Source organism: Streptomyces sp. NPDC107538 (assembly GCF_055657445.1).
Map to the genome: position 1 here is coordinate 84,472 of NZ_JBVKAY010000011.1, position 57,671 is coordinate 142,142.

A 57,671-nucleotide genomic window follows, 5' to 3' on the forward strand; every position below is an offset into this window, starting at 1 on the left:
TTCAGGTGGGGGAGTCTGTCGTGCGCGGTTCCCCACCCTCAACTCGCCGGAGACCGGTTTCGCGCGTACCCGGCTGACGCGTTGACCCCTAGAGGACGGAGAAGAAGTCCGCCATCTTGGGGACCGCCTGGTCGACGTACTCGGGCACGTCGTACATGGCGATATGGGTTGCGCCTTCGACGACGAACAATTCCTTCGGGCCCTTGGAGAGTTCGTAGGCCTGGTCGCTGAATATCTTCGTGTCCGCCTTGCTCCCCGCGATGAGCAGCATCGGCTGGGTCAGCAGCTCCGGGATCTGGTCGAACGCCGAGAACGCGAACATCTTGTCCATGCTGGTCAGCAGGAAGCGGCCCTTCGAACGAGGATGCTGACCTCGCGGCGTCCGGTAATAGTCGTATCCCTCGCGCAGGAGGTCCGGCGTGTTCTCGTTGATCTCTTCCGGCGTCTCCGGGACGAACGGAGCGTAGGCGGGCTCCGCACCTCGCGCTTCGGCGGTGCGCTGGTCGGCGACCATTTTCAGCGTGGCGATCTGCTCGGCCACCGGGGACATGTGCCCCAGGAAGCCCCGGGAACCCTCCCCCATCGGGGCCGCGCTGACCGTGGCCACCGCTTTGAAGCGGCGTTCGGTCTGGGCCACGCTGATCGCGTAGCCGCCGCCGGCGCAGATACCGAAAACTCCCATACGTTCGGAGTCCACATACGGCAGAGTCGTGAGGAAGTCGGCCGCACAGCGGGCGTCTTCCACCCGGGTCGTCGGGTCTTCCAGCAGGCGGGGTTCGCCACCGCTCTCCCCCTGGTAGGAGGAGTCGTAGACGACGGTGACGAATCCGTGCTCCGCGAGTCTCTCGGCGTAATGGCCGATGGTCTGTTCCTTCACCCCGCCGGCCGGATGAATCCCGACGAGTGCGGGATATTTCTGGTCCACACGGAAATTTTTCGGCAGATGGAGATGTGCGGCAATTTCCACCGCCTTGTTCCTGAACGAAACCTTCTCGACCATGGCGCCTGCCCCTTTCTCGGCTCAGCCCGCCGATAGGCGGCCCGCGCATCATCCTTCGCCGCAGCCGGGATGATGTCTACTTGCGAAGGGGGGAAGAAATTTTCCCCTGAATACCGCTCACTCCGGAATGCCGGCGGGGTGGCGCTCCAGATACAGGGCGAATTCCGGCGTACCGAAAGCATCGCAGGGATTTCAGTAGCCGTGAAAGGGGAATGGTGTGGCCTGAAGATCGTCCGGCGCTCGGATCAGCTCGACTGCGGCCATCAAGTCCATGTCTGTCACCAGGGAACGTCCTGGCGGCCCGGAGGGTGAGGGTGCCTTCCTCCGCCTGCTGCCGGAGGTGATCCGGTGCGGCGTCACCGCGAGTCGGCCCTTGGGGCCCAGGTGCGAGCGGCTTCAGGTGGTGGTGTCGGGGGTTTTCTGGTTCTGCTTGTGGGCCGCGGCCCAGGTGGCCAGGAGACGTAGGCCGTCGTGCGAGGGGGTGCCGGGTTCGGCGTTCCAGACGATGATGTGCTGCTCGGGGTCCGTGCCGCAGGTGAGGGTGTTCCAGTCGAGGGTCAGTTCGCCCACTACGGGGTGGTGGAGTTTCTTGACGCCTTTGCCGCGCATGGCGACGTCGTGTTCGGTCCACCATTGGCGGAACTGCCTGTCGTACGCGGAGAGTTCGTCGACGAGTGTGGTGAGGCGTCGGTCGTCGGGGTAGCGGGCGCTCTCCATGCGCAGCTGAGCGATGGCGAGGCGGGTGACTTCCTCCCAGTCGGCGTACAGCGTGCGCATCCACGGTTCGGTGAACAGCAGACGGATGAACACGCGTTCCGGTTCGGGGTAGCGGGCGAAGTCGGTCCACAGGGCCGCGGCGAGCTGGTTCCAGCCCAGGATGTCGGTGCGGCGGCCGATGACGAAGGCCGGCGTCGCGGTGAGGTCGTCCAGCATGCGCTGCAACTGCGGGTCCACCTGCTGGCGATCGCCGGCCGCGGTGGAGCGCGTCCTCTCCTTCGCCGCGAGGTCGAAGAGGTAGGTGCGCTGGTCGTCGTTGAGGCGGAGCGCCTGGGCGATCTCGTGGAGCAGGGGGACCGATGCCTGGAGTCGGCCCTGCTCGATGCGCGCGTAGTACTCGGTGCTGATCGCGGCGAGCAGGGCTACTTCCTCACGGCGCAGGCCGCTCACGCGTCGTCGTTGCCCTTCGCGGAGGCCGACCTCGGAGGGGCTGAGTTCGGCACGGCGGGCCTTGAGGAACTCACCCAGCTCGTTCAGATGAGGGTTGCGCTGCATGCCTCCAGCCTCGCACAAACGCCGCATTCCGAGAGGGGGGACGAATCGTACCCCTGCCCGTCCGGCCAGAGGGTGATGATCCCTCTCGCGGTGGTGGTCGGCCCTGGAAGCCGCACCGGGGTGGGGCCCTGTCCGGGTCTCGGGCTCCCGCGTACGGCCCGGCGGCGCGTTGTCGGTGCTCCGCCGTAGGGTTCGCGGTATGAGAGCAGAAACATCCATGTCCCTGGACACCCCGATCTACAGCCGTCTCGTCGCCGAACGCGGTGACATTCCCGCGCGGGTACGCGACGAAGCCGACCGTGTGCGCCGTCAACTGGAAGGGGTCATCCCCGGTATGGGCAACGCCGACGCTCCGCAGAACGCGGCGGCACAGAGGGGCTCGTTCTTCGGCACCGGACCGCTCTCCCCATGAGGGTCGTCATCACGGGTGGTCACGGCTTCGTGGGGCGGCAGGTCGCGAGCGCACTGCTCCGGACACGGACGTTATGCGGAGCACCGGTCCAGCGCCTGGTGCTCGTCGACAGGATCGCGCCCACCGAGCCTGCCGCCGGATCGCCGTCCGCGCCGCCCTCCGGGCCACCGTCCGCGCCGCCCTCCGGGCCACCGTCCGCGCCGCCCTCTGGGCCGCCGTCCGCGCCGTCGCCCGGGTCACCGTCGGTGTCCGACCCGCTCGTCGAGACGGTGCGGGGCGAGCTGGGCGATCACCTCGACGCGGTGTTCGCGGAGCCGGTGGACCTGGTGTTCCATCTCGCCGCCGCCGTATCGGCCGAGTGCGAGGCCGACTTCGACCTCGGTATGGGCGCCAACGTGGACACCACCCGCGCCCTCCTCGAAGCCGCCCGGGCCCAGTCGGCCGCCGGCGGACCGACGCCGCGCCTGGTGTTCTCCAGCAGCGTGGCCGTCTACGGTCCCGACCCGGCGCTCCCGCTCCCGCCCGTCGTCAGCGAGTCGACCCTCCCCACACCACGGTCCAGCTACGGCATCCAGAAACTCGTCTGCGAGCACCTGATCGCCGACTACACCCGGCGTGGATTCATCGACGGGCGCGTCGCCCGTCTGATGACCGTGGCGGTGCGGCCCGGCAAGCCGAACGCGGCCGCCTCCGGCTTCCTGTCCGGCATCATCCGCGAGCCCCTCGCGGGACTGCCGGCCGTCTGCCCCGTACGTCCCGACCTGAAAGTGGCCCTGGCCTCCCCGCGGCGCACCGTCGAGGCACTCCTGCGCATCGCGGAAGCGGAGCGCGGGAGCGGGCCGGGCCGGTTCGACGGCGGACTGCCGGTCAACCTTCCGGCACTCACCGTCTCGGTCGCCGAGATGCTGTCCACGCTCCGTCAGGTGGCCGGTGGCAGGATCGCCGACCTGGTGACGGTCGCGCCCGACCCCGCCGTCGAGGCCATCGTCGGCTCGTGGCCCTCCGCCTTCGACAACACCCGCCCCGCCGCGCTCGGCCTGACTCCCGACCCGAGCTTCGCGTCCGTGGTGCGCGACTACCTCGCCGACCACCCGGACGCGGTCCTGGCCGAACCCGGGAGCGGGTGAACACCCTGAACACCCCCTGGAGTGAAGGGACTTGCGGTCCGACCGGCATCGGCGGAAGAGGCGGAAGAGATGGTAATGTCACTGACCGCATGTATTCGGTATCAGGTAGTGAAGTCGGCTGCCCCGGCACGTCAACCGTAGGAGTCGACTTGGCATCTCGTAAGGGAACCGGTCGGTGCGCCTCCGTCCTGGCGACGGCCGTGCTGGCGACCGGAGTTCTCACCGGGTGCGAGCCGCTCGATGCCGCCTCGGGCTCGGGCTGCGAGGGGACCGGGAGCCGGGTCGACGAGGTGAAGTCGTACGGCGTGCTCGACTCCCGGCCTCAAGGGGCCGTCGTGCCCAAGGGGTTCGAGGCTGTGGACGCGGGTTGCTGGGAGGACAGCGGCGAAGCCTGGGTGTATGCCAACCGGACCTATGCCTTCCCCGGTGACAGGGCCGAAGTGACCCGGTACTACCGCGCCGCGGCGGAGCGTGAAGGGTGGGAGCCGTCTCCGGCCACCCGGAAGTCCGCGAAGGAGGACAAGCCCGCGAGCCTGTGCTTCACCCTCGGCGAGAAGGACGACTCCACGACGCTGGACGTCTACTTCCTGACCGAGCCGGTCCTCGACGCGGAAGGGACCGAAGCCGGGCCCGAGTTCGACTCCGGAGCCGGTTACCTCGTCGACGTCAACGCCACGGCCGACGGTTCCGCGACCAGTTGCTCGGACTGAGGTCGGCCCGCCGGGGGATGGGGCACACAGCCTGACGGTGTGGTGAGCAAGTCCGCCACTCTCGGCCAACGTTGGCCGGAAGTGATCACTTGTCATGCAACGGATTGACTTCTGTAAGCACGCTGTGAAGATCGTCAGGTGCTTGCGGGAAGACCCCGCACCGTTGCAAGGAGTGAGCTTGATAGCCACGTTCCTCAGACCCGGGCGGAGAGCGGACAGACCGTCCGTCCGGCCCTTCCTTCCCCCGGCCCGGCGAAGACGCCTCCGCTCGGTGGCGGCGACCGTCGTCCTGGCGATGGCGTTCGAAACCGCCCTGATCGCCGGAACCTCCACCGTCGCGGTCGGCCTCGGCCGCGAGGCCCCGGCCGCCCGCCCGGACAAGCGGGCGAAGGACCTCGGGTCCGCGACCGCCGGATCGGTGGCCGCCGCCCGACTCAAGGCGAAGATCCAGAACCGTCGGATCGAGGCGCTGGACGCCCGTACCGAGACGTCCACCGTGTATGTCGGCGCGGACGGGTCGGTGACCGAGGAGGCGTACGCCGGACCGATCCGGTTCCAGGACGACGAGGACCGATGGCAGGACATCGACGTCTCGCTGCGGAAGCTTTCGGACGGCGCGGTGGGCGCCCGACAGCATCCGCACGGGCTGCGCCTGGCCGGGAAGACCACGGCCCCCAAGGGGCTGAAGAGCGTCGGCGAGAGCACGGGTTCGGCCGGTGTGCCCCTGGTGACACTGGAGGGCCGCACCGGACAGCGCATGCGGCTGGGCTGGTACGGGGCCCTTCCCGCGCCGGTGATCGAGGGCGAGGAGGACAACGTCGCCCGCTACCGGAGTGCCCTCCCCTCGACCGACCTGCTGATCGAGTCGACGCGTACCGGCTACGAGCAGTACCTGGAGCTGAAGGACCGTTCCGCGGTCGACGCGAGCGGCGCGATCACCTACAGCCTGACGGCCAAGGGCCTGACCGCGAAGGAGAACAAGGACGGCTCGGTCTCCTTCGCCGACGCCAAGGGCAAGCGCGTCGGGGTGCTGCCGACACCGGTGATGTGGGACGCCCAGGTCGACGCCAGGTCCGGTGAGCACAAGCGGACCGCCGCGGTCGGGGTGAAGGTGGCCCAGGACGGCGACACCGTCACCCTGACCCTGACACCGGACGCGAAGTTCCTCGCCGACAGCGCGACGCGGTTCCCGGTGACGATCGACCCCGCGATCAACGTGGGGTCCAGCTTCGACACCTTCGTCCAGGACGGGACCACCACCGACCAGTCCGCCTCCACGGACCTCAAGCTCGGCAACAACGGCTCCTCCCAGGTGGCGCGGTCGTTCCTGTCGTTCCCGATGAAGAACATCACGGGCAAGCAGGTCTCGGCGGCGAAGCTGAACCTGTTCGCCTACCACTCGTGGTCCTGCACCGCGAAGAGCTGGGAGGTGTGGTCCACCGGCGCCGCGAGCACGTCCTCGCGCTGGTCGGCCCAGCCGTCCTGGGGGACGAAGTACGCCACCAGCACCCAGACCAAGGGCTTCTCCAGCGCCTGCGCCGACGGCTGGGTCAACGCCGATGTGACCTCCCTGGCCAAGGCATGGGCGGCCAACGGCAGTGCCACCAACCATCTGGGCGTGCGGGCCACGGACGAGACCGACCCGTACGGCTGGAAGCGGTTCTACTCCGGCAACGCCGCCGCCAACACGCCCTATCTGTCGGTGACCTACAACTCGGTGCCCGAACTGCCGACGCTGATCGCCCCGCTGACCGCGGCGGCCACCAACGACACCACGCCGACGCTGTCGGCGAAGGCCCTGGACGGCGACGGCTCGCAGGTCACCCTCGACTACGAGGTGTGGACGTCCACCGGAACCGCCGCCCTGCGCACCGGCTCCAGCGCCGCGGTCGCCTCCGGGGCCCAGGCCAACTGGACCCCGGCCGCCCTCGCGGCGGGCTCCTACAAGTGGCGGGTCCGCGCCGGAGACGGCTCCGCCACCAGTGCCTGGTCGGCCTTCCGCACCCTGGCCGTGGACACCGCCTCCCCGGCCGCGACCTCGGTCGCCTCCGGCGACTTCCCCGCCGGACAGTGGTCCGGCACGCCCAACGGCAGCGGTGACTTCACCGGCGGCTTCACCCTCACGCCGCCGTCCACGGACGTCAAGGAAGTCCAGTGGCAGCTGGACGGCGGAGCCTGGCAGACGATCGCCACCACCGGCGCCGCCGTGACGGCCAAGCCGGTGTTCCGCGCGGGCCGGCACACCCTGTCCGCCCGCACCAAGGACGCCGCCGGCAACGCCTCCGCCACCACCCCCTTCGTCTACTACGCCGGCTCGGGCGCGGCACTGCTGACCCCGGCCCAGGGGGACCGGCCGGCGCGGCGGACCGTACTGTCCGGCCAGGGCAAGACCGCCGACACGGGCGTCCGCTACCAGTACCGGCGCGGTGAGACCGACAGCTGGAAGGACGTCCCCGTCACCGACGTGCGCCGCAAGTCGGACAACGCGGCCGTCGCCGCCTGGCCGGTGAAGGTGACCGGCGGGCTGCCCGAGGAACTGGTGTGGAACATCACCAGCACCCTCGCCGAGGACGGCCCGGTGGACGTCCGCGCGGTCTTCACCGACGGCTCCAGCACCGACGCCTCGCCGGCCGCCTCCATCACCGTCGACCGCGACGCGGGTGCCGCGCCGACCCAGGCCGCCGGCCCGGGAGACGTGAACATGCTCACCGGCGACCACACGCTCTCCGCGACCGACGGTTCGGCGTTCGGCCTGACCGCCAACCGCACCGCCTCCTCACGCCGTCCGACGGCCGGCGGGCAGCAGGAGGGACAGGTCGCGATCTTCGGTCCGCAGTGGACCGCGGGCGCCGCCTCGGAACTCACCGACTCCGCGTCGCTGTATCTGCGCAGGACGTCGGACACCTCGGTCGCGCTGGTGGACATCGAAGGCGACGAGACCGGGTTCACCGCGACGAGCGGCAGCGGATGGAAGCCCGAGGAAGGGGCCGAGGCCCTGACCCTGACCGGCAGTCTCACGGGCTCCTTCACCCTGAAGGACACCGAGGGAACCACCTCGCAGTTCACCAAGATCGACGCGGCCGCGACGACCTGGCAGCTCTCCAAGAGCTCGCTCTCGACGGAGAACTCCACCACCTCGCTGTACTCGGAGAAGGTCACCGTGGGCGGCACCGTGCTGGCCCGCCCGAAGTATGTGATCGCCCCCTCGTCGGCGGTGAGCAACGAGACCTGCGCCAACGCCCCGTCCACCAAGGGCTGCCGGATCCTGGAGTACCAGTACGCCACCACGACCACGGCGACCGGCAGCACGCTCGGCGACTACGCCGGGCAGGTCTACCGCCTCCGCCTCTGGTCCACCGACCCGGGCGCGTCCACCGCGACCGCCACGGTCATCTCCAGCTACGCGTACGACGCCTCGGGCCGCCTGCGTGAGCAGTGGGATCCCCGGATCTCCCCGGCGCTGAAGACGGCGTACACCTACGACAGCGCGGGCCGGGTGGTCACCCAGACCCCGCCGGGCGAGCTGCCGTGGACGTTCGAGTACGGCAAGGCGGGCGCCAGTTCGGTGGCCGGCGACGGCATGCTGCTGTCCGTCTCCCGGCCCACGCTGAAGCCGGGCAGCAAGGACGAGCCCGACGGCGGCAGTGCGGCGGTCTCCCTCGTCTACGACGTGCCGCTCTCCGGGACCAAGGCGCCCAACCAGGTGTCCCCGGCCGACGCCAGGACCTGGGCCCAGACCGACACCCCCACGGACGCCACCGCCGTCTTCCCCGCCGACCAGGTGCCCGCCTCGCACAACGGCGGCGACCTCGCCGCGGGCGACTACGACAAGGCGACCACCACCTACACCAACGCCTCGGGGCTCCAGGTCAACACCGGCCTGCCCGGCCGGCACCTGACCACCACCCAGTACGACGCGTTCGGCAACGTCGTCTTCGAGTTGGGGGCCACCAACCGCGAACTCGCCCTCGGCAGCGAGGACTACCAGGTCAACACCCAGAGCGAACTCGGCATCCTCTCCGATTCACCGGCCGAGCGCGCCCAGAAGCTCGCCACGGTCGCGAAGTACTCCTCCGACGGCAGACGGATCGTGGACCAGCTCGGACCGCTGCATCTGGTCACGCTCACCAAGCAGCTCGCAGGCGACTCCGACAGCCCCGACATCCCGGCCGGCACCCAGGTGCCCGCGCGAGGACACACCGTCACCCGCTACGACGAAGGCCGTCCCACCGACGGGTCCGCGCTGGTCATGGACCAGCCGACCACGACATCGACCGGCGCGTTCGTCGAGGACTACCCGGCCGACGGCGACATCCGCACCAGCACCACCGGCTACGACTGGGTGAAGGGTCTGCCCACCAGCACGGTGACGGACCCGAACGGGCTCAAACTGACCCGCACCTCCGTGTTCGACGCCCAGGGACGCGTCACCAGGAACAGCCAGCCCAAGTCCAGCGGAACCGATGCCGGGACGCTGGTCTCCCAGTACTGGTCCGCCGGTGGCACCGGAGCGTGCTCGGGCCGCCCCGAATGGGCGGACATGCTCTGCTCCAGCGGCCCCGCCGGAAAGATCACCGGGGGCGGCTCGAACCCCGACGAACTGCCCACCAAGACCCTCGAATACGACCGCTGGGGCAACGTCAGCAAGGTGAGCGAAACCGCGAACGGGGTGACACGCACCACCGTCACCACGTACGACGCGGCCGGACGAGGAAAGCAGATCCAGATCACCGGGGGTGTCGGCGCAGCGGTACCGACGCAGACCATCACCTTCGACTCCGCCAACGGCCAGGTGGCCACCATGTCCGACGGCGCCACGACGGTGCGTCACAGCGCCGACAAACTCGGCCGTGAGATCTCGTACGACGACGGTGCGGGCAATGTCACGCGCACCGAGTACGACGCCCGCGACCGCGTCACGAGAAGAGCCGACTCGGCTCCTTCGGAGACCACCTACAGCTACGACAGTCTGACCGGGCAGCCGACCCGCATACATGACTCCGTCATGGGAGGCATCGGCGACGTCACCGGCTCCTACGACTCCGACGGGCGGCTGTACCGGCAGAAGCTGCCCTGGAACATGGACGTGGAGTTCAACCTGGACCCCACGGGCGCGGAGACCTCGCGCTACTGGCACTGGGAGTCCGGCTGGACCGTCCAGGGCGAGTCGCTCAGTGAGAACATCCACGGCCAGGTCGTCTCCCGCACCACGTACACCGGCGGTGGCGCGTACCAGGAGTACACCTACGACGCGGCCGGCCGGCTGACCAAGGCCGACGACACCCAGACCGGTGTCACGACCCACCGCGGCTACGGGTTCGACGACAACACCAACCGCACGTCCCTGGTGACCACGGTCGACGACGTGGACGGAGGAGCCCCCACCAGCACGACGGTCAACTCCTCCTACGACAGCGCCGACCGGCTGATCGCCACCGGCACCGCCTACGACGCCTTCGGCCGCACGACCACCCAGTCGAGCGGCGCCGAGAACGCGTACTACGCCAACGATCTGGTGCGCCGGATCACGGCGCGCGGCGAGCGCACCACCTGGGGCCTCGACGCGGCCGGCCGCCTCGCCTCGTCCACCACGGAGAGCCAGGACGACAACGGCGCCTGGTCCACCACCGCGACCACGCGCAGCCACTACGGGGCCGACGGGGACAACCCCACCTGGATCGGCGAGGGCGACGACAAGATCACCCGGAACCTGTCCGACCTGACCGGCGGCCTGATCGCCACCACCGGCGCGACCTCCGCCGAGGTGGTCCTCCAACTCGCCAACATCCACGGCGACATCGCCACGCAGATTCCCCTGGTGGACGCCACCACACCCGTCGTCAACGGTTACGACGAGTACGGCAATCTCCTTCCTGGAACCGACGAGGCCCGCTACGGCTGGCTCGGCGCGGAGCAGCGCTCGTCCGAGACTCCGAGCACGGTCACGCTCATGGGAGTTCGCCTCTACGACTCGGACACCGGGCGATTCCTGTCCGTCGACCGCATCGTCGGAGGAAACGCCAGCTCCTACGACTACTGCTTCGCCGACCCGGTCAACTGCTATGACATCAGCGGAAACTACAGCATCAACGGCCTCGTCCCCGAAGCCGCGATATGCGCCCTGTTCCTGCTGTGGTGTGCGGACATGGCCTACATCACGTACTGGGCTCTCGGGGAGGCCAAGAAGAGGTATTCGGGAGCGAAGCAGAACGCTTACCGCCACTGCATCTGGCAGGCGATGCTGACCTGGGCGGTCGGCTCCTCCCTGGCCAAGGCTCTCGGCAACGCCCACGAGAAGAACGCGGGAAGAGGCGAGGCCGCGAAGCGTGATTCCGCGGCCGACAAGTTCAACAACAAGGTCGGAAGAAAGCTGGGAGGAAAGATCACGGCCTGGACGTACGGAAAGGCGAAGGAAACGGCCTGCCGCTTCTGCAAGGACGCGGTGAAGAAGCACAAGCTGAAATCCAACGCCAAGGGAAAGAATATGGTCTAGACCGTTTCTGACGGCTCCTGAGTCCGCCCGCGTGCGGGCACGGGCAGAGCGGGGTGGTGCGGAGGTCGCGCGCCACCCCGTTCGGCATGAGGCCTGTCCGGTACGGCGTCCGCCGGGCTCCTCCGTCGGGTTCCTACGGCCTTCGGGTACGGCTCGGGGCCAGTGCGGCGCGCAGGGCCGGGGTGAGGGTGTGGCGGATCTGCGCCGGGGTGAGGGAGGCGGGCGTCGGGAGGGGGTTGAGGTAGCGGGTGTAGATGAGGCCGCCGAGGATCGTCACCACGGCCGTGGCGCGGGCGGTCGCGTCCCGGCCGCCGAGAAATTCAACAAGCCGGGCCAGCAGCTCGCGTTCGAGATACTCGCGCATCACCTCGGCGGCCTCGTCGCCCTGGGCGGTGAGCTGCTGGAAGCCGGCGTCCTCCCACAGACCGGTCACCGCGTCGACGAGTCGCTCGGGGAGGGTGGCCGGGTCGCCGCCGAGGACGTCGTCCACCGCCAGCGCGTTGGCGCACTGGAACTGCATCACCTCCCCGAACAGGCCCTTCTTCGAGCCGAAGTGGTACGCGATCAGCGCCGGGTCGACCCCGGCGGCACCGGCCACCGCGCGCAACGTGGTGCTCCGGTAGCCGTGTTCCAGGAACAGCGCACGGGCCGCCGAGACGATCGCCTCACGGGTCGGCGGGTTGCCGCGGGGGCGTCCTCGGGTGCGGGCGGGGGCAACGGCGGCGATATTCATCAGCGTTGAGCCTGCGCCGGGGGACCAGCACAGTCAAGGGCGTTCCGGGAACCACACGAAGGGATGACCCGACCCATGCGTATCGCAGTCTTCGGCGCCAACGGACCGACCGGCCGCCGCCTCACCGACCAGGCCCTCGCCGCCGGCCACGAGGTCGTCGCGGTGACCCGCAGACCCGGCTCCCTCCCCGCGCGGCCCGGCCTGGCCGTCGCCGAGGCCGACGCCACCGACCCGGCGGCCGTCGACGCCGCGATCGACGGGACGGACGCCGTCCTCTCCACGCTGGGCACGCGCTTCGGCAAGGAGACCATCACCACGTACTCGGCCGGCGCCACCGCCATCACCGGAGCCATGGCCCGGCACGGCATCAAGCGGCTGCTCGTCGTCAGCTCCAGCATCGCCGACCCGGACTGGCGCCCGACCGGCGCGCACTTCTTCAACCACGTCCTCGACCCGCTGGTGAACCGACGGCTGGGCCGCACCCTCCACGAGGACATGCGCCGCATGGAGGCCGTGATCCGCCGGACGGACCTCGACTGGACTCTCGTCCGGCCCTCGGGCCTCTTCGACCACCCCGTCGTCACGGACTACCACACCGCCGAGACCAGCGCCGACGGCGTCTTCACCGCCCGCGCCGACCTCGCCGCCGGCATGCTGCGCGAACTGTCGGACCGGCGCTACGTCCGCACGGCCATGGGCGTCATCACCACCGCCGTCAAGCCGAACATCGCCAAGCTGATCTGGAACGAGGCCGTGAAGAAGAAGTGAGCGTCCTGATATATCAATTGTTCCGCTAACGTGGGCGGTGTCGGAGTCACCGTGAGGAGGGCGTGCCATGTCGGTCGCCGTGTCGGAGGGGCAGCCCTCCCTGGCCGAGCGGGCCTACCAGGTGCTGTGCGACCGCCTGGTCACGCTGCGGATCGCGCCCGGTACGCCCATCAACGACGAACAGGTGGCCGCCGAGCTGGGCGTGGGACGTACCCCGGTCCGCGAGGCCCTCAAGCGCCTGGAGGCGGACCGGCTGGTGGTGGCCTACCCCCGGCGCGGCACCTTCGCCTCCGAGGTGCAGATCACGGACCTGGGCCATCTCACCGAGGTACGCCTCCAGCTGGAGCCCCTGGCCGCCGACCTCGCCGCACGCCGGGCGAGCCCCCAGGACCGGGCCGTACTGACCGGCCTGCTGGCCGAGTTGGACGCGAACGCCGGGCGCGAGGTCGGCGACCTCATCGAACTGGACCTGCGGCTGCACCGGGCGCTGTACACCGCCACCGCCAACCCGTTCCTCTGCGACACGCTCGTCCGCTACGACAACCTGGCCACCCGCATCTGGTGCCTGTTCCTCGGCCGGCTGCCGGGGCTGGCCGGCCATGTGGTCGAGCACGGCCCGCTCCTGCGCGCCGTACTGGCGGAGGACGGCGAACGCGCCGCGGGCCTGGCCGCCGACCACGTGAAGAGGTTCGAGTCGGCGATCCGCGCCCTGCTCTGACCTCCGGGCGCGGGTCAGGTGGTCATGGCCTCCCGGACGAGGGCCGTGTCCACGAACTGTTCGAAGCGGACGATGAGGCCGCCGCGTACGACGAAGTGGTGGGCGACGCGGACGTCGATCGGTTTGCCGGTGGCCTTGTGGGCGGCCGTGTAGCGGGCGAGGACGACGACGTTCTCGCCGTCGACGACATAGGTGTCGTCGTGGGCGGTCCAGCCGTCCCAGTCCTGGCCGAGCTTCTCCATGACGTTGGCGGTGACCCCGCCGGGCGTGCGGTAGGTGCCGGCGAGCGGGAAGCCGGCCATCTCCGTCCACTCCACGTCGGGGGCGAGGGTGGCGCGCAGGGCCGCCAGGTCACCGGCGGCGGAGGCGAGGTACTGGCGGCGTACGACGTCGGCGGGTGCGGGGGAGAGGGTGAAGTCGCTCATGTTCAGCCCCACTTCATCTCGCCCTTGGCGACCTTCGCACCGATCTGTGCGGCGATCTGCATGCCGTTGTCCGGGTAGCGCGCGACGAGGGCCTCGGTGAGGGAGGCGCCGTCCGCGGCCTTGTCCAGCTCCTCCTCGAAGGCGAGCAGGTAGTCGCGGGTGGCGGTGATGGCGGAGGCGTCGGCCGGGGTGCCGGGCAGCCGGTGGCCGGGGACGACCAGCTCCGGCCGGAGCGCGGCCATCTCGTCCAGCAGGTCGATCCAGGACGCGCGGTCGCCCGGGGTGGGGGTGTCGGCGACCCAGACGTGCTCCTGCTGGAAGAGCAGGACGCCGCCGAGGAGGGCGCGCTGCTCGGCCTGCCAGAGGTAGTGGCGGTCGGGCAGCGCGGCCGGGCCGCCGCGCAGCTCGAAGCGGTGGCCTTCGAGGGTGAGGTCGCCGGTCAGCGGGGTCAGCTCGACCAGGCGGGTGGGGAGGTTCGCGCCGAGCGCCCCCCAGGCCTTGAGCTTGCCCTCGTAGGAGTGCTTGATGTGTTCGATGACGAGGGGCGTGGCGACGAAGACCGCGTCGGGGAAGGCGTCGGCGAGCACTTCGGCGCCGAAGTAGAAGTCGGGGTCGCCGTGGCTGACGAAGACGGTCGTCAGTGTCTTGCCGGAGTCGAGGATCTCGGCGGCCAGCCGGTGGCCGTCCGCCCGGGTGAAGGCGGCGTCGACCAGCAGGGCGTCCGTCTCACCGGTGACGAGGGTGGCCGTCTTGTTCTTGACGCCGGCCGGGAAGTCGAGGTCGAGGACCTTGAAGGAGAGGGTGCTCACGGGGAACTCCTTGAGGGGGTGGGAGGGGGGACGGTCAGGAGGTTCGGGAGGGTCAGGAGGTTCGGGTGGCCGCGTGGGACGCGAGCCGCTGGTCGACCTCGTCCGCGGTGGCGTGGCCGTAGGCCAGGGGCGTGAGGGAGGTGCCCTCGACGGCCAGCAGGGTGGGGTAGCCGGTGACGCCCAGTTCGGCCGTGCGGCGGAAGTCGGCCTCGGCGGCGGCCTTCGCCTCGGGCGAGGCGAACGCCGCCACGACGGCGTCCGCGTCCAGTCCGGCGGCCTCGGCGACCGCACGGTACGTGGTCGGGTCCGACAGGCTGAGGCCGTCGGCGTAGAAGGCGTCCTGGAGGTCCGCGGCCAGGAGTGCGGCCCGGTCGGGGGCTGCCTGGCGCAGGGCGGCCGTGCCGCGGGCGGCGGCCTCGGAGTCCATGACGAACGAACCGTCGGCGATCAGCCGCTCGTAACGCGGCGCCGGTCAGCTCCGCGATCCGGGCGTTCGCGCCCTGGATGTGGCCGAACTCGCGGATCGGCACCTGGCGCGCGCCGGTGAACAGACCGCCGGAGACCACCTCCACCGGCAGTTCTGGGTGGCGGGCGACGACCTCGCGGAGCGTCCCGGAGAAACCGTGGGACCAGCCGCAGTAGGCGTCGAAAACGTAGACCAGCTTCATGGTGACCTCGACAGGCGTGTGATCGTCCACCCGGTGCGGGCGATCACCTGATGGAACAGTAACTGACGAGTCAGGTATTTCGGCAGGTGGATGTGAGGTGGACCACAAGGGTGTGGTGACGGGGGCGGCGGGAGGGTGCGGGTCAGGGGAGGCGGGGCAGGACGTCCCGGGCCGTGTGGCTGAGGATGCGCAGGTCCTCGGCGAACCGCTCACGGTCGGCCTCCGGGAGGGGGGTGACGAAGTGCTGCTTGATGTTCTCGACATGGACCCGGGCGGCGCGCACGGTCGTCTCCTCGCCCAGCGGGGTCAGCCGTACCAGTTTTCCACGCCGGTCGGTGGGGGACTCCGCCCGGGTCACGAGCCCGGCCGTCTCCATGCGGTCCACCAGCCGGGTGGCGCCGCCGGTGGTGAGCACCTGCTCCTGGGCGATGGCCCGCATCGGCAGTCCCGGCTCGCCCGCCCGGCCGAGGATCAGCAGCACCTCGAACATCAGATGGCTGATGCCGCACTCGACCTCCAGGGCCCGGCCGAGGATGTACTCCAGCCGGTTGGCCGCGCCCTGCAGTCGCCCGAACGCGAGGACGAGTTCGTGGTCGGCGGCCTCCTTCGCCGAACTGATGCCTGTCTGCTCGCTCACGGCCGCGCCGCCCCTCTCCCGGTCCCGACTGCCACGGTACCGATCATGCCAACATTCGCCGGTCGTACCGCGTGGGGTGATTTTGCGCCCATTGTGACGTGTACCTGTCCAAGTGGGGGGTGGGGTGGCACTCTGCGTTGCGCGAGTTCGTCCTCGTCCCCCACCGCTGAAGGAGTACGCGTGAGAGACATACGCCGCTCGTCCCGCCCCCTTCGCACGTCCCGCCCCTCCCGCAGGCCCCGCTTCGTCGTCGCCGCTCTGCTCGGGGCCGCCGCGTTGCTCGGTGCCGGTGTGTTCGCGGCGCCCGCCGGGGCGGCCACGGCAGCGGACCCCGCCGCGTTCTGGACCGCCGAACGGATGCGTCAGGCCGTGCCGTTGGATCTGCCGACCGTGGACCAAGCCCAGGTGAAGGCCGGCTCGGTCGCCAAGGGCCGGGAGAGGACGGTCGCCCCGACCCTCCCGGGCGTCCAGGACGAGGTCGGGGTGCTGGCCTTCCCCAACGGCGGGGGAGCCTGGACCGGTGGCGGGGCCGTGCAGTCCACGGCGGGACGGGTGTTCTTCACCTACCAGGGACGTACGGCCTCGTGTTCCGGCAACGCCGTCACCAGCTCCAACAAGAGCACGGTCATCACCGCCGGGCACTGTGTGAAGCTGGAGGGGGCCTGGCACACCAACTGGGTCTTCGTGCCCGGGTACCACGACGGACAGGCCCCGTACGGCAGATGGAGCGCCACGAAGACCCTGTCCACGCCGCAGTGGACCGCGAGCGAGGACATCAACTACGACATCGGCGCGGCCGTCGTCGCGCCGCTGGACGGGAAGCTGCTGACGGACGTCGTCGGCGGGCAGGGGCTGGCCTTCAACACCGGCTACAACCAGGCGATGTACGCCTTCGGCTTCCCCGCCGCCTCCCCCTACGACGGGGAGAAGTTCATCTACTGCAGCGGCACCACCAACCGTGACTTCCTGCTCTCCGACGACCACGGCATGACCTGCAACATGACCGGCGGCTCCAGCGGCGGCCCCTGGTTCACCCAGTTCAACGAGTCCACCGGCACCGGCCTGTTGTCCTCGGTGAACAGCTTCAAGTACAACTTCCTGCCCAACCGGATGTACGGGCCGTACTTCGGCACCGACGCGCAGAACCTGTACCAGACCGCGCAGACGTCCTGACCGCCAGGGCTCGGGCGGCGGCGGCCCTGCCACACGGCCGCCGCCACCCGAGTTCACGCGCCGGTGACCCCGTCGATCCGCTCCCGCATGAGATCGGCGCCGCCGATCAACTCACGGCCCGGGCTACCTCCGCCCGCGAAGACCCGCTGGGACCAGTTGCGGTCCACCTGAACGAGGCCCAGCAGCGTTCGGCGGAACAACACACCTCGTATCAGGACCTCGTGGATCTCCTCGCCACCACTAGGGTTCCCCTCTTGCCGCACAGTGCCGAAGCTCTCGATCGGCCCTCCCGCGCGCGGCGCGGAGCAGCGGTGTCCCATCGGCGCTCCAGTGATTGTCGAGGTCGGCGGCGGAAGGTTGGGGTGGTCAGTCCTGAGGGAGGGAGCCTCGTGATGCAGCTCACCGCCCGGCTCCGGTTCCCGTGAGAGGTGCGCGCGACAGTGGCGAACGACTGTGTCGGAATCCTGGGGACCGGCTCCTATCTGCCCCAAGGCGTCGTCGGCAACGAGGAGTTGGCGCGGCGCGTCGGCACCAGCGCCGAGTGGATCGAGCGCAAGACCCAGATCAGGACCCGGTGTTATGCCGCACCGGACGAGGCCGCCTCCGATCTCGCCGTCCGGGCCGGCGAACGGGCCCTCGCCCAGGCCGACATCACCGCCGACCGGATCGACTGCGTCATCGTCTCCACGTCCACCGGTGACGCCCCGCTGCCCCCGACCTCGAACCTCGTCCAGCGCGAGCTGAAGGCCCACAACGCCGCCTGCCTCGACCTGAACGTGGTGTGCAGCGGCTTCGTCTACGGTCTCGCGCTGGCGCGTGCCTACATCGCCTCCCACCCCCGCAGCCATGTCCTGGTGGTCGCGGCGGAGGTCTACTCCCGGATCCTCGACTTCGGCGACCGCCGCACGGCCGTGCTGTTCGGCGACGGCGCCGGTGCCGCGGTCGTGGGTCCCGTGCCGTCGCCGTACGGGTTCGTCGCCTTCGACCTGTCCAGCCACGGCGAGGGACGCAACCTGGTCAGGGTGGAGGCGGGCGGCAGCCGCAGGCCGGCCTCGCACCGGACGGTGGACGCGGGGGAGCACTGCTTCCGCATGGACGGCCGGCTGGTGCGCGACTTCGTGATGACACAGGTCCCGCCCACGCTGGAGCGGCTGTCGGCACGCGCGGGCATACCGTTCGACCGGATCGACCACCTGGTACCGCACCAGGGCAACGGCGCCCTGCTCCACGCCCTGGTGGAGGAGGTGGGCCTGACCCATGTCATGACGCACCGCACCGTGGAGAAGTACGGCAACGTCGGCAGCGCCTCGATCCCCGTGACGCTCGACGAGGCCAGCCGGGCCGGGCACCTCCGGGACGGCGATCTGATGATGGTCAGCGGCTTCGGCGGCGGCCTCTCCCTGGGCTCCTGCCTGCTGCGCTGGGCGGCGCCCCGGTGAGGAACACGTCGGCCCCCGCCGGGTGACCGGGCGGCGAGCGAGTACGACGACCGTACGTCCCCCTTCCCCGAAAGGTGTCGCCGACGGTGGCCGAACACTCTGCCGGAATCCTTGCGACCGGCTCCTACGTACCCAAGGACGAGATCGACAACGCGGAGGTCGCGCGGCGGGCCGGCGCCACCGCCGAGGAGATCGGACGCGGGACGCGGACCAGGACCCGGCGTTACGCGGCCCCCGACGAGGCCGCCTCCGATCTGGCTGTCCGGGCCGCCGAACGGGCCCTCGCCCAGGCCGGTGTCACCGCCGACCGGATCGACTACCTCGTCGTCTCCACCGCCACGGGCGACTTCCCCCAGCCGCCCACCGCGCACCTGGTGCAGAACGCCATCGACGCCCACCGCGCGACCTGCTTCGACATCGGTGCCGCCGACAGCGGTTTCCTCTACGGACTGGACCTGGTCGACGGTTTGCTACGGCTGCACGGAGGCGGACTCGCGCTGGTGATCTGCACCGAGGTGTACTCGCGGTTCATCGACTTCGCCGACCACCGCACGGCCGCGCTCCTGGGGGACGGCGCCGCCGCGGCCCTGGTCGGGCCGGTGCCCTCCGGCCACGGCTTCCTCCGTACGGTCCTGTCCGGTCCCGGCGACACCCACGAGGCGCTGCGGATCCGGGCCGGGGGCAGCCGGGTTCCGCCGTCCCACGCGTCGGTCGCCGCCGGCGGCCACCACGTATCGGCGGACCGTCGCGGGACACCGGACTCCGTGCGGGCGTACGGGCCCGCCGCGCTGGCCGGGCTGGTGCGGGACGCCGGATACGGGCCGGAGCAGATCGACCACCTCGTGGCGCACCAGCCCGCCGGGCTTCAGCCCCGGGAGCTGGCCCGTGCCTCGGGTCTGCGTGACGCCAGGGCCCACTGCACCGTCGAGGAGTACGGCGACGTAGGCAGCGCCTCCGTGCCGCTCACCCTCGACCTCGTCAACCGGGCGGGACTGCTGCACGACGGCCAACTGGTCCTGCTGGCCGGCCTCGGCGGCGGCACGTCGATCGGCGCGTCGCTGATGCGCTGGTCGGTGCCGAGCCGACCGACGCGCGACGGACGGCCGACCGCCGTCGACACCCGTGTACCCGCACGTGAACGTGAACATGAAGCGTGAAGGAGACGCGCCATGCCTGTGACCCCCCTGGTCCGTGACTACGCCGACGCCACCGTCGTGATCACCGGCGGCAGTACCGGAATCGGCCTCGCGAGCGCGCTGCGTTTCGTCGACGCCGGGGTGCGGCGGGTCGCGCTGCTCGGCCGGAATCCCGAGCGTGGGAAGGCGGCGAGGATGACGGTCGAGAGCCGCTGTCCGGAGGCCGAGGTCGTCTTCGCCCAGGTGGACGCCAACGAGGTCCCCCAGGTGGAGCGGGCCGTGGCGGAGGTGCACCGAGCCCTGGGCTCGATCGACGTCCTGGTCAACTCCACGCCCCCGCCCGCGCGTCACCGGCCCGAGCTGCTCCACCGCACACCGCTGGCCGACGTGGCGTCCATCCTCACCACCCTGGCCGTACCGCCGATGCACATGACCCGGGCGGTGTTCCCGGTCATGCGGGAGCAGGGTGGCGGGAGCGTGATCAACATCGCTTCCGACGCCGCGAAGATCGCCACGCCGGGGGAGAGCGTCATCGGCGCGGCCCTGGCCGCGATCGTCATGTTCTCCCGGACGGCGGCGATCGAGGGCAAGCGCGACGGGATCCGGGTGAACGCCGTGACGCCCTCACTGGTCGCGGGCACTCCGCTCACGGACCGCGTACTCGCCGACGGGTTCAGCAAGAAGATCTTCGAGAAGGCCGCGCGGCTCGCCCATCTCGGGGTGGCCGAGCCGGACGACCTGGCGTCGCTCATCGTCTTCCTCGGCGGCCCCGGCGCGGCCAGGCTGACCGGCCAGGCCATCAGCGTGACGGGCGGCATCTCCGCGGCGTGAGCCCGCCCCGATCCCGGCCCGCCCCCTGCCGTACCCGGCCCGCCCCCTGCCGCACCCCGACCCGACTCCTGCCGTACGGGGCCCCGGCCGAAATCGGGACCCCGTACCGGCGGAGCGCGGGTCAGACGGGCAGCAGCCTCTTGAGGATCTTGCCCGCCGGGTTCCTCGGCACCTCTTCGATGAAGCGGATGTGCCGGGGCCGCTTGTACGCGGCGAGGAGGCCCGCCAGATGGGCCTGCACCGCCTCGGGCGTGGTCCCTTCCTCGGCCACCACGAAGGCGAGCGGCGCCTCGCCGTAGTCGGCGTCCGCCACGCCGACCACGGCGGCGTCGCGCACCGACGGGTGGGAACGCAGGGCCTGTTCGATCTCCCGGGGGTAGACGTTCTGCCCCGCCCGGATGATCAGGTCCTTGCTCCGGTCGACCAGGTGCACCCGGCCGTCACCGTCGATGAAGCCGAGGTCGCCGGTGCGGATCCAGCCGTCCACGGTGATGTCGGCGGTGGCCTGGTCGTCGTTCCAGTAGCCGCGCATCACACCGGGGCCGCGCACACAGATCTCCCCGATGACGCCGGCGGCCGTCTCCTGGTCCTTCGGGTCCAGGGCCTTCACCGACATGCCGGGGATCACCCGGCCGGCCGGGATCACCTCGGTGGTGCCCGGCGCGGGATGCTCCTCCGGGCCGAGCGTGACGAACGGACCGCCCACCTCGGTCATCCCGTAGACCTGCCGGAAGCCGCATCCGAGCCGCTCGACGGCCTCGGCGTGGATCTCCGGCGGCATCGGCGCCGCACCGTAGAGCACCTCGCGCAGGCTCGAAAGGTCCGTGCTCTCCAGCGACTTCGGCTGCATCAGGAAGCGGAGCATCTGGGGCACCAGCCAGACGTGCGTGGCCCGGTTCTCCTCGATCGCGGCCAGTGCCCGCTGCGGCTGGAAGCCCGGCATGAGCACCACGGTGGCGCCCGCGGCCATGTAGGTGAGGGAGACGACCATGCTGCCGTGGTACAGCGGGCAGCAGTTGACCATCACGACGTCGTCCGTGGGCCCGGCTTGGGTGAGCCAGCCGAGCGCGATGGCCCGGAACGAGGCGTGGTCGACGGCGACGCCCTTGGCCCGGCCGGTGGTCGCCGACGTGTGCAGGATCGCCGCGAGCGCGTCGTCCGGCACGTCGGGCAGGCCCGCGCTTCCGGCGGGGTCCGCCGCGGACCCGCCGAGCAGGACCGGCCCGTCCCCGGCGCACATCGCGGCGAACTCCGCGTCGTCCAGCGGCACCCGGATCCGCACCGGGAGGTCCGGATGCCGGTCCAGCAGCGCCGACTCACCGACCACCGCCACCGGGGTGCAGCGCTCCGCGATCCCGGTCACCTCGGCGGGGGTGAGACTGTGGTTGAGCGGGACGAACAGCGCTCCCAGCCGGGCCAGCGCGAAATACGTCTCCAGGACCTCGATACGGTCCAGCGACAGGACGGCCACCCGGTCCCCGGCCCCGATGCCGCGCCCGGAGAGCCCGTGCGCGAGCCGGGCCACCCGGTCGTCGAACTCGGCCCAGGTGACCGAGCGGTGCGCGTCCACCAGTGCCGTCCGGTCCGGGAAGCACTGGCGGTTGCGCCGCAGCAGCTGGGTCAGCCACATCACGCACCGTCCGGCCGCGAGGCGGCGGGCGCGCGGTCGGCGAGGAACCGCTCGTAGTCCCCGATCGTGGACAGCTTCTCCATGTCCGGGGCGGTGATCTCCACCCCCATACGCTGCTCGACGAGGAGGACCAGACGCACCAGGTCCCCCGAGTCGATGCCGCTGGCGGCCAGATCGGTGTCGTCGCTGAGTTTCTCGGCGTACTCCGACGTGCCGGTCAGTTCGGTGAGTAGCTCACGGATGGTGCTCATACAGGTCCACCTTTCGAAGCGCCAAGCGGTGTCTCGGATCGGAAGGAGGAACCGGCGGGCGCCCGAAATCCCCGCCACTGCTGTGGTGTTGCTCACGCGGCTACGGCACGTGGTGAGGGATTGAACCCGCCGCCCGGCCACTCCTCCCTCTGTGAAAGCCCCCGCACCGGGGCTCACACGGTCCGGACAGCGAGGCAGAGGGGACGGGAGGTTCCAGGTGACCACCGAGGCAGAATCCACGGCTTCCACGGCCGTCGCGGCGGACGACGACAAGGACCTCGACAAGGATCTCGACGGTGACCTCGACGCCTACTTCGAGGCGCTCGTCGCGGCCGGCGAGCGGATAGAACCCCGGGACTGGCTGCCCGACGGCTACCGGCGGATGGTGATCCGGCAGATCGCCCAGCACGCCCACTCGGAGATCATCGGGATGCAGCCGGAGGGCTCCTGGCTGACCCGGGCCCCCTCCCTGCGCCGCAAGGCCGCCCTGCTCGCCAAGGTGCAGGACGAGGCCGGACACGGCCTGTACCTGTACGCGGCGGCGGGCACCCTCGGCGTCACCCGGGCCGAACTCCTCGACGCCCTGCACAGCGGCCACCAGCGGTCCTCCGACACCTTCAACCACCCCGCCCTGACCTGGGCCGACACCGGCGCGATCGCCTGGCTGACGGACGGTGCGGCGGTCATCAACCAGGCCCCGCTGTGCCGCACCTCCTACGGCCCCTACGCGCGGGCCATGCAGCGGGTGTGCCAGGAGGAGACCTTCCACGTCCGCCAGGGATACGACCTGCTCTGGTCCCTGTGCCGGGGCACCCCGGGACAGCGGGAGATGGCGCAGGACGCCGTCGACCGCTGGTGGCTGCCCGCGGTCGCCCTGATGTTCGGCCCGCCCGACACGGTCGAGGGCAGCGGCGGCGACGCGCGGGCCGCCGCCGTGGGCGCCGCCGTCAGCCGCCGCTCGATGGCCTGGGGGATCAAGGCCCACACCAACGACGAGCTGCGGCAGCGCTTCGTGGACACCGTCGTCCCGCAGGCCGAGCGGCTCGGGGTGACCCTGCCCGACCCGGCGATCCGCTGGAACGCCGAGCGCGGGCACCACGACTTCACCCCGGTCGACTGGCAGGTGTACCGCACGGCACTGGCCGCCGGGGCGCAGTGCGGCCGGCAGCGGCTGGCGCACCGGGTCGCCGCCCACGACGACGGGGCCTGGGTGCGCGCGGCGGCCGACGCCTACGCGGCACGCCGCGCGACGGAAGGACGGGAGCAGTGAGCCGCGCACAGGAGACCGCCGGGGCGCAGCAGCCCTGGGAGGTGTTCATCAGACCGCGTCGGGGCCTCGCCCACCAGCACGTCGGGTCGGTCCACGGCGCGGACGCCGACATGGCCATCGCCAACGCCAGGGACCTCTACACCCGGCGGGGCGACCCGGTGTCGATCTGGGTGGTCCGCTCCGACGGCGTACGGGCCTCGTCGCCCGGCGAGAAGGACCCCTTCTTCAGCAACGGAGCGGACAAGCCCTACCGGTATCCGCAGATGTACGTGCCACTCAACGAGGCGGGCGACCATGACGAGTGAACCCAGCGGTGCCGTCCTCGCGACACGGAACCGTGACGTCGCCGAGTACGCCCTCAGGCTCGGCGACGACGCGCTGATCCTCTGTCAGCGCCTGTGCGCGTGGGTGACCAACGCCCCCACCGTCGAGGAGGATCTGGCCCTTTCGAACATCGCCCTGGACCTCCTCGGCCACGCCCGGGCCCTGCTGGGCCTCAGCGGCCGCGGGGACGGTACCGGCCGCGACGACGAGGACCTCGCCTACCGCAGGACCGAACGGGAGTTCCGCAACGCGCTGCTGCTGGAGCTGCCGGGCGGCGACTTCGCCGTCACGATCGCCCGGCAGCTGGCGTACACGCACTACATGACCCTGCTGTACGCGGAACTCGCGACCTCGGCCGACGAGGGCCTGGCCTCCTTCGCCGCCCGCGCGGTCAAGGAGGCCGAGTACCACCGTCTGCACGCCTCGCAGTGGACGGTACGGCTGGGGCTGGGCACCGAGGAGAGCCGGCGGCGGATGCGGGCGGGGCTGGAGCACATGTGGCCCTACGCGGCCGAGCTGTTCGAGGCCGACGAGCTGACGGCCCGCCTCGACGCCGACGGCACGGCGGTCGCGCCGGCCCGCCTCAGGGCGGCCTGGGAACGGTCGACGGCCGAGGTCCTGACGGAGGCGGGGCTCACCGTGCCCGCGCCGACCTGGCAGGCGACGGGCGGGCGGTCGGGCCTCCACACGGAGGCGTTCGCCCCGCTGCTGGCCGAGTTCCAGTCGGTCTTCAAGCAGTACCCCGGAGGTGTCTGGTGAGCGCGGCCGTCCGGATGGACCTGGAGCGGATCGAGGCCCGGGTGGGCGCCGTACCGGACCCGGAACTGCCGATGGTCACCCTGGCCGACCTGGGCGTGCTCCGGTCGGTGCGGGAGGGCGCGGACGGCGTCGTGGAGGTCGTCGTCACCCCGACCTACCTCGGCTGCCCGGCGCTCCCGGTGATCGAGAGCGATCTGCGGGCCGTCCTGGCGGAGTGCGGGCACCCCGACGGGCGGGTGACCTGGGCGCTGGCGCCCGCGTGGACCACCGACTGGATCGGCGAGGAGGGCCGCCGCAAGCTCGCCGACCACGGCATCGCGCCCCCGGCCGCCGCCGGAGCACCCCTGCCGGTCCGCCTCGGCCTCGGCCGCCCCTGCCCGCACTGCGGTTCCGTGGCGACCCGCCCCCTCGGCCCCTTCGGTTCGACAGGCTGCCAGACGGTCCTGACATGCACCGCCTGCCACGAGTCCTTCCCCCACATGAAGGCGGTGTGACAGCGCTTATGACGACGACCGAGCGGGACACGACGGCCGGGACGGCCACGGCGGCTGAGCGGGGCGCGTCGGCCGGGCAGGGTTCGACGGCTGAGCGGAGCTCGTCGACCGGGCCAGGCTCGACGGCTGAGCAGGTGACGTCGACTGGGTCGGGCTCGACGAGCGGGCAGGGCATGACGGCCGGGCCAGGCTCGACGACCGGGCCGGGCAGGATGGTTGAGCGGGGCTCGACGACCGGGCAAGGCACGGCGATCGGGCAGGGCCCGGCGATCGGGCAGGGTATGACGATCGAGCAAGGCACCACGGCCGGGCCGGGCTCGACGACTGGGCAGGACGCCACGACCGGGCAAGGCATGACGATCGAGCGAGGCGCGACGGCCGGGCAGGCCATGACGACTGGGCAGGACGCCACGACCGGGCAGGGCTCGACCACTGAGCGAGGCACGACGGCCGAGCTGGGCACGATGGCCGGGCAGGGCACGTCGACCGGGCCGGGCTCGACGGCTGAGCAGGGCTCGACGACCGGGCAAGGCGCGACCGCGGCCACCGGGCGCGAGACCGGATGGCATCGGCTGCGCGTGGCGGGTGTGCGGATGCTTGCCGAGGACGCGGTGGCTCTCACGCTGGATCTGCCCGAGCGGCAGGCCGGTGTTTTCGCGCACCGGCCCGGTCAGCATGTGACCGTGCGGCATCTGCTCGGCGGGGCCGAGATCCGCCGCAGTTACTCGATCTGTCCGCCGCCCACCCGGCCGCGCGAACTGCGCCTGGTGGTCAAGCGGCTCGGACCGGGCGGCTTCGCCGAGTTCGCCACGACCGCGCTGACCGCCGGGGACACGCTGGACCTCGCGCCGCCGACCGGCGGCTTCGGACTCGTGGCGCATCCCGGCGCGCACCATGTGATGGTGGCCGCCGGCAGTGGCGTCACCCCGCTGCTGAACATGGCCGCGGCGGCCCTCCGGGACGACCCGCGATGCCGGGTGTCACTGCTCTACGCCAACCGCACGGCCCGCTCGGTGCTGCTCGCCGACGAACTGGCCGACCTCAAGGACGCCTACGTCGACCGGTTCCAGCCCCTGTACCTGCTGACCCGCGAGACCCGCGGGGCCGAACTGCTCTCCGGCCACATCGACACCGCCAGACTGCCGGGCCTGCTCCGCGCGATCGGCGCCGAGCCGGACGACGCCCCGTACTTCTACCTCTGCGGGCCCTGGGCGATGGTCACCTCGGTACGCGAGGCCCTGACCCGCTGGGGCGCCGACCCGGCCCGGACCCGTACCGAACTCTTCTCCCTCGCCGCCCAGGAGCCGGCACCCCCGGCGCCCGAACTCCACGGCCGCACCGTCCGGATCACCGCCTCGCTCGGCGGCGGGACGGCCACGGCCGTCATGGAGGAGCACGACCGCACGATCCTGGACGCCCTGCTGCGGGTCAGACCCGACACCCCCCACTCCTGCCGCGAGGGCCTGTGCGGAAGCTGCCGCGCCCGGGTCACCCGGGGAACCGTTACGACCGGCCGCCAGTACGCCCTGGGGCCCGCGGAACTCGCGGCGGGATACACCCTCGCCTGCCGGGCCCGCCCGGAGTCCGACGACACAGAGCTCGACTTCGATCTCTGATCCGGCCTCTGATCCGGCCTCAGAATCCGGCCTCTGCAATCCAACGCACCGATCGACGCACCCTGTTGAGGAGACGCGATGACCGACACCACGTCACTGCCCTGCGACCCGGGGACGGACGAGCCGCTGCTGAGTTTCACCGGGAGGACCCCCTACGACGACTACGTCCACGCCTCGGTGCTGTCCTCCCTGCAGCAGCCCCTGACCAACGACCCCAACGAGATGCCCTTCCTGGTCACGACCCAGGTGATGGAGCTGTGGTTCACCCTGGTCGTCCACGAGTGGCGGGCCGCCCAGGACGCCCTGGCCAAGGACGACCTCGAACGGGCCATGGACGCCCTGCGCCGCAGCATCAGCGCCCACCACGCCCTCAACGACTCCCTGGGCCCGATCGCGCGCATGACCCCGGCCCAGTTCAACGGCTTCCGCGAGGCGTTCGGCGCGGCCTCCGGCTTCCAGTCGGCGAAATACCGCCAGCTGGAGTTCCTCCTCGGCGACAAGTCCCGTTCCCTGATGAACCCACAGCGAGCCGATCCCGGCGCGTACGCCGAACTGGAGGACATGCTCAACCGCCCCTCCCTCTACGACGCGGTCCTCGGCTATCTGCACCGCCGGGGCCTGCCCGTCCCCGAGTTGGTCCTGCGGCGCGACGTCACCCTCCCGTACGAGGCCGATCCGGGTGTCGCCGAGGCCTGGCTGCGGATCTACGCCGGCCCGCAGAATGACCCGCTGCTGGACCTCGGCGAAGCACTGACCGACATCGCCGAACTGGTCCTGCGCTGGCGTGGCGACCATCTGCTGGCCACGCGCCGGGCGATGGGCTCCAAGGCCGGCAGCGGCGGCTCCTCGGGGGTCGAATGGCTGGAGAAGCGCGCCGCCCGCCCGGTGTTCCCCGAGCTGTGGACGGCCCGCGGCCATGTCTAGGACGATCTCCGAGGCCGCGGCGGCGGAGGAGCAGCGGGTGCTCGGCCTCAAGCCGGTCCTCGCACCGTTCCACCACTCCTACGGCGACCACCCCAGCCAGGTCTACGACCTGTGGCCCGCCGACGACCCCGACGCCCCGCTGGTCATCCTGCTGCACGGCGGCTACTGGCGGTACAACCGGATGCATCTGACGCCCTTCGCCGCGTATCTCGCGGCGAACGGATTCACCACCGTGCTCCTGGAGTTCCGGCGCTCCGGCGGCGACGGCGGCTACCCGGGCACCTTCGACGACATCGCCCTGGCACTGGCCACCATCCCCGCCGGCCGCCCCTACGTCCTGGCCGGCCACTGCTCCGGCGGCCACCTCGCCCTGTGGGCGGCCGCGCGTGGACTGCTGCCCGCCGACTCGCCCTGGCACACCGACGACCTGCCGCCCGCGGTGCTCGCGCTGGCCCCCGTCACCGATCTCGCCGCGACGATCCGGGAGAACCTCAGCAACGGCGCGGCACTGGAACTGCTGGGCGGCGCCGAGCACGCCGAGGCCAGGATCCCGGTCACCGACCCGCTCACCCTGCTCAGGGAGAAGGGGTCGACCGGCGTGCCGACGATCGTCCTGCACGGCGCCGCCGACGAGGAGGTGCCGCTGGAGCAGTTCGCCGACTACCTGGCGGCGCACCCCGAGGCCGAGCCCGTCGTCCTGCCGGAGACCGGCCACTACACCCTCATCGAGCCCGGCTCACCGGCCGCCCGCGCGGTCACCGACGTCATCGCCCGGCTGTCGCGACACGAGAAGGGACGACCGTGACCGTCTCCGCCGAAGCCGAAGCCGAAGCCGAAGCCGAAGCCGCGTCCACCGCCGACGCACTGCGCGCACGGGCGGCCGTCCTCGACGCCGCCGACCCGCTGGCGGCCCACCGCGCACGCTTCACCCTGCCGACCGGAACCGTCTATCTGGACGGCAACTCCCTCGGCGCCCTGCCGGCCGCGGTGCCCGAGGCGCTCGCGGACGCCGTCCACCGGCAGTGGGGCGACGACCTGATCCGGTCCTGGAACGACCACGGGTGGTGGCAGGCACCGCAACGGGTGGGGGACGCGATCGGCCGGCTGGTCGGCGCCGCCCCCGGGCAGACCCTCGCGGGCGACTCCACGAGCGTGCAGCTGTTCAACGCGCTGACCGGGGCGGCCCGTTCGCGTCCGGGCCGGCGACTGCTGCTCACCGACCCGGGCCACTTCCCCACCGACCAGTACATCGCCGACTCGGTGGCCCGGCTGCTCGGCCTGGAGGTCCACCGGATCGCGGTCGACGCCCTGCCGGGGTTCCTCGCCGAACGAGGAGCCGAGGTGGCGGTCGCCGGCTACTCCCCGGTCGACTACCGCACCGGTGAACTCCACGACATGCCCGCCGTCACCCGCGCCGTACGACAGGCCGGGGCCCTGATGCTGTGGGACCTGTGCCACGCGGCAGGCGCGCTGCCCGTCCGGCTGGACGAGTGGGGCGTCGACCTGGCCGTGGGCTGCGGCTACAAGTTCCTGTCCGGCGGGCCGGGCGCCCCGGCCTTCGTCTACGTCGCCCACCGCCACCAGGCCGCCTTCGACCAGCCGCTCACCGGCTGGAACGGGCACGCGGACCCCTTCGCGCTGAGCGGCGACTACAGCCCCGCCCAGGGAGTGGAGCGGGCCCGGATCGGCACCCCGCCGATGCTCTCCCTGCTCGCCCTGGAGGCGGCCCTCACCGCCTTCCACGGGGTCGCCATGGAGCAGATCCGGGCCAAGAGCCTGTCACTGACCGCGTTCTTCATGGACTGCGCCGACACCCTGCTGGACGGCCTCGGCTTCACCGTCGTCACCCCGCGCGCACCGCAGCGGCGGGGCAGCCAAGTCGCGCTGCGGCACCCGGACGCGTATCCGCTGGTCCGCGCGCTCGACGCCCGGGGTGTCGTCGGCGACATGCGGGCCCCGGACCTGCTGCGGTTCGGCGTCAACGCCCTGTACGTCTCCCACGACGACATGCTGACCGCCGTACGGCATCTGCGGGAGGCCGTGCTCCACGAGGAGCACCGGGACCCGCGCCTCAGGCGGCGGGCGGCGGTCACCTGACGGGCCGGGCCCGTCAGGCGGACTGCTGGTGCCAGGCGTCGTGGAAGTTGCGCCGGGCCCGGTACAGCCGGGAGCGGATCGTCCCCAGCGGCACGGCGAGCGCGGCGGCCATCTCCTGCTCGTCCAGGCCGTAGACCACGCGGAGGGTGAGGACCTCACGATGGTGGTCCGGCAGCCGGTCCAGGACGTCGCTGATGTGGACGGCGGCCATGGGATTGGTGTCCTGGACCAGGTCGGGTAGATCCTCGGCCGCGAAGTCCCCCAGCCGCCGATGGGTGCGGACGGCCTCCCGCACCGTGACGGCGCGGACCCAGGCGTAGAAGGCGTTGGGTTCGCGCAGTCCGCGGATGCCGCGGTAGATCGCGAGCATGGCCTCCTGCGCGGCGTCCAGGCCATGACGGCGGGTCACCCGCTGGGACAGCCGGACGACCAGGGGCGCGACGTGCTGCAACAGATCGTTCATCGCCTGCCGGTCGCCGGCCTGGGCGCGCGGCAACAGGACGCTCACCTCCGGCACCTGACGGTCGCGGAGGGCGATGACGTCGGCGCCGCGCGGCGCGGCGCCGGTCTCGGACGTGCTGGACACAACGGTGCTGGACACGGGGCTCCCACGAGTGCGGCGGGCGGTCTGCTCCGAGCCTGTCCAGCCGGCCTGGAATCTTCCTGGAGCCCGGGCGGAACGGCCCCCGGCGTGCGGTCCAGCGGAGTTCGAGGGCCGTTCCAGACCGCCGGTGGAGGGTGGGCGCGAAGCGTTCGCGCCCGGCCGGAACACACAAGGCCACGGCCGTGGGAGAGAAGCCGTTCTGAGTGGCATCGGAGGAGTTCCATGTTGTCCCTGACCGAGGCGGTACTGGCCGGTGCGGACCCCGACGAACTGCGACGGCGGAGGGTTCCGGACACGTACCTCGCCGCCCACCTGCGCAAGGAGGACGTGGGCATCTTCACGGGGGTCGAGGACAAGGACGTCCGGAAGTCGCTCCACGTGGGCATGGTTCCGATGCCGGAACTGGCCCCGGACGAGGTGCTGGTGGCCGTGATGGCCAGCTCCGTCAACTACAACAGCGTCTGGTCGGCCATGTTCGAACCGCTGCCGACCTTCTCCTTCCTGGAGCGCTACGGCCGGGAGGGCGGCCACGCCGCCCGGCACGACCTGCCCCACCACGTCATCGGCTCCGACGCCGCCGGTGTCGTCGTCCGTGTGGGCTCCGGCACCCGCCGATGGCAGGTGGGCGACCATGTCGTGGTCAGCCCCATGCAGGTCGACGACCAGGAACCGATGACCCACGCCGACGGCGTGCTCGGCGGCGGACAGCGCGCCTGGGGCTTCGAGACCAACTTCGGCGGACTGGCGCACTACACCGTGGTCCGGGCCAGCCAACTGCTGCCCAAGCCCGCCCATCTGACGTGGGAGGAGGCCGCCGTCAACCTGCTGACCGCCGGAACCGCCTACCGCATGCTGATCAGCGAGCGCGGCGCCCGGATCAAGCTCGGCGACGTCGTCCTGATCTGGGGAGCGGCCGGCGGCCTCGGCGCCTACGCCGTCCAGCTCGTCAAGAACGCGGGCGGCATCCCGGTCGGCGTGGTCGGCTCGGAGGAGAAGGCCGAGCTGGTGCGGGCCCTGGGCTGCGACGTGGTGGTCAACCGCGCGGAGATCGGCATGGGCGACGACACCACCTCCGAGGACCCCATCACCCTGGGCAAACGGCTGGGCCGGATCATCCGCAGGGAGACCGGCGAGGACCCGCACGTGGCCTTCGACTTCGTCGGCAGGTCGACCTTCGGGATCTCGGTGTTCGTCGTCCGCCGCGGAGGCACGGTCGTCACCTGCGGATCGAGCACCGGCTACCAGCACCAGTACGACAACCGCTATCTGTGGATGAACCTGAAGCGCATCATCGGCAGCCACGCCGCGAACCTCCAGGAAATGGCGGAGTGCAACCGGCTGTTCGGCCTCGGGAAACTGGTGCCGGTGCTGTCCGACGTCTTTCCCCTCGAAGAGGCCGGTGAGGCGGTGCGGCTGGTGCAGCGGAACCAGCACGTCGGAAAGGTCGGGGTGCTCTGCCTGGCCCCACGCACGGGACTGGGTGTCACCGATCCCGGACTACGGGCGCGTATCGGGGAGAAACAGCTCAACCCACTGCGAAATCCCGCCCCGAATCCCGCCCCGAATCCCGCCCGGAATCCCACCCGGAATTCCGGCTCCGAGTGACGTCCCGGCCCGGAACCGGAACGAATGCGAAAATCCCGCCCGAAGGAGACACCCCCGCCATGACGCCCCCGTCCATAGGCATCCTGAGTACCGGTTCGTACTTTCCGAAACAGGAGGTGAGCAACGAGGAGATCGCCGAACGCGTCGGAGTGGACACCGAATGGATCGAGCGCAAGACCCGGATCCGGAGCCGCCGCTACGCGGCCCCCGACGAGGCGACCTCCGATCTTGCCGCCCGCGCCGCCGCCGAGGCACTGGAACGCGCCGGTGTGGCCGCCGAGGACGTGGACCATCTGATCGTCTCCACCTCGACGGGTGACTCGCCGCAGCCCCCCACCGCCTGCCTGGTACAGGACCTCCTCGGTGCCACGCGCGCCGCCTGCTTCGACATCAACGTGGTGTGCAGCGGCTTCGTCCACGCCCTCGCGCTCGCCCGCGCCCTCGTCGCCCAGCGACCGGACAGCCTCGTCCTCGTGGTCGCCGCCGATCTGTACTCGCGGTGCCTGGACTTCTCCGACCGCCGTACGGCGGTGCTGCTCGGCGACGGCGCCGGAGCCGCGCTCGTCGGCCGGACCGAGGACGGGTACGGGTTCGTCGACTTCGAACTCATCGGCCGCGGCGACGCCGGGCGGCTCATCCGGGTCGACGCCGGCGGCTCCCGGCTCCCGGCGTCCCCCGAGACCCTCGCCCGCGGTGACCACTTCTTCCGCATGGACGGCCGGGGCGTACGGGACTTCGTCATGGAGAACTTCCCGCCCTTCGCCCAGCGCCTCGCCGAGCGGACGGGCATCCCGCTCGGCGAGGTACGGCACTTCGTCCCCCACCAGCCCAACGGCGTCCTGCTCTCCCAACTCGTCGAGGTGAGCGGCCTGTCCCACGCCCACACCCACCGCACCCTGGAGCGCTACGGGAACACCGGCAGCGCCTCCGTCGCGGTCACCCTGGACGACGCCGCCCGCGCCGGACATCTGCGCCCGGGCGACCTGGTCATGCTCGGCAGCTTCGGCGGGGGCATGTCGATGGCCGCCGCCTATCTGCGCTGGGGGGCCGCCGCATGACGCCGTCGGCACCCCAAGGGGAAACGCCCGGCCGCGTGGCGCGGGTCGGTGTCGTCGGCTGCGGGCTGATGGGCTCGGGCATCGCCGAACTGTCGGCGCTGGCCGGATACGACGTACGGGTGGCGGTCTCCTCACCGGACTCGCTCACGGCCGGGCGCGGCCGGGTCCTCGCCTCCCTCGACCGCGCGGTGCGCGCGGAGCGGATCGGCGCGGCCGAGCGCGACGCCGCGCTGGACCGGATCTCCTTCACCACCGACCTGTTCGACCTCGCGGACCGCCAGCTGGTGATCGAGAGCATCGCCGAGAACAAGGCCGCCAAGATCGAGCTGTTCACCCTGCTCGACAAGGCGCTGGAGGATCCGGAGGCGATCCTGGCCTCCAACACCTCCTCCCTGTCCGTCACCGCGATGGCCGGCGCGACCGGCAGGCCCGAACAGGTCCTGGGCCTGCACTTCTTCAGTCCGACGCAGCTCATCCCGCTCGTCGAGGTGATCCCCGCCCTGCACACGACCGAGTCGGTGCTCACCCGGGCCGAGGAGTTCGTGACCGCGGGCCTCGGCAAACAGGCCGTCCGGTCGGCGGACCGTACAGGGTTCGTGGTGAACGCGCTCCTGGTGCCGTATCTGCTGAGCGCCATGCGGATGGTCGAGTCGGGCTTCGCCTCCGCCGAGACCGTCGACCGCGGCATGACGCTGGGCTGCTCCCACCCCGTGGGACCGCTCAAGCTCGCCGACCTGATCGGCCTGGACGTCCTGTACGCGGTGGCCCAGGCCCTCTACGACGAGTTCAAGGAGGCGCTCTACGCCCCGCCGCCCCTGCTGACGCGCATGGTCGAGGGCGGGCTGCTGGGCAGGAAGACGGGGCGAGGGTTCTACCACCACGGGTGACCCGGGCCCGCCGACCACCGACGACCACCGGCGGGGCGGGCGCCCGCTCCCCGCCGCCGGAAGGGAGACGATCCATGACGCGGGTCTCCTACGACGAGTTCTCCGCCGAGACCTGGCTCACCCTCTACTGCCTGCCGCACGCCGGCGGCGGCGCGCGGGCGTACGGCCGCCTGCAGGGCGTGGTACCGCGCGGGGTGCGGGTGGTCCCGCTGGAACTGCCCGGCCACGGCAGACGCCTGCGGGAGCCCCCGCTGCGGGACATCGACGAGGTCGTGACCGAGGTGATCCGCCTGATGGGGGAGGACCGGGAGAGCCAGGAGGGCCGGGAGAGCCACGCGGACCGGGTGAGCCACGCGGACCGGGGGCTGCCCCGTGCCGGTCGGCCCTTCGCCCTGTTCGGCCACAGTTTCGGCGCGCTCGTCGGCTACGAGACCGCGTGGCGGCTGTGGCGGTCGGGTATGCCGCCCGAACTGCTGCTTGTCTCCGCGCGCGACAGCCCGGTGTGGCCGCTGTCCCACGAGCCGCTCCACCCGCTTCCGGACGCGTCGTTCACGGCCGGGCTGAGCCGGATGGGCGGCATCCCGGGGGCCCTTCTCGCGGAGCCGGCGGTGATGCGTGTGTATCTGCCGGCGATCCGCGCCGACCTGCGGATGGTCGAGACCTACGCGCACCGGCACGGCGAGCCGCTGGACGTGCCGGTCGCCGCCTTCGCGGGACTCCGGGACCGGCTGACCGACCCGGCGGGCATGCGGGCCTGGGCCGAGCGGACCTCACGGTCCTTCGACCTGACGTCGCTGAGCGGGGGTCACTTCTTCCTCGGCGAACCGGAGTTCCACCGGGCGCTGTCGGCCCGGCTCGACCGGCTCGCCCCACCGGAACACCGCCCCGACGGACAACCGGAACACCGGCCGGACGGACAACCGGCCGAACCGGGCCGGCGGAGGTGACCGCCGCCCGCGCCGGCCCGCCGCGGGCGGAAGCCGCCCCCGGCGGGCCGGCGTGGTCTCAGGCGGCGGTCCGGCGACCGCTCGGCCGGGCCGCGGCGCGGCCGGGGGACGCGGTGACACCACGGTCGTCGGTGATCTCCTCGCCGGAGAGCACCACTTGGTGCATCCGCTTCAGCCGTTCCGAGGGTTCCAGGCCCAGTTCCTTCACGAGGGCCGAACGCAACCGCTGGTAGACCTCCAGGGCCCGCCATGAGGCGCCGGACCGGTACAGCGCCGTCATGAGCTGCGCGCAGAACGCCTCGTGCATGGGGTGGCGGGCGGCCAACACCGAGAGTTCCGGGATCAGTTCGCCATGGCGGCCCAGCCTGAGGTCCGCCGCGATGCGCTGCTCCAGGACGGTCCTGCGCCTCTCCTCCAGGCGGACGACGTCCAGCTCCAGCACACTGCCCACCTTCACATCCACCAGCGCGGGCCCGAGCCACAGCCCGAGGGCCTGGCTCAGGAGGTCGGAGGCGGTGCGGTCGTCACCCGCCTCCAGGGCCCTGCCTCCCAGGGCGGCCAGCTGCTCGAATTCCTGTGCGTCCAGCCGCCCGGGGCGGGCCCGCAGGAGATACCCGCCGTGCCGTGTCATCAGTACGTCCTTCGCGTCCACGGCGTCGCACTCCAGGGCGGCGGAGAGCTTGCGGCGCAACTGCAGGATGTAGGTCTGCAGTGTCGTGGCGGCGCTGCGGGGCGGTGCCTCGCCCCAGATCTCCTCCATGAGGGTCGGCACGGTGACGACGCGATCGGCCTGTAACGCCAGGAGCGCCAGAACTTGGCGGGGTTTGGTGGCGCTGGGGACGAATGACGCCTGTCGGTGGGTTGCGGTGAACGGCCCGAGAACCGTGATGCCCATCATCTGCGTCCTCTGCTGTCTTACGGGAACGTGCCCCGAACACTGGCAGGGCCCGTGCCGCGCGGCCCAGTGCTGCTTTCACGAGTCACCACATGAATATGTCATGGCATGACTCAAGCGGTACCGGAGGGCGTTATGTCCATCGACCGGTCGGGTTCCGGTCATCTGCTGGACATCCTGTCCATAAAAGCGCGATCCGTGCGCAACGGTGACGTGGCTTATAACTTTCAAGATCTTGCACGAACGCTTCACAGCCCGCCATCATGGACGCCATGAGCGTCCCCCCACTCGGTGCCCCTATTTCTGGCATGTCGGAATTATCTCCGCGTGGTATGTACCAGAATCAGGGTCATTTGTTTGCCCATTGCCCCAAGGCGTCGCAGTCGGCCCGCCCGGGCGCATATGCCATCGGTGACACGCGCCACTTTCGAGCCCTTCGCGTGGTTGCCGCCGGAACCCGTTGGGCATGGACTTTGTGGAGCGAGCGGAATGCCGGGGCGCCTCCTCGGCTTTCGCCGACGCATTTTCGTTGTGCCCTGACCAATTCATTTCCTCGCGGGAAACCAAACGCCGTGGACCGTCTTCGACACGGCGGAAGTCCCGCATCGCGCGGCACGCTCAACGCATGGCCGCTGCCGCACCGCGCAACGGGCGGCGCTCGTGAGGAGACGACAACGTGGGTGCTGCCCGGGGCGTGGGAAGGTGCGTCGGCGCCTCGTACAGAGCCTTTCGCAGGGTGCGCGGGTGCTGTCGGCCGGGTGCGCTGAGCCGGCTGCCGGACCACGACCGCCGCGCGTACCGGCTCACACGGATCATCACCGTGGTCCCGCTGGCGTGGATCGCGTCGCAGAGCCTGCTCGACACACTGGCCGAGCGGCCCCGGCCCGCCCCCGTCGCCGCCCTCTTCGCGCTCTTCGCCCTCGTGTTCGCCGCCCAGTGGGCCGTCGTGACGGTCGGGGCGCGGTGCCGGACGAACGGACTGCTCCTGGCGATCCTCGGCGCCCAGGCCGCCCTGACCTATCTGCCCGTCCTCTGCTACGGCGCCTTCTGGGCCCGGATGACGGGGCCGCTGGCCGCCTCGGTCCTGCTGGTCAACATGCGCGGGGTCCGGCTCGTCTGGTCCCTGGTCGTCGTCAGCGCCCTGGGCATCACCTGGACGGAGATGCCGTTCCACACGGCGGTCGGGTACGCGCTGTGCACGGGGCTGACGGGATGGATGGTCTGGGGCTTCAGCCGGCTCTCCGCTCTCGTGGTCGAGGTGCGCGCCGAGCGGAGCGAACTCGTCAGGGCGGCGGTGGCACAGGAGCGGCTGCGCTTCTCACGTGACCTCCACGACCTGTTGGGGGGCAGTCTGTCCGCCGTCGTCCTGAAGGGGGAACTGGCCCACCGACTGGTTCCCACGGAGGCGGAGCCCGCCCGACAGGAGATCGCGGCGATGCTGGACATCTCACGCCAGGCCCTCACCGAGCTGCGGGTCGTCGCCAAGGGCTACCGGCACCCCCTGTCCATCGCCGCCGAGTTGGAGGCGGTGCGGTCGGTCCTGGCCACGGCCGGCGTGGACGTGACCGTGGTGGCCGATCACGACGGGCTGGACCCGGCGCTCGACGCCGTCCTGGCCGTCGTGCTGCGGGAGGGCACCACCAACGTCCTCCGGCACAGCAGGGCCAGGACCTGCCTCGTGACCCTCACCGTGTCCGCCGGCACCGCACGGCTCGACATGGTGAACGACGGTGTCCTGCCGTCCACCGGTCTGGGCGAAGGCCACGGACTTGCCAATCTCGGCGCCCGCCTGGCGGATCTCGGCGGCCGGAGCACAGCGGGCGTCCACGAGGACGGCCGCTTCCATCTCGTCGCGGAGGTACCACTGCCGCCGTCGCACAGCCGGACGGCCGTTGTCGAAGCAACGGGGGTCAGGGAAAGTGCACCGGCGCGGAGCCGGAGCGCACGGAACGAAAGTAAACGATCATGCACACCAGAATTCTGCTCGCAGAGGACCTCGATCTGGTCCGCGGAGCACTGGCCGCGCTCCTGGAGCTGGAAGCGGATCTGACCGTCGTGGCCTCGGTGAGCCGGGGCGACGACATCGTCCCGACCGCTCTCGAGACCCGGCCCGACGTCGCGGTGCTCGACATCGACCTCCCCGGCACGGACGGGCTCACCGCGGCGACGGAACTCCACCGCAGGCTCCCCAGCTGCAAGACCCTGATCCTCACCTCGTTCGGGCGCCCGGGCATGCTGCGACGGGCGCTGGCCGCCCAGGTCCCGGGGTACCTCCTCAAGGACGCCCCGCCGAGCCAACTCGCCAAGTCGGTGCGCGCGGTCGCCGCCGGACAGCGCGCCATCGACCCCGAACTGCTGCTCGACGCCTGGAACTGCCAGGACAACCCCCTCTCGGCCCGGGAGACGGAGGTCCTGCGGCACGTCGCCCGGGGCGCCGACGTCGGCGACATAGCGAACTGCCTGTGTCTGTCCAAGGGAACCGTGCAGAACTACCTGACCTCCGTCGTCACCAAGCTGGGCGCCCGCAACCGCATCGACGCCGTCCGTATCGCCTACGACCAGGGCTGGTTGCCCTGAGCCGGAGCGCCCGGTCGGTCCGGCGGGCCGGAGCGGTCAGATGCCCAGGAGCAGCCCGCCGCTCGCGTCCACGCACTGGCCCGTCACCCAGCGGGCGTCGTCGCTCGCCAGGAAGGCGACCACGTCCGCGATGTCCCCGGGCTCGCCCAGCCGGTTGAAGACGGAGAGGGACTCGTAACGCGCCCGTATCTCGGGCTGCTTGAGCGTCGGGTTGATCCCCGTCTCCGTGATGCCGGGGCAGACCGCGTTCACGGTGATGCCCCGCGGGCCGAGTTCCTTGGCCAGCGTGCGGGTCAGCACGTCCGTCGCGCCCTTCGACATCGAGTAGGCGATGACCCAGGAGAAGGCGACACGGGTGACCACCGAGGAGATGTTGACGATCCGGCCGCCGTCCCGCAGCCGGCCGAGGGCCTCCTGCACGATGAAGAAGGGGGCCTTGGTGTTGACCGCGAAGACCCGGTCGTACTCGGCCTCGGTCACCTTCGAGATCTCCACCGGGAGCGTGATGCCCGCGTTGTTGACCAGGATGTCCAGCCCGTCCCCGGCACCGTGCCCGGCCAGCCCCGCGTCGAAGGCCGCCCAGAGCGTGGCCGCGTCACCCGGCACACCGAGTTCCGCGTGGACGGCGAAGGCCCGCCCGCCCGCCGTGACGATCTGCTCGACCGTCTCCTCGGCGGCCCCCGCGTCGTGCCCGTAGTGCACCGCGACCAGCGCGCCCTCCGCCGCCAGCCGCATCGAGACGGCCTTGCCGATGCCCCGGCTGCCGCCCGTCACCAATGCCGTTCTGCCCGAAAGCCTGCCCACTGTGGTCCCCATTCTCCGGCGTCCGCGGGCAGCGCCCTACGGCACGCGATCGGTACTTCGGATGGTGGTCGGTACGTCGGATGTCGATGGCCGGCGTCGTCCCGTCCGGTTCCTCGACGTCGTTTCACTCAAGGAGGAGTGCCGGGGCGGCCCTCGGAATCCCCCGCCCCGTGCGACAGCGGCGTGAGCCACGCCATACCGGCGGGGGACAGCCCGTGTCGTCCCGTCAGTTCTCGATCGCTCTCAGGGCGGACGCCACCACCTCGCCGATCCGGGCGATCGGTTCCGGCTCGGTCATCTCGTAGTGCCCGCACGGCACTTGGTGGTCGTCGATCACACCGTCGACGTACGCGCTCCACTCCTCGGCCTTGTCCGGCGCGTCCGACGGATCGTCCGAGCCGCCTGCCCCGGCCGCACCGCCCACGGCGCTGAAGAACAGGACGTCGCCATGGAACACGTCGAGGCTGAACTCGGGCGCGATACGGAGGTTGTTGTGCATGACGCGGGCGATGGCCGCCGCCTCCTCGCCCGTGACCTCCGCGCCCGGTGCCGGGCCCGAGGAGTCGAGCAGCCGCAGCAGGGCGGCGACGTCGGCGGGCGCGTCGGCCGGCGGGTGGACGCCGGTCAGCCGGGAGATCAGGGCCGCCACCTGTCGCTCGGCCACCTCCGGCGCCGGAGGATGCAGGTGCAGCAACGGCGAGTCCAGCATGGCCAGCAGCTCCACCCGCTCCCCTTCGCCCTGCAGCGCGGTGGCCATGGCGTGGGCCACCATCCCGCCGTAGGACCAGCCGAGGAGCCGGTAGGGGCCCTCCGGCTGGATCTCACGCAGCAGCCCCAGGTAGAAGGCGACCATGTCCTTCGCATCGGTGGCGGGCGGCGCGACACCGTCCAGCCCGCGTGCCTGGATGGCGTGCACCGGCTGCCGTTCGCCGAGATGGGCGAGCAGACCGGCGTACCGCCAGCCGATACCGCCACCGGGGTGCAGACAGAACAGCGGGCGCCGGTCGCCCTCCGTGCGCAGTGGGAGGACCGGGGCGAAGGCGTCCCGGCCGGCGCCGCGACGGCCCGCGCGGTCCAGCAGACCCGCGACGGTGGGGGAGGCCAGCACCGCCGAGCCCGGCACGTCGAGCACGCCCGCCCGGCGCAGCCGCCCGGCCAGGATCACCCCGCGCATGGAGTCGCCGCCCAGGTCGAAGAAGTTGTCGTGGACACCGATCGGCTCCACCCCGAGAACCTCCTGCCACTGCTCGGCGACCGTGCCCTCCAGATCGCTGCGCGGGGCGACGTACGGCGTCCGCAGATACGGCCGGGGAGCCAGGGAACGGGCCGACGGCCCGGCGGCCGAGGGGATCTCGGCGGTCGGGGCGTCCGCGCCGTCCACGGTGTGCGGCGGCGCGGTGCCGTCGGCCGCGGGGCGCGCGGAGACCCGAGGCGGGTCGATCCAGTGGCTCCGGCGGTCGAAGGCGTAACCGGGCAGCGGAACCCCCGGCCCGTGGTCCACGGCACCGCTCAGCGGGGTGAGATCGGCCGGGACACCCGCTGTCCACAACCGGGCGAGCGCCTCGGTGAAGACCTCGACGTCGGACCGCGCGGACTTGGCGTGCCGCATCGTGACGACCGTGGTCGGCGCGGCCTCCGGCAGACACGCACGGGCCAGCTTCGACAGCGTGTCCCCGGGGCCGACCTCCACCAGCAGCGGCCCGCCACGCTCCCACAGGGCGGCGACACCGTCGGCGAAGCGCACGGTCCGGCGGAGCTGGTCCACCCAGTGCCCGACGCTCGTCGCCTGCTCGTCGGTGACCCAGGTGCCGGTGGTGTCGGTGACATAGGGGATCCGGGGAGGGCGCAGGGTGACACCGCGTACGGCCTCGGCGAACTCACCGAGGATCGGGTCGAGCAGATGGGAGTGGGCCGCGAGCGCCAGCGTCAGCCGGCGGTGCGGGACCTCCTCGGCCAGCAGCCGCCGCTCCAGCGCGGCCACCGCCGCCTCGTCCCCCGCGACCGTACAGGCGTCCGGCCCGTTCACCACGCTGAGCGAGAGCCCGCCGGTCAGCCGGCCGCGCAGCTCCTCCTCGCTCAGCGCCACGCTGACGGTGGCGCCCCCGGCCGCGACCATCAGCCGCGCCCGCTCCGCCACCAGCGGCAGCATGTCCTGAAGGTCCATCACCCCGGCGAGACAGGCCGCGGTGTACTCGCCGAGGGAGTGGCCGATCAGGGCGTCCGGACGGACCCCGCGCTCCATCAGCACGGTGGCCAGGGCGTACTCGGTGACAACCACCGACAGCAGCCCCAGCACCCCGGGGTCGGCGGTGCCCGAGCCGTACAGCGCCTCCCGCAGATCCCGGCCCAGCACCGGCCGCAGGATCCCGGCACAGTCGTCGACGACGTCCCGGTACGGGGCGCAGTCGCGGTACAACTCCGCGCCCATACGGGGGTAGTGGGCGCCTCCGCCGGGCAGCAGGAACGCCGTACGCGGGGGCCGGACCGCGCCCTCGGCGGGGGTGTCGGACAACGGCGCGCGCATGGCTTCGACGGCGCCCACGCCGCTCTCGACGACCACCGCGGCCCGATGCGGCATCGCGGGGCGGCGTGTCCGCAGGGTGTGGGACACCGCCGCCAGATCCGTACCGGGGTGGTCCGACAGATACCCGGCGAGCCGGTCGCCCTGGCCGCGCAGCGCGCCGGGGGTGCGGGCCGACAGCGGCAGCACCTGCCACCGCGCTCCGGGGGCCTCCTCCGGGGGCGCGGGCCGCTCCGGTGCCGGCGGCGCCTCCTCCAGGACGACATGGGCGTTCGTCCCGCCGATACCGAAGGCGCTGACCCCCGCGCGGCGCGGACCGCTCCCGGCCGGCCACTCCTCCAGTTCGGCCGGCACCCGGAACGGGCTCTCGGCCAGGTCGATCAGCGGGTTCGGGCGCCGGAAGAGCGCGACCGGCGGGATCTGCCGGTGCTCCAGGACCAGTACGGCCTTGATGAAACCCGCCAGCCCGGCCGCCGCCCCGAGATGACCGATGTTGGGCTTCACCGACCCCAGGGCGCAGAACCGCCTGCGGTCGGTGGTCTCCCGGAACACCCGGGTCAGCGCCTCCACCTCGATGGGGTCACCGAGGCTGGTGCCCGTGCCGTGGGCCTCCAGATAGCCGATGGAGTCCGCGTCGACACCGGCCAGCGTCTGGGCCATGAGGATCGCCTCGCACTGCCCCTCGGTGCTGGGCGCGCTGAAACCCACCTTCCGACGGCCGTCGTTGTTGACCGCCGACCCCTTCACCACGGCCCTGATCCGGTCCCCGTCCGCCACGGCGTCCGCCAGACGCTTGAGGACCACCACGCCCACCCCGTCGCCCGGCACGGTGCCCGCGGCCTCCGCGTCGAAGGCCCGGCAGCTGCCGTCCGGGGAGAACACACCGCCCGGGACGTGCTGGTAGCCGAGCTTCGCCGAGGGGTTGACCGAGACCGCACCGGCCAGCGCGATGTCGCAGGAGAGGTTCAGCAGGTCCTGGCAGGCGGTGTGGACTGCCACCAGACCGGTGGAGCACGCCGTCTGCAGCGACAGACTCGGGCCCGTCAGCCCCAGTTCGTACGAGACCCTGGTGGCCAGCGTGCCGAGCGAGTTCGCGGCGGTGGTGTGCACCAGCTCCACCGAGCCGGGCCGGCCGGCGAACCTCGGGTACACGTGGGACGCGTAGTAACGGCTGTCCCCGGCACCCGCGTAGACCCCGATCGTCCGGCCCTCCCGGTCGGCCGCGTACCCGGCGGCCTCCAGCGCGTGGTAGGCGCACTCCAGCAGCAGCCGCTGCTGCGGGTCCACGATCGCGGCCTCGGCGGGGCTGTAGCCGAAGAAGGCCGCGTCGAACAGGTCGATGCCCTCGACGACCGAGGCGCGGCGCACCAGGGACGGGTCGGCCAGGTCCGCCGGGTCCCCGCCTGCGGCGAGGAACTCCTCCTCGCCGACCGGGCGTACCGACTCCCGGCCGGCGGCGATGTTCTCCCAGAACTCCTCCACCGTGTCGGCGCCGGGGAACCGCCCCGCGAGGCCGATGACGGCGATGTCGTCGTCCGAGAATGCGTCGGACCCGTCGGACCGGTTCTCGTTCTCCGGCGTGTCAGTCATCGCCGTTGCCCCCCTTGTTCTGCCGAACGGTCCTGTTCCGTGCGGAGCGTTGCCGCTGCGCCTGCTGCCGGGCGCGTGCCAGGGCACCGCCCTCCGCCGGTGCCGGCGCGGGCACCGGCACCCGGTCGGCGAGGTGCCGGGCCAGCGCCTCCACCGTGGGATGGCTGAACAGGTCCACGACGGTGAGGTCGCAGCCCAGTTCGCGGTTGACCTCGGTCATCGCACGGACCAGCAGCAGGGACGTGCCCCCGAGGTCGAAGAAGCTGTCGTCGACAACCACCTGGTCGCGGTCCAGGACCCGTCGCCAGACGCCGCACAACGTGTCCTCCAGGACCCGGCGCCGGTCGGCGTCCGCGTCGGCGGGCCGGACGGCGGAACCGCCGGGTGACGCCCCGCCGGCTTGGGTCCCGGCCGTGCGCAGGACCCACCGGTCGCCCGCGCCCGACAGCCGGGCGCCCTCCTCGGCGGCCCGGTGGAGCGCCCCGAGGTCGGTGCCGTCGCGCAGCGCCACCCGGGCCGCCGGCCGGTGCACCGGCCGGGCCGGGCCGTGGAGATGGCCGCGCACCCAGGGAGCGCCCCGGTCGACGCCGATCAGGACGTGCGGCTCGTCCAGCGACCGGGCGAGGTCGAACGAGCGCAGCGCGGCGCCGTGCTCCAGGACCCGGTAGCCGCGCGCCTCGGTCAGCGCCCTCAGCCCGTAGCCCCGGCTCATGCCGATGTCGTCCCACATGCTCCAGGACAGACTGTGGGCGGCCGTCCCGTTGCGGCGGCGCTGATACACGGCCAGGGCGTCGAGGAAGGCGTTGGCGGCGGCGTACGCGCCGGTCATGGAGCCGCCGAAGAAGCCGTTGACCGAGGAGAAGGAGAGGAACGACGACGCCGCGCACTCCTCGGCCAGCCGGTGCAGCACCCAGCCGCCGGTGACCTTCGCGTCGAGCGCGGCACGCCATTGCCGCAGGTCGTACTCGGCGAGGGGCTGCTGGTCGAACGTGCCCGCGAGGTGCACCACCCCCGCCAGCGGGGCCGACCAGGCGGCGGCGGCCTTGTCCACCACGGCGCGCACCTGCGCGGGATCGGTGATGTCGGCGCACGCGTAGCGCACCTCGCCGCGTGCGCGCAGCCTGCGGTACGCCTCGACCCGGCGGGCCGTCTCAGCGTCCACCGCCGGGTCGTCCCCGGCGTGCTCCGGCGGGAGTTCCGTGCGGCCGACCAGCAGCAGCCGGGTACCCGGTGTCCCGAGCAGGCGCTCGGCGACCAGGGGTGCCACGCCGCCGAGCCCACCGCTCACCAGAAGGAACCCGTCGGACGCGCCCGGCCCCCTGCGCGGCAACGGATCCGGCAGCCGCCCCAGCCGACGCACCCAACGCTCCCCGCCCCGGTACGCCACCTCGCCATCGGTCACCGGACCGCCCACCTCGTCGAGGATCAACTGGGCGGCTTCCCCGTCGTCGGCGACCGGGACGTCCAATCGGCAGGCTTCCAGCCAGGGCAGCTCCTCGCGCAGGCTCTTCAGCAGGCCGCCGGCGGCGGCGTGGAGGCAGGAGGGGTGGTCCTCGGGCAGGACGTCCTGGGTTCCGCCGGTCACCAGGTGGAGGCTGACCGGGCGGTCCGGGGTGCCGCCGGCCGACAGGGCCCCGGCCAGGCACACCAGGCTGTCGGCGCCGTCCCGCTGGGCCTCCCGCAGGTCCTCCACCCGGTCGGGCTCGTCACCGCCGGCGGTCAGCGACCCGAGGTGGATCACCGCGTCCACCGGGCGGCCGTCCGCGGCCAGGGCCGCGAACAGCGCCTCGTAGTCCTCGGGACGGTCGACGCGCACGTGGTAGCGGGCCAGGTCGACGCGGCGGAACGCGTCGGCCGCGGTGACGACCGTGCACAGGGCACCGCCCCGCCACAGCCGGACGGCCACCGCCGCGGCGACCCGGGCGCCGAGCGCGTCCCGCCCGGCGAGCACCAGGGTGTGCCGCGCGGGGGACGCCGTGTCGTACGGACGCCGCACACGCTGCCACACCGGGCGCAGGAACCAGTCCGGTACGGTCGCCGCGGTGCCCAGCAGCACCTCCGTGCGCCGTACGTCCTCGTCGAACTCGCCCGCCTCGAAGCGGGTGCGCAGTTGTGTCCGCTGGATCTTGCCGATCTCGGTCTTGGGTATGGTCCCCGGCTCCACCGGCACCAGATGGGCCGGGGTGATCCCGATCTCCCGGGTCACTTTGCCGCGTACCGTGCGCAGCGCGTCGGCCAGGTCGGTGCCGGGGAGGACGTGGAGGAACAGGGCGAGTTCGTCGGTGTCGGCCGCCGGGTCCGGGCGCACCGCGCACGCGGCCGTGAACGACCGCTCCACGAACGGCAGTTCCTCCACACAGGCCTCGATCTCATGGCTGTAGTGGTTGACGCCGTTGATGATGATGACGTCCTTGGCCCGGCCCGTGATGTACAGCTCGCCGGAGCGCAGGAAGGCCAGGTCACCGGTGTCGAACCAGCCGTCCTCGGTGAACGACTCGGCGTTCTTGGCCGGGTTGTCGTGGTACCCGGAGGTCACCGAGGTGCCACGGACCTGGAAGTGCCCGACGGTGCCCTCCGGCACGACCTCGCCCCGGTCGTCCACGACCCGCATGGCGAACCCGGGGTAGGGCAGCCCGCAGCTGACGAACTGGCCCTCGTCCACCGCCGGTTCGGCCGGCAGCACGGTGTCCGTCACCACCGAGCAGGTCTCCGACATCCCCCAGCCGGGACGCACGACCGTCGGCGGCAGCCCGAACGGCGCGAGCACCTGGAGGAAGCGGCGGACGGTGGCGGCCACCACGACCTCGCCGCAGTTCATCACCATGCGCATCGGCGACAGGTCCCACCGGCGGTCGCCCATCCGGTCCGCGTGCTCGACGGGCAGCCCGAAGGCGAAGTTGGGGGCCCAGGTGACGGTCACCCGGTGACGGTCCGCCAGGTCCATCCAGCGCAGCGGATCCTGCAGCACCCAGGACGTGGGCGCGTGGACCTGCCGGCAGCCCAGGTACAGGTCCCGGAGGTGGAACATCACGACGCCGGTGACATGGTCGAGCGGGATCCAGTTCAGCGACACGTCGTCCTCCGTCAGGCCGTTGACCTGTGCGGTGGCCGCGGACCGGGTGAGGACGTTGCGGTGGTTCAGCTCGACCGCCTTCGGCAGGCCGGTGCTGCCGGAGGTGAGCAGCATCAGGATCAGGTCGGTCGCCCGCGCGGGATGCCAGTCGCTGTCGGCGGGCCCGGAGCGCAGCGCGTCCGCCGTGGTCAGCCGCGCCTCGGCCCACGCACGCCGGCCGGCGAGAGCGCGCAGCCCGTCCTCCAGCGCGGCCGAGGTGACGATCCAGGGGCGGCCCAGCATCCGCCAGACGCCCTCCAGTTTGTTCACCGCCGCCGAGTCCTCCCCGTAGGAGGCCGGGACGGTCAGCGGCACGGTGACGAAGCCGCCGAGGATGCAGCCCCACAGGACCGCCAGGAAGTCCTCGGTGTCGTCGCACTGGAGGATCACCTGGTCGCCGGGGCGCAGCCCCAGCCCGCGCAGTCCGCCCAGGACCCGGGACGCCTCCTCGGCGAGGCTCGCGTAGCTGCGGCGGACGGTGCTGCCGTCGGCCCGGACATGCACCACCTCGGCGTGCGCTCCGCCGGCCGCCGCCCGGCGCAGGGCCTCCGCCCAGGTCCGCACGGTCGGCTCGGTCAGCGGGGGCCCCTCACTCACGGAGGGAACCGTCTCCCGGGCCGTACGACCCGACGCCGGGTCCTCGGACTTCTCGGGCGCCGTGGTGGTGCGTACGGCGGGGCCGGAGGCGGCGGGACCCGCGTGCAGCCGGCCCAAGGGCTCGGTGTCCTCCTCCAGTTCCACCGTGACGGTCTCCACGCCCGGCACCGCCGCCAGCGCCCGCCGCCACCGCTCCGCCTGCTCCGTGCCGATCCTCGGCAGCCGTGCCGCCGCGGCGGTGTCCAGGGCCCCGTCCGCGGTGCGGGGCAGACCGGAGACGGCCACGACCCGTGGTGCCCGCCCCTCCGGGGCCGTACGCCCGAGTGCTTGCTCCGCCTGCCGGGCGGCGTTCGCCCGGGTGGGCACGGCCAGCACGGTCGGCCGGCCCCCGTCGCCGTCGCCCGGGGGCAGCGCGAGGCACTCCCGGATGCCGCCCACCGCGAGCACCGACCGTTCCAACGCCCGCGCGTCGAAGGGCGGTTCGTCCGCCTTCGTGGTCGTCGGCGGCCGGAGGCCGGGGTCGGGCAGTCCGCTGATCCTCAGGTCCGGGTCCGCCGCCACGGCGGCGAGCGTCTCGTGCAGGCCCTCGGCCAGCCGGAGCGCCGTGGCCTCGTCGAACAGGTCGGTGTTGTACTCGACATGGCAGGTCAGCCCGTCGGGTGCGGCGTCCGCGCCCCGGCGTTCCGTGAACTCCACGAACAGGTCGAACTTCGCGGTGCCGGTGGCGGTCGGGTGCAGGGCGGCCTCGTCGCCGCCGAGCCGGAGGACGGCCTCCGTGTTGTTCTGCAGTGCCAGCATCACCTGGAACAGCGGGTGCCGGGCGGCCGTGCGGGCCGGGTTCAGCTCCTCCACCAGCCGGTCGAACGGCAGGTCCTGGTGGTCGTAGGCGGCCAGGTCGAAGGCCCGCACCCGGGCCAGCAGGGCGTGGAACGCGGGGTCCCCGGAGGTGTCGGTGCGGGTGACGAGGGTGTTGGTGACGACGCCGACCACCTCGTCCAGGGCCTCTTCGGAGCGTCCCGCGACCGGGGTGCCGAGGGGGATGTCGGCACCGGCGCCGCAGCGGGTGAGCAGGGCGGCGAGGGCGCTCTGCAGGACCATGAACAGGCTGGCCCCGCCGGTGTCGGCCAGCCGCAGCAGGGCGTGGTGGAGGTCGGGGCCGACCTCGACGGTCAGGCCCCGGCCGCGGCGGCCGGGCACGGCCGGACGGCCCCGGTCGGCCGGCAGCGGGATCTCCTCCGGCAGACCCGCCAGGGCCTCCTTCCAGAACACCAGTTGCCCGCCCATCGCGGTGGCGGGATCACGGAGCCCGTCGAGCAGCCGCTCCTGCCACAGCGTGTAGTCGGCGTACTGGATCGCGGGCGCCGCCCGGTCCGGCGCCCGGCCCTCCAGGCGGGCCGCGTACGCCGCCGAGAGGTCCTCGGCGAACGGCACCAGCGACCACCCGTCGGCCGCGCTGTGGTGCAGGACGAGGACCAGCGCCCGGGTCCCGTCCCGGGGGCCGTACAGCCCCGTCCACAGCGGGATGTCCCGGGTCAGGTCGAACGGGCGGCGCAGCGCGGCGGCGACATACGCCTCCACCTCCTGGGCGGGGCAGTCCACCACCTCCAGCTCCGGGCGCACCGTGCCGGGCGGGCGGATGTCCTGGTACGGCGTGCCGCCGTCCTGCGGCAGGAGGGTGCGCAGGCTCTCGTGCCGGTCGACGACGTCCGCCAGGGCCGCCCGCAGGGCCTCGTCGACGACGAGACGTTCCAGCCGTACGACTAGCGGCATGTTGTAGGTCGCGGCCGTGGTGTCGACCTGGTTGAGGAACCACATGCCCTGCTGGGCGGAGGACAGCGCGATACGGTCCCCCCGCTCGCCCGGGTCGACGGCCACGAGCGCCGGCCGTACGGGGGCCGCCGGGGCGGACGGGAGCGACAGCCGGGCGGCGATCCGCGCGGGGGTGGGCTCGGTGAAGAGCGTCCGCAGGGACACCTCGGCGCCGGTGACGGTCCGCAGCCGGGTCCGCAGCCGTGAGGCGAGCAGGGACTGTCCGCCGAGGTCGAAGAAGTCGTCGTCCGGGCCGACCGCGCCCGCGGGCAGCCCCAGCAACTCCTCGAAGAGGCGGCAGACCGGGGCCTCGGCTCCGGTGACGGCGCCACCCGGGGCCTCGACGTCGGCGGCGGCCAGCGCCTTGCGGTCCGGCGAGCCGTCGTCGGTCAGGGGGAGGGCGTCCGTCAGCACACAGGCGGCGGGCACCATGTGCTCCGGCAGGATCTGCGCCAGATGCGCGAGCAGTTCCGCCCGGGTCGGGCGGCGCCCGGGTCCCGGCACGGCGTGGGCGACGAGCACCCGGCCGCCGGTGCCGGGCCGGTCGTGGGCGACCACGGCGGCCCCCGCGACGGCCGGATGCCGCAGGAGCGCCGCCTCGACCTCACCGGGCTCGACGCGGAACCCGCCGGTCCGCACCTGCTCGTCGGTCCGGCCGACGTACTCCGGGCCGTCGTCGGCGCACCGGCGGACGAGGTCACCGGTGCGGTACAGCCGCCCGCCCGGCCGCCCGAAAGGATCGGGGACGAAGCGCTCGTCGCCGGGCTCGGTGCGGGCGAGCCGGGCCCCGGCCACGTACAGGTCGCCCACCCAGCCGGGCGGGACCGGCCGCCGGGCGTGGTCGAGGACGTAGAGCCGAGTGTCCGGCAGCGGGGTGCCCAGAACACGGCGGTCCTCGCCGAACTGCTCGCGGGTCAATCGCCGGAAGGCGACGGGCCCCGTGGTCTCGGCGTCGCCGTACAGGGCGACCAGGACCGGGGCGTCGTCACCGAACCGGTCGACCCACGGCTTCAGGTCGGCCGGGCGCGGTGCCTCGGACGTGAGGAGCAGATGACGCAGCGCCAGTGGGGGAGTGCCGGGCCCGGAGCCGCCTGTGCGTGCCTCGTCGGCCCGGACCAGTGCGGGCAGGGCGGCGGAGGGCTGGTGGAGGACGGTGACGCGCTCGCGGCGCAGCAGGTCCAGCAGTTCGTCGGGCGACCGGGCGGTGTCGTGGGCCACGACGACCAGCCGGCCGCCGTTCAGCAGCGCCCCCCAGACCTCCCCGACGCCGACCGGGGAGGCGCACGAGTGCGTCAGCGCCCACGCGTCGTCCGGACCCGAGGGCACCCGCGCGGCCGACGCCTCGAAGAACCCGATGAGGTCACCGTGCGTGAGGTGTACGGCCTTCGCGCTGCCCGTGGCGTCCGGGGCGTGGAGGACATAGGCCACGGCGTCGGGGGTGAGCGGCGCGCCGCGCTCGGCGGCGGAGAGGCTCGCGGCCGGGTACGCGGACAACTCGCCCTCGGTGGCGGGGTCGTCCAGCACGACGGCGGGGAGGTCCAGGCCGGACAGCGCGTCGGCCGTGCCCGCGTCGGTCAGCAGCAGCGCGGGCGCGGCGGCTTCGGCCCGCGCCCGCAGGTGTCCCGCCGGGTGCGCGGGGTCCAGCGGCAGGCAGGCGGCGCCGGTCTTGAGCACCGCCAGCTGCCCGGCGACCAGGTCCGCGGAGCGGGGCAGCGCCACGGCCACGGTCCGGCCGGGGCCCGCCCCGCGCGCGAGCAGCAGCCTGGCCAGCCGGTCGGCGCGGGCGTCGAGGTCCGCGTAACTCAGGGCGGATCCCTCGTGGGTGACGGCCGTCGCCTCGGGAGCGTGGGCTGTCCGGGCCTCGAAGCGCGCGGGCAGGGTGGCGTCCGGTGCGGCGGGCACCGGCTCGGGAGTCGTGTAGGCCGGGTTCTCGCCCGGCAGCAGCAGGTCCGTCCCGGCGACGGTGAGCCCCAGGTCGGCCTCGGCCAGTCGGTCCAGCAGGATCAGGAAACGCTCCAGGTGACCGGCGAGCACATCCTCGGTGTAGAGCGCCGGGTTGGCGTCGAAGGCGAAGCCCAGGCCGGTTCCGTCGGCGCCCGGCCGCACGGTGATCAGCAGATCGTCGACCGCGCCGCCCGACAGATGGTGCGGGGTCGCGGGGTGGCCGTCGAAGCGCAGCCGGTGGGAGAACGGGACCAGATTGACGAGGGGGCCGAACAGCCGCCGGTCGCCGCCGAGGAGCCGCACCTCCCGTCGTAGGTCCTCGCCGCGGTACTGCTGGTGCCTGCGGACCGCGCGCAGTTCGCCGTTGGCCGCCGCGATCAGCTCGCCCGCGGTGGTGTCCGGCCGTACCGACAGCCGTAGCGGAAGGTTGTTCGACACTGTGCCCGGGGTCCGCAGGGCGGCCGATCCGAGCCGGCTCATCGTCGTCACACCGAGGATCACGTCCTCGTGCGCCGTCACCCGGTGCGTGTACATCGCGACGGCCGCGAGCAGCAGTTCGGTCCGGCTCGCGCCCACCGCGGACGCGGCGGCCGAGAGCCGTTCGGCGGCCGACGCCGACAGCGCCGCCGTACGCCGTACGAAGGCGGGCGACGGCGGCGCGGTGCCCTCGGTGAGGGTGACGGCCCCGCGATGGCCGGCGAACCGCCCGGTCCAGTAGGCGCGGTCGCGCTCGAACCGGTCCGAGGCCCGGTAGGCGGCCTCCTCGTCCAGGAGCGTCCGCACGGGGGCGAACGCGGTCCCCGGCACCTCCTGCCCGGCCGCGAGCGCGCTGTAGATCTCGGCGGTCCTGCGGAAGACGAGCAGATAGCCGTAGCCGTCCAGGAGGATGTGATGGGCCCTCATGAACCACAGGTAGCGGTCGTCGGCCGCCTTGAAGAGGGCGTGGGTGAACAGCGGGCCCTCGCCCATGGGCGCGGCCGTGGCGCGGTCGGCGCGCATCCACTCCTCGGCCGCCGCCGTGGGATCCGGCGCGGCGCTCACGTCCCGCGTGTGCAGCACCCAGTCGTCGGTGGGCGCCGGTACGCAGCGCGGCCCCTCGGCCGTGTCGACGAAGCGCAGCCCGAACGCCTCCGCCTCGGTGACGGTGCGGCGCAGCGCCGCCTCGAACAGGTCCGTGTCGACCGGCCCGTGGATCTCCAGGTACTCGCCCGTGTTGTAGGCCGGGCTTCCCGGGTCGAGCTGCTGCGCGTACCAGATGCCGCTCTGCGCTCCGGTCAGGCCCAGCGGCGCGGGGTCCCGCACGGCCCGCGGCGCGGCGTCCCGCGCGGACCGCGGTGCGGTGGCCGGGGTCGCGGTCGGCTCGGAAGCGGGCCGCCGCGGCGATGCGGAAGCGGTGGATCCGTCTGCGTCTTGGAGCACGGTAATCATCCTCGTCAGACAAATGGACGAACGGCCTGCGCGGCTTCGCACGCCGTGGAGCGATGACACGGGGCCCTGACGGCCCACCGCGGCAGGAGCCCGCCGACCGGTACGACGGACCGCCTCCCCCCGGCCCGCCTCGCCCGTCGGCGGGTGCGCGGGCAGCCAGCTTCGGTACCCCGGCTAGAGCACCGGTCAAGAACCGGTGCAGGGCCGCCGAGCCGGCTACGCACCGGCCGTTGCGCCGGGCCCCGCCGTCCGGCCGGGCCCCGCCGGTCCGCACCCGGCCGTCTCCAGGCAGGCTCCAGAGCCGTTCGAGCAGGCCCGCGCACGGTGAGGGCGCCTCGCGCGCCGCGGCGGGCACATCGCCGCGCACCGGCAGCGAGCGGAGGGCACCGTGGCCCGGTCCGCCGTGCCCGCCGTACGGACCACCCGTCGCCCGCGGACGTCACCCCCCGACCGACAGCCTGTACAGGCGACTGACAGGAGCCATGCCCACCATGACCGTCCCGCTGTTGTGCTTCCCCTTCGCCGGAGCAGGCGCGAGCTTCTTCACCCCGTGGCAGCGCTACGACCTGAAGGCCACCCGGATCCACCCCGTCCAACTCCCCGGCCGGGAGCGGCGCCTGGACGATCCCCCCTTCCCGGACGTCCGCACCGCCGTCGAGTCGCTCGCCGGCGAACTCCTCGCGGACGCGGACCTCGCGGCGGGACCGGTGGCCCTCTTCGGCCACAGCTTCGGAGCGGTCCTCGCCTACGAGATGGCCCGCCACCTGCGCGAGGTGAGGGGGACACCGGTGGCCCACCTCTTCGTCAGCGGTTCGGCCGGCCCCACCACCAGGCGCGAGGCCGGTGCCACCGGACTCCCGGACGACGAATTCCTGGCCCGGGTCCGGGAGTTCGCCGGATACGACCACCCGACCCTCCAGGACCCGGAGCTGCTGGAACTCCTGCTGCCGACCCTCCGCGCCGACGTGGAGCTGCACGAGGCGTACGTCCCCACCACGGACGAACCGCTCGACGCGCCCCTCACCTCCCTGCGCGGCCTGGACGACACCCTCGTCTCCGCCGGGCAGGCCCAGCAGTGGGAGACGGCCACCCGCTCCGGGTTCCGCTTCGAGGAACTGCCCGGCGGCCACATGTACCTGACCGAGTACCCGGGCCCGCTGCTCAAGCTCATCGACGACGAACTCAAGGCCTGGGCATGAGCCCGCGCGGCAAGACGGTCATCGTCACGGGCGCCGCCCGGGGCATCGGCCGTGCCTGCGCCGAACTCCTCGCCGCCGCCGGCGCCGACCTGGTGCTCGTCGACGTCCCCGACGACCTCCCCCTCGTCCCCTACCCCCTGGGCACCGAGGGGCAGTTGGCCCACACGGAGAAGCTGTGCCGCGCGCACGGCGCCACCGTGCTCTCCCACCCGGCCGACGTACGGGACCTCCGCGCCGTCGAGGCCGCCGTCGCCGCGGCCGTCGCACGCTTCGGACGCGTCGACGCCGTCGTCAACAACGCCGGTATCGCCGCCCCCTCGGGCAAGGCCGTCCACGAGATCGGCGAGGACGAGTGGAGCGTCATGCTGGACACCGACCTCTCCGGCGCCTGGCGCATGACACGGGCCGCCGGCGAGGTGATGACCCGGCAGCGCTCCGGCAGCATCGTCAACATCTCCTCCACCGCGGGCCTGGTCGGCTACCGCAACTTCGCCGCCTACGTCACCGCCAAACACGGACTGATCGGCCTGACCCGCGCCGCCGCCCTCGACTACGCGCCGCTCAAGGTACGGGTGAACGCGGTGTGCCCCGGGTCGGTACGGGACGACCCGGTGCTCGAAGGACGCATGCTCTCCGAGATCGCCAAGTCCCTGGACGTGCCCGTCGCCGAGCACGAGGAGATCTTCGTCCAGGCCCAGCCCACGAACGAACTGGTCGAGGCCGGTGACGTCGCCGAAGCGGTGCTCTGGCTGGTCGGCGACGGCTCACGCGGCGTCACCGGCAGCGTCGTCACCGTGGACGGCGGATTCACGGCCAAGTAGGCACCGCGGCACCCCACTCGCACCTCACGAACCGCGCCCGCACACCGGCACGGCAGCCCAGACAGGGAGCCCAGATGTCAGCGGTCCTGACCGCCTACGAGTCGTACGCCGCACTCCCGCCCACCGAGCGCTCCAAGCCCCTCGACCAGCACGCGGTCGTCCTGAGCGGTGGTCCGCGCGTGACCCCGGGGGCCCTCGCCGAACGCCTGCGGGACGTCCTCGCCGGGTGCCCCGTGCCCGAGGAGCGGGGCACCGGCCCGGCGGTACGGCACGGCGTCGGGGAGACCGGTGCGGTGTGGCTGGAGAACGTGCCGTACAGGTCGGACGACCCCCGGGCGATACAGGCACTGCACCGGGAACTGCTGCGGCCCGTACCCCGGTTCGGCCCGGCACCGGTGCGCCTCGTGGTCCTGCGCTGCGAGGACGGCGATCAGCTCGTCCTCAGCGCGGCCCGCTGGTGTCTCGACCGGGCGTCCCTCACCTCGGTCGCCCGAGCCGTGGCCGACGACCCCGACGGCCCGGGGCGACGGCTGTGGTGGGATCTCCCGGCCGCGCGGCCGGACGAGGGGGCGGGTGCCGGCGCCTGCGGCCGTGCGGCGCAGCGCTTCACGGTCCCCACGGTGCCGGATGCGCCGAGGCTCCGCGCCGCCCAGCTGGCCGCGGTCACGTACACCGCGATGCGCTACCTGGACCGTACGGACGTGACCGTGGGCGTGGTGCGGCGCCGCCACCGGAGTGCCGCCGTACTGGGCGCGACGGAGGAGGCCGTACCGCTGACGTTGACCGGTGCCGGCACGACGGGTGAGCTGCTCGCGCGGGCGCGGACCGCCCTCGACGACCTCGACCCGCCGGGCGACGGCCCACAGCAGCCCGGGGGTGGCTCGGCGCGGATCACGGTGGCGTTCGACGAGGAGCACCCCGGCCCGGACTCGGACTCCGACCTCCCTGGCCACGACGTGGCGTACTTCCCCGGTATGTGGCCCGGAGCGCCCCTCGTCGTCCACTGGCTCGGCGAGGAAGCGGTGTGCCTCTTCGACGAGAGCCGCTACGGCCGGGAGCTGGTCGAGCAGTTCTGCGGACACCTGGCGGCGATCCTTCGGGACCTCCTCGAACAGCCGCCCGCGACTCCCGTGGACGGCCTCCGGCTCCTGGGCGACGACGAGGACGCCTCGATCCGTGCCCTGGCGGACGGCGGCCCGCTCGACGCCGAACCCCGCTGTGTCCACCACGCGTTCGAGGAGGTCGCCGCCGCCCAGCCGGACGCCGTGGCGGTCACCTACAAACGGCAGACGCTCACCTACCGGCAGTTGGACGCGCGGGCCAACCGCTTCGCCCACGCGCTCAGAGCCCTCGGTGTGGAGGGCGGGGACCGCGTCGGGGTCTGCGTGGAACGCTCCACCGACCTGGTGGTGGTGCTCCTCGCCGTCCTCAAGAGCGGTGCGGCGTACGTCCCCATGGATGTCGGCTATCCCATGGAGCGGCTCGCCTACACGGCGAGGGACGCCGGTCTGCGCCTGGTGATCGGCCCCGGGAAGACCTCGGATCCCGGCATCCCCTCGGTCCGTACGGTGTCCGTGGCCGACCTGGCCCTGCGCGCCGACCCGGAACCGGACACCCCCGTGACCTGCCGAAGCGCGGCAGACCGAACCGATCCCGGCCGGGCCGCTGCCGACCGAACCGACCCCGGACAGCCGGCGTACGTCATCTACACGTCCGGTACCACCGGCCAGCCCAAGGGAGTGGTCGTTCCGCACCGGAACGTCACCGCGCTCGTCGAGGCCACCCGCTCGGACTTCGCGTTCTCGGCGCGTGACGTGTGGTCACAGTTCCACTCGGTCGCGTTCGACTTCTCCGTGTGGGAGATCTGGGGCTGTCTGCTCACCGGGGGACGGCTGGTGCTCGTCCCGTACTTCTCGGCCAGGTCACCGGAGGCGTTCCTGGAGCTGCTGGTGGCGGAGAAGGTCACCGTCCTCAACCAGACCCCTTCGGCGTTCAGCGAACTGGTCCGGCTCGGCAGGCCCGTCGCGGCGAGCGGGGCGGTGTCGGTGCGGCTGCTCGTCTTCGGCGGGGAGGCGCTGGACCCGCGCGTCCTGCGGCGCTGCCTGGACGCGGACGGCTGGTCGGGGTGCCGGTTCGTCAACATGTTCGGCATCACCGAGACCACGGTGCACGTCACGGCCCAGACCGTGACCCGCACGGAGATCCTGCACGGCGACCGCTCGGTGGGCCGTCCGCTGCCGGGCTGGAGCGTCACCGTCCGGGACAGCGGGGGCCGGTTGCTCCCGAGGGGCGTACGCGGTGAGATCCACGTCGGCGGCGCCGGGGTGGCGCTCGGCTATCTCGGCCGCCCGCAGCTCACCGCCGAGCGCTTTGTCGAGGACCCGGTCACCGGTGACCGGATGTACCGCAGCGGAGACGTCGGCAGGCTGCTGCCCGACGGCCGCATCGAGCACCTGGGCCGACTGGACAACCAGGTCAAGATCCGCGGCTACCGCATCGAGACGGACGAGGTACGGGCCGTCCTGCTGGAGGACCCGGCACTCGCCGACGCCGTGGTGATCCCCGGCCCCGACAACACCGGCGGTCTCCGCCTCGACGCCTACCTGATCTTCCGTGACGGCACGGGAACCGCGTACGGCACGGCGGAGGTCCGCGAACGCGCCGCCAAGGTCCTGCCGCAGTACATGCTGCCCAGCACCTGGACGCCGATGGACGAGATCCCCCGCACGATCAACGGAAAGCTGGACGTCGCAAAGCTCCCGGCACCGCGACCCGCCACGGTCACCGCGACCGGGATCGCCCACCCCGTCGGGGACGGGAACGCCCGCCCCGCCGAGGAGGCGTCCGGCCCTCGTACGGACGGGCCATCCGGCCCTCGGACGGACGAGCCCTCCGGCCTGCTCGCGCGCGTGTGTTCGACCTGGAGCGAGGTGTTCGGCTTCACCGTCGGGCCCGACGACGACTTCTTCGGCGTCGGCGGCAACTCCCTGCTGGCCACCCGCCTGTCGGCCGTCTTCCGGGAGAAGGGCCTGCCGCCCCTGACCACCCGCGACATGTACCGCAATCCCACTCCGAGAGCGATCGCCGCACTGCTGGACCGGTGACCGATCGGGCGTTCCGCCTCCCCAGAAAGGCTTCTCCCCATGCGACGCGCGCTATGCCCCGTGGAAAACATCTACGTCGCCCAGCGAAGCAGGGCGCTCCTCTCCTGCGCCCTGCGAGGTCCCGTCGACCCGGCGGTCCTGTCCGCGGCGTTCGACGCGGTCACGGCGGAGCAGCCGCAGCTCCTGACCCGCATCGTCCCGGACGGCGACGGCCATGCCCTCGAACTCCTCCCGGAGGCCGAGCGCCCCCGGCTGCGGGTGCGCACCGGGGGCGAGGAGGTGTACGCGGAGGAGCTCAACACCCCGCTGACGGTGGGCGGACCGCTGACCCGGGCGGTCCTCGTGACCGACCCCGACCCCGGCCAGGAGCGGCACACCCTGTACCTGAGCATCGACCACGTCATCGCCGACGGCCACAGCGCGGTCGCCCTGCTCAACACGGTCTGGGACCGC

General features: G+C 72.3%; 42 protein-coding genes and 1 pseudogene (1 of these 43 running past the window's edge). 28 read left to right on the forward strand and 15 right to left on the reverse strand.

Going from position 1 to position 57,671, the window contains the following annotated elements; all coding sequences use genetic code 11:
* Window positions 1–88: 88 nt before the first annotated feature.
* Both ACZ7MG_RS31875 and ACZ7MG_RS31880 read right to left on the reverse strand, forming a co-directional pair.
* Complete coding sequence (locus tag ACZ7MG_RS31875) at window positions 89–1,000, reverse strand: alpha/beta hydrolase (RefSeq protein ID WP_471381412.1); 912 nt, start codon at window positions 998–1,000, stop codon at window positions 89–91.
* 396 nt (window positions 1,001–1,396) lie between these two features.
* Window positions 1,397–2,272, reverse strand: coding sequence for a helix-turn-helix domain-containing protein (locus ACZ7MG_RS31880; protein WP_471381415.1), 876 nt, complete (start codon window positions 2,270–2,272; stop codon window positions 1,397–1,399).
* A gap of 217 nt (window positions 2,273–2,489) precedes the next feature.
* Between ACZ7MG_RS31880 and ACZ7MG_RS31885 the strand changes: the two genes are divergently transcribed.
* The 4 genes from ACZ7MG_RS31885 to ACZ7MG_RS31900 all read left to right on the forward strand — a co-directional run bounded on the left by ACZ7MG_RS31885 (window position 2,490) and on the right by ACZ7MG_RS31900 (window position 11,014).
* A complete protein-coding gene (locus tag ACZ7MG_RS31885; RefSeq protein ID WP_471381752.1) occupies window positions 2,490–2,684 on the forward strand; it encodes a hypothetical protein in 195 nt (64 codons plus the stop codon).
* Entirely contained in the window at window positions 2,681–3,811 is a 1,131-nt protein-coding gene (locus ACZ7MG_RS31890) for an NAD-dependent epimerase/dehydratase family protein (RefSeq protein ID WP_471381418.1), read from the forward strand. The genes ACZ7MG_RS31885 and ACZ7MG_RS31890 overlap by 4 nt, the downstream gene beginning before the upstream one ends.
* A gap of 149 nt (window positions 3,812–3,960) precedes the next feature.
* Window positions 3,961–4,521, forward strand: a complete 561-nt coding sequence (locus ACZ7MG_RS31895) for a hypothetical protein (RefSeq protein WP_471381421.1) — start codon at window positions 3,961–3,963, stop codon at window positions 4,519–4,521.
* A 295-nt stretch (window positions 4,522–4,816) separates the two neighbouring features.
* On the forward strand, window positions 4,817–11,014 hold the full coding sequence (locus tag ACZ7MG_RS31900) for a DNRLRE domain-containing protein (protein ID WP_471381424.1): 6,198 nt from the start codon (window positions 4,817–4,819) through the stop codon (window positions 11,012–11,014).
* A 133-nt stretch (window positions 11,015–11,147) separates the two neighbouring features.
* Here the strand turns inward: ACZ7MG_RS31900 and ACZ7MG_RS31905 are convergent, their stop codons facing one another.
* The gene (locus ACZ7MG_RS31905; protein ID WP_471381427.1) at window positions 11,148–11,747 is read right to left on the reverse strand and encodes a TetR/AcrR family transcriptional regulator; all 600 of its coding nucleotides are present in this window, start codon (window positions 11,745–11,747) and stop codon (window positions 11,148–11,150) included.
* A 75-nt stretch (window positions 11,748–11,822) separates the two neighbouring features.
* Here ACZ7MG_RS31905 and ACZ7MG_RS31910 point away from each other — a divergent pair, with 75 nt between their 5' ends.
* The gene (locus ACZ7MG_RS31910) at window positions 11,823–12,515 is read left to right on the forward strand and encodes an NAD(P)-dependent oxidoreductase (protein WP_471381430.1); all 693 of its coding nucleotides are present in this window, start codon (window positions 11,823–11,825) and stop codon (window positions 12,513–12,515) included.
* 67 nt (window positions 12,516–12,582) lie between these two features.
* Complete coding sequence (locus ACZ7MG_RS31915) at window positions 12,583–13,233, forward strand: GntR family transcriptional regulator (protein WP_471381431.1); 651 nt, start codon at window positions 12,583–12,585, stop codon at window positions 13,231–13,233.
* Between the two features lie 14 nt (window positions 13,234–13,247).
* On the opposite strand, the gene ACZ7MG_RS31920 is transcribed toward ACZ7MG_RS31915, so the two are convergent.
* The 4 genes and pseudogenes from ACZ7MG_RS31920 to ACZ7MG_RS31935 form a co-directional block, all read right to left on the reverse strand.
* Complete coding sequence (locus tag ACZ7MG_RS31920; protein ID WP_471381433.1) at window positions 13,248–13,658, reverse strand: nuclear transport factor 2 family protein; 411 nt, start codon at window positions 13,656–13,658, stop codon at window positions 13,248–13,250.
* 2 nt (window positions 13,659–13,660) lie between these two features.
* Entirely contained in the window at window positions 13,661–14,467 is an 807-nt protein-coding gene (locus ACZ7MG_RS31925) for an MBL fold metallo-hydrolase (protein WP_471381436.1), read from the reverse strand.
* A gap of 52 nt (window positions 14,468–14,519) precedes the next feature.
* A pseudogene (locus ACZ7MG_RS31930) lies at window positions 14,520–15,135 on the reverse strand (DsbA family protein).
* Between the two features lie 142 nt (window positions 15,136–15,277).
* Window positions 15,278–15,772 (reverse strand): MarR family winged helix-turn-helix transcriptional regulator, encoded by a 495-nt coding sequence (locus ACZ7MG_RS31935; RefSeq protein ID WP_471381438.1) that lies wholly within the window; start codon window positions 15,770–15,772, stop codon window positions 15,278–15,280.
* Between the two features lie 180 nt (window positions 15,773–15,952).
* Here ACZ7MG_RS31935 and ACZ7MG_RS31940 point away from each other — a divergent pair, with 180 nt between their 5' ends.
* On the forward strand, window positions 15,953–16,945 hold the full coding sequence (locus ACZ7MG_RS31940) for a trypsin-like serine peptidase (RefSeq protein ID WP_471381441.1): 993 nt from the start codon (window positions 15,953–15,955) through the stop codon (window positions 16,943–16,945).
* Window positions 16,946–16,998: 53 nt separating this feature from the next.
* On the opposite strand, the gene ACZ7MG_RS31945 is transcribed toward ACZ7MG_RS31940, so the two are convergent.
* Window positions 16,999–17,145: a hypothetical protein gene (locus ACZ7MG_RS31945; RefSeq protein ID WP_471381442.1), complete on the reverse strand. Its 147-nt coding sequence runs from the start codon at window positions 17,143–17,145 to the stop codon at window positions 16,999–17,001.
* A gap of 240 nt (window positions 17,146–17,385) precedes the next feature.
* Here ACZ7MG_RS31945 and ACZ7MG_RS31950 point away from each other — a divergent pair, with 240 nt between their 5' ends.
* The 3 genes from ACZ7MG_RS31950 to ACZ7MG_RS31960 all read left to right on the forward strand — a co-directional run bounded on the left by ACZ7MG_RS31950 (window position 17,386) and on the right by ACZ7MG_RS31960 (window position 20,351).
* Window positions 17,386–18,384, forward strand: a complete 999-nt coding sequence (locus ACZ7MG_RS31950; RefSeq protein ID WP_471381445.1) for a 3-oxoacyl-ACP synthase III family protein — start codon at window positions 17,386–17,388, stop codon at window positions 18,382–18,384.
* Between the two features lie 86 nt (window positions 18,385–18,470).
* Window positions 18,471–19,541 carry a 3-oxoacyl-ACP synthase III family protein gene (locus ACZ7MG_RS31955; protein WP_471381448.1) on the forward strand — a complete coding sequence of 357 codons (1,071 nt, stop codon included), beginning with the start codon at window positions 18,471–18,473 and terminating at the stop codon, window positions 19,539–19,541.
* A gap of 12 nt (window positions 19,542–19,553) precedes the next feature.
* Complete coding sequence (locus ACZ7MG_RS31960; protein ID WP_471381450.1) at window positions 19,554–20,351, forward strand: SDR family NAD(P)-dependent oxidoreductase; 798 nt, start codon at window positions 19,554–19,556, stop codon at window positions 20,349–20,351.
* A gap of 121 nt (window positions 20,352–20,472) precedes the next feature.
* Here the strand turns inward: ACZ7MG_RS31960 and ACZ7MG_RS31965 are convergent, their stop codons facing one another.
* Together ACZ7MG_RS31965 and ACZ7MG_RS31970 are read right to left on the reverse strand one after the other, a co-directional pair.
* Entirely contained in the window at window positions 20,473–21,981 is a 1,509-nt protein-coding gene (locus ACZ7MG_RS31965) for a class I adenylate-forming enzyme family protein (RefSeq protein ID WP_471381453.1), read from the reverse strand.
* Complete coding sequence (locus ACZ7MG_RS31970; protein WP_471381456.1) at window positions 21,981–22,232, reverse strand: acyl carrier protein; 252 nt, start codon at window positions 22,230–22,232, stop codon at window positions 21,981–21,983. Before ACZ7MG_RS31970 ends, ACZ7MG_RS31965 begins: the two co-directional genes overlap by 1 nt.
* Window positions 22,233–22,575: 343 nt before the next feature.
* On the opposite strand from ACZ7MG_RS31970, the gene paaA reads away from it, so the two are divergent.
* From paaA to kynU, 8 genes are all read left to right on the forward strand, one after another.
* Window positions 22,576–23,502, forward strand: a complete 927-nt coding sequence (paaA, locus tag ACZ7MG_RS31975) for a 1,2-phenylacetyl-CoA epoxidase subunit PaaA (protein ID WP_471381753.1) — start codon at window positions 22,576–22,578, stop codon at window positions 23,500–23,502.
* Entirely contained in the window at window positions 23,499–23,807 is a 309-nt protein-coding gene (gene paaB, locus ACZ7MG_RS31980) for a 1,2-phenylacetyl-CoA epoxidase subunit PaaB (RefSeq protein WP_471381459.1), read from the forward strand. Before paaA ends, paaB begins: the two co-directional genes overlap by 4 nt.
* The gene (gene paaC / locus ACZ7MG_RS31985; RefSeq protein ID WP_471381462.1) at window positions 23,797–24,585 is read left to right on the forward strand and encodes a 1,2-phenylacetyl-CoA epoxidase subunit PaaC; all 789 of its coding nucleotides are present in this window, start codon (window positions 23,797–23,799) and stop codon (window positions 24,583–24,585) included. The genes paaB and paaC overlap by 11 nt, the downstream gene beginning before the upstream one ends.
* Window positions 24,586–24,599: 14 nt before the next feature.
* Window positions 24,600–25,079 carry a 1,2-phenylacetyl-CoA epoxidase subunit PaaD gene (gene paaD / locus ACZ7MG_RS31990; RefSeq protein WP_471381755.1) on the forward strand — a complete coding sequence of 160 codons (480 nt, stop codon included), beginning with the start codon at window positions 24,600–24,602 and terminating at the stop codon, window positions 25,077–25,079.
* 281 nt (window positions 25,080–25,360) lie between these two features.
* Window positions 25,361–26,695, forward strand: coding sequence for a 2Fe-2S iron-sulfur cluster-binding protein (locus ACZ7MG_RS31995; protein ID WP_471381465.1), 1,335 nt, complete (start codon window positions 25,361–25,363; stop codon window positions 26,693–26,695).
* Window positions 26,696–26,773: 78 nt separating this feature from the next.
* Window positions 26,774–27,619, forward strand: coding sequence for a tryptophan 2,3-dioxygenase (locus tag ACZ7MG_RS32000; RefSeq protein WP_471381468.1), 846 nt, complete (start codon window positions 26,774–26,776; stop codon window positions 27,617–27,619).
* Window positions 27,612–28,424 (forward strand): alpha/beta hydrolase family protein, encoded by an 813-nt coding sequence (locus tag ACZ7MG_RS32005; protein ID WP_471381470.1) that lies wholly within the window; start codon window positions 27,612–27,614, stop codon window positions 28,422–28,424. The genes ACZ7MG_RS32000 and ACZ7MG_RS32005 overlap by 8 nt, the downstream gene beginning before the upstream one ends.
* Window positions 28,425–28,483: 59 nt before the next feature.
* Window positions 28,484–29,716: a kynureninase gene (gene kynU / locus ACZ7MG_RS32010; RefSeq protein WP_471381756.1), complete on the forward strand. Its 1,233-nt coding sequence runs from the start codon at window positions 28,484–28,486 to the stop codon at window positions 29,714–29,716.
* A gap of 13 nt (window positions 29,717–29,729) precedes the next feature.
* Here the strand turns inward: kynU and ACZ7MG_RS32015 are convergent, their stop codons facing one another.
* On the reverse strand, window positions 29,730–30,317 hold the full coding sequence (locus tag ACZ7MG_RS32015) for an RNA polymerase sigma factor (RefSeq protein ID WP_471381471.1): 588 nt from the start codon (window positions 30,315–30,317) through the stop codon (window positions 29,730–29,732).
* A gap of 225 nt (window positions 30,318–30,542) precedes the next feature.
* On the opposite strand from ACZ7MG_RS32015, the gene ccrA reads away from it, so the two are divergent.
* The 4 genes from ccrA (at window position 30,543) to ACZ7MG_RS32035 (ending at window position 34,817) form a co-directional block, all read left to right on the forward strand.
* Entirely contained in the window at window positions 30,543–31,925 is a 1,383-nt protein-coding gene (ccrA, locus tag ACZ7MG_RS32020) for a crotonyl-CoA carboxylase/reductase (protein WP_471381473.1), read from the forward strand.
* Between the two features lie 59 nt (window positions 31,926–31,984).
* Window positions 31,985–32,983: a 3-oxoacyl-ACP synthase III family protein gene (locus ACZ7MG_RS32025; protein WP_471381476.1), complete on the forward strand. Its 999-nt coding sequence runs from the start codon at window positions 31,985–31,987 to the stop codon at window positions 32,981–32,983.
* On the forward strand, window positions 32,980–33,870 hold the full coding sequence (locus ACZ7MG_RS32030) for a 3-hydroxybutyryl-CoA dehydrogenase (protein ID WP_471381479.1): 891 nt from the start codon (window positions 32,980–32,982) through the stop codon (window positions 33,868–33,870). The genes ACZ7MG_RS32025 and ACZ7MG_RS32030 overlap by 4 nt, the downstream gene beginning before the upstream one ends.
* A gap of 74 nt (window positions 33,871–33,944) precedes the next feature.
* A complete protein-coding gene (locus ACZ7MG_RS32035; RefSeq protein ID WP_471381481.1) occupies window positions 33,945–34,817 on the forward strand; it encodes a thioesterase II family protein in 873 nt (290 codons plus the stop codon).
* A 58-nt stretch (window positions 34,818–34,875) separates the two neighbouring features.
* On the opposite strand, the gene ACZ7MG_RS32040 is transcribed toward ACZ7MG_RS32035, so the two are convergent.
* Window positions 34,876–35,712 (reverse strand): AfsR/SARP family transcriptional regulator, encoded by an 837-nt coding sequence (locus ACZ7MG_RS32040; RefSeq protein WP_471381757.1) that lies wholly within the window; start codon window positions 35,710–35,712, stop codon window positions 34,876–34,878.
* Window positions 35,713–36,448: 736 nt separating this feature from the next.
* Here ACZ7MG_RS32040 and ACZ7MG_RS32045 point away from each other — a divergent pair.
* Together ACZ7MG_RS32045 and ACZ7MG_RS32050 are read left to right on the forward strand one after the other, a co-directional pair.
* Window positions 36,449–37,762 (forward strand): sensor histidine kinase, encoded by a 1,314-nt coding sequence (locus tag ACZ7MG_RS32045; RefSeq protein WP_471381484.1) that lies wholly within the window; start codon window positions 36,449–36,451, stop codon window positions 37,760–37,762.
* Window positions 37,678–38,289 (forward strand): response regulator transcription factor, encoded by a 612-nt coding sequence (locus ACZ7MG_RS32050; RefSeq protein WP_471381486.1) that lies wholly within the window; start codon window positions 37,678–37,680, stop codon window positions 38,287–38,289. The genes ACZ7MG_RS32045 and ACZ7MG_RS32050 overlap by 85 nt, the downstream gene beginning before the upstream one ends.
* Window positions 38,290–38,325: 36 nt before the next feature.
* Here ACZ7MG_RS32050 and ACZ7MG_RS32055 read toward each other — a convergent pair whose 3' ends face one another.
* From ACZ7MG_RS32055 to ACZ7MG_RS32065, 3 genes are all read right to left on the reverse strand, one after another.
* Window positions 38,326–39,105: an SDR family oxidoreductase gene (locus ACZ7MG_RS32055; RefSeq protein ID WP_471381489.1), complete on the reverse strand. Its 780-nt coding sequence runs from the start codon at window positions 39,103–39,105 to the stop codon at window positions 38,326–38,328.
* Between the two features lie 214 nt (window positions 39,106–39,319).
* The gene (locus tag ACZ7MG_RS32060) at window positions 39,320–43,204 is read right to left on the reverse strand and encodes a type I polyketide synthase (RefSeq protein WP_471381492.1); all 3,885 of its coding nucleotides are present in this window, start codon (window positions 43,202–43,204) and stop codon (window positions 39,320–39,322) included.
* Entirely contained in the window at window positions 43,197–52,085 is an 8,889-nt protein-coding gene (locus tag ACZ7MG_RS32065) for an SDR family oxidoreductase (protein ID WP_471381495.1), read from the reverse strand. Before ACZ7MG_RS32065 ends, ACZ7MG_RS32060 begins: the two co-directional genes overlap by 8 nt.
* Window positions 52,086–52,585: 500 nt before the next feature.
* Here ACZ7MG_RS32065 and ACZ7MG_RS32070 point away from each other — a divergent pair, with 500 nt between their 5' ends.
* The 4 genes from ACZ7MG_RS32070 to ACZ7MG_RS32085 form a co-directional block, all read left to right on the forward strand.
* The gene (locus ACZ7MG_RS32070; RefSeq protein WP_471381758.1) at window positions 52,586–53,293 is read left to right on the forward strand and encodes a thioesterase II family protein; all 708 of its coding nucleotides are present in this window, start codon (window positions 52,586–52,588) and stop codon (window positions 53,291–53,293) included.
* The gene (locus tag ACZ7MG_RS32075; RefSeq protein ID WP_471381496.1) at window positions 53,290–54,114 is read left to right on the forward strand and encodes an SDR family oxidoreductase; all 825 of its coding nucleotides are present in this window, start codon (window positions 53,290–53,292) and stop codon (window positions 54,112–54,114) included. Before ACZ7MG_RS32070 ends, ACZ7MG_RS32075 begins: the two co-directional genes overlap by 4 nt.
* 74 nt (window positions 54,115–54,188) lie before the next feature.
* Entirely contained in the window at window positions 54,189–57,218 is a 3,030-nt protein-coding gene (locus ACZ7MG_RS32080; protein WP_471381498.1) for an amino acid adenylation domain-containing protein, read from the forward strand.
* A 60-nt stretch (window positions 57,219–57,278) separates the two neighbouring features.
* A protein-coding gene (locus ACZ7MG_RS32085) for a phthiocerol/phthiodiolone dimycocerosyl transferase family protein (RefSeq protein WP_471381499.1) crosses the window boundary here: on the forward strand, window positions 57,279–57,671 show its start. The gene runs 915 nt beyond the window's last position; 393 of the gene's 1,308 nt are visible here — the first part of the coding sequence; it begins with the start codon at window positions 57,279–57,281; its stop codon lies off the right edge, out of view.

What these genes read in the sequence shown, in the direction of transcription:
- ACZ7MG_RS31875 (WP_471381412.1), bottom strand. Translation starts at nt 1,000, where the DNA reads ATGGTCGAGAAGGTTTCGTTCAGGAACAAGGCGGTGGAAATTGCCGCA.
- ACZ7MG_RS31880 (WP_471381415.1), bottom strand. Translation starts at nt 2,272, where the DNA reads ATGCAGCGCAACCCTCATCTGAACGAGCTGGGTGAGTTCCTCAAGGCC.
- ACZ7MG_RS31885 (WP_471381752.1), top strand. Translation starts at nt 2,490, where the DNA reads ATGTCCCTGGACACCCCGATCTACAGCCGTCTCGTCGCCGAACGCGGT.
- ACZ7MG_RS31890 (WP_471381418.1), top strand. Translation starts at nt 2,681, where the DNA reads ATGAGGGTCGTCATCACGGGTGGTCACGGCTTCGTGGGGCGGCAGGTC.
- ACZ7MG_RS31900 (WP_471381424.1), top strand. Translation starts at nt 4,817, where the DNA reads ATGGCGTTCGAAACCGCCCTGATCGCCGGAACCTCCACCGTCGCGGTC.
- ACZ7MG_RS31905 (WP_471381427.1), bottom strand. Translation starts at nt 11,747, where the DNA reads ATGAATATCGCCGCCGTTGCCCCCGCCCGCACCCGAGGACGCCCCCGC.
- ACZ7MG_RS31910 (WP_471381430.1), top strand. Translation starts at nt 11,823, where the DNA reads ATGCGTATCGCAGTCTTCGGCGCCAACGGACCGACCGGCCGCCGCCTC.
- ACZ7MG_RS31915 (WP_471381431.1), top strand. Translation starts at nt 12,583, where the DNA reads ATGTCGGTCGCCGTGTCGGAGGGGCAGCCCTCCCTGGCCGAGCGGGCC.
- ACZ7MG_RS31920 (WP_471381433.1), bottom strand. Translation starts at nt 13,658, where the DNA reads ATGAGCGACTTCACCCTCTCCCCCGCACCCGCCGACGTCGTACGCCGC.
- ACZ7MG_RS31960 (WP_471381450.1), top strand. Translation starts at nt 19,554, where the DNA reads ATGCCTGTGACCCCCCTGGTCCGTGACTACGCCGACGCCACCGTCGTG.
- ACZ7MG_RS31965 (WP_471381453.1), bottom strand. Translation starts at nt 21,981, where the DNA reads ATGTGGCTGACCCAGCTGCTGCGGCGCAACCGCCAGTGCTTCCCGGAC.
- ACZ7MG_RS31970 (WP_471381456.1), bottom strand. Translation starts at nt 22,232, where the DNA reads ATGAGCACCATCCGTGAGCTACTCACCGAACTGACCGGCACGTCGGAG.
- paaC (WP_471381462.1), top strand. Translation starts at nt 23,797, where the DNA reads ATGACGAGTGAACCCAGCGGTGCCGTCCTCGCGACACGGAACCGTGAC.
- paaD (WP_471381755.1), top strand. Translation starts at nt 24,600, where the DNA reads ATGGACCTGGAGCGGATCGAGGCCCGGGTGGGCGCCGTACCGGACCCG.
- ACZ7MG_RS31995 (WP_471381465.1), top strand. Translation starts at nt 25,361, where the DNA reads ATGACGATCGAGCAAGGCACCACGGCCGGGCCGGGCTCGACGACTGGG.
- ACZ7MG_RS32000 (WP_471381468.1), top strand. Translation starts at nt 26,774, where the DNA reads ATGACCGACACCACGTCACTGCCCTGCGACCCGGGGACGGACGAGCCG.
- ACZ7MG_RS32005 (WP_471381470.1), top strand. Translation starts at nt 27,612, where the DNA reads ATGTCTAGGACGATCTCCGAGGCCGCGGCGGCGGAGGAGCAGCGGGTG.
- ccrA (WP_471381473.1), top strand. Translation starts at nt 30,543, where the DNA reads ATGTTGTCCCTGACCGAGGCGGTACTGGCCGGTGCGGACCCCGACGAA.
- ACZ7MG_RS32025 (WP_471381476.1), top strand. Translation starts at nt 31,985, where the DNA reads ATGACGCCCCCGTCCATAGGCATCCTGAGTACCGGTTCGTACTTTCCG.
- ACZ7MG_RS32030 (WP_471381479.1), top strand. Translation starts at nt 32,980, where the DNA reads ATGACGCCGTCGGCACCCCAAGGGGAAACGCCCGGCCGCGTGGCGCGG.
- ACZ7MG_RS32035 (WP_471381481.1), top strand. Translation starts at nt 33,945, where the DNA reads ATGACGCGGGTCTCCTACGACGAGTTCTCCGCCGAGACCTGGCTCACC.
- ACZ7MG_RS32040 (WP_471381757.1), bottom strand. Translation starts at nt 35,712, where the DNA reads ATGGGCATCACGGTTCTCGGGCCGTTCACCGCAACCCACCGACAGGCG.
- ACZ7MG_RS32050 (WP_471381486.1), top strand. Translation starts at nt 37,678, where the DNA reads ATGCACACCAGAATTCTGCTCGCAGAGGACCTCGATCTGGTCCGCGGA.
- ACZ7MG_RS32055 (WP_471381489.1), bottom strand. Translation starts at nt 39,105, where the DNA reads ATGGGGACCACAGTGGGCAGGCTTTCGGGCAGAACGGCATTGGTGACG.
- ACZ7MG_RS32060 (WP_471381492.1), bottom strand. Translation starts at nt 43,204, where the DNA reads ATGACTGACACGCCGGAGAACGAGAACCGGTCCGACGGGTCCGACGCA.
- ACZ7MG_RS32070 (WP_471381758.1), top strand. Translation starts at nt 52,586, where the DNA reads ATGACCGTCCCGCTGTTGTGCTTCCCCTTCGCCGGAGCAGGCGCGAGC.
- ACZ7MG_RS32075 (WP_471381496.1), top strand. Translation starts at nt 53,290, where the DNA reads ATGAGCCCGCGCGGCAAGACGGTCATCGTCACGGGCGCCGCCCGGGGC.
- ACZ7MG_RS32080 (WP_471381498.1), top strand. Translation starts at nt 54,189, where the DNA reads ATGTCAGCGGTCCTGACCGCCTACGAGTCGTACGCCGCACTCCCGCCC.